Raw genomic sequence first — 48,330 nt, 5'->3', positions numbered from 1 at the left:
TCGTCGCTCGTCGCTCGTCGCTCGTCGCTCGTCGCTCGTCGCTCGTCGCTCGTCGCTCGTCGCTCGTCGCTCGTCGCTCGTCGCTCGTCGCTCGTCGCTCGTCGCTCGTCGCTCGTCGCTCGTCGCTCGTGGTGAGGATGGACGATCTTAGAGAACCCGATACCGTGTGACAAGACGGCGAGAGGTGCTGATATGCGGTGTAATTCGCCGCTGTGGTGGACGGCGATGGCGGCGTCGAAAGTGCCGGTGAGTGCGGCGGTCCATGGGATGACGAGGGCGCCGTCGTCGGCGAGTTGGCGTTCCACGTCGCCGGTGACGTTGGAGACGTCGGGGAAGGTGAAGACCAGTTGGACGCGGCGGTCGGAATCGAAGACCGTCAGGATGTCGGCGAGGCGATTCCAGGCGGTCATGGTGTGGACCACGACGAGGACCGTGCGGGAGGATCGGATGGTGATCCAGTGCGGATGTCTCGGCCCCGCGGGGTCGAAGCGGTCCGCCGAACGCGACACGGTGTATCTCCTCAGATCTGCATGAGCGCGACCACCGTAACCCGACCTCCCGAAGGTCGGCCCCGCAGGTCGGCGACGCCATGGCAGCAGGCGTCCATCGGTGGTGGATGTCGCGCATGACCAGCCACGTCAGGCGCCGTCACATCGCCATAGCGGACCCACCACGGGTCTCGGCTCCGACGCCGGGCGACTACGGCGCTGCCGTGCGAGCGTTCGGATCGAAACCGCCGGGTACCTCGTAGATGACGCCGGTGAAGGTCGCCGCGAACAGGCGGCCCGCCGAGAAGCCCTGTGCGCCTCGGCCGTAGGTGACCACGCTGGTCAGTGGGTTGCCGCTGCTGAGGATGCAGTACTGGTTGGGGGCGTCGACGCGGATGACCTGGCCTGCGGTGTTCAGGGGGACTATCGGGCGGTCGGCGGAGTCGAGGGTGAGGCCGTCGGGGGCGGAGAGTGCTTCGGCACCGGTGAGGTCGAGCAGGGATTGCGGGGCGGTGGGGTCGGCGAGGGGGAGGCGGCTGATGCCCGGATTGACGAAAGTGCGGGCCAGGTAGAGGTACTGGCCGTCGCGGCCGAGGACGGCGCCGTTGGCGCTGGGGAACGACGCCCAGTCGGCGTGGACGGTACGGTCGGGGTTCACCCGGCCGATGAGGGAACCGAAATCGTTGGTCGCGTAGACGGTGCCGTCCGCAGCCGTGGTCATGCCGTTGACCGCGCTCAGACCCGCCGCATAAGGCGTCCACGCGCCGGTGTTCGGGTCCATTTCGATGATGCCCGCGTGCCGTAGTGAATCACCGATCACGGCGCGGGTGTCGGCGCCGTAGCCGACCAGCAGGGTGCCGCGCGGGGTCCACGACAATCCACCGGCCCCGCCGCCGGGCACGGTGGCGATCGGGACAGCCGGTGCGCCGGGGGCGTCGATGCGATAGACCCGCCCCGTGGCCGCGTCGGTGGTGAAGGCGCGGCCACGGTCGTCGACGGTCAGGCCTTCCAACGCACCGCTGACGGTGGCCGCCACCGGCGTCGGCTGCCCGGCGCCGGGACATACCACCGCCGCCTGTGCGGTACCGGTCGCGAGCGATGTGAACATCGCCGCCGAAACGATCGCCATACCCGCTGCGAGTGCCTTCATACGGGCTATCCCACCACACAGCCCGCGCGCCGAAGGCGGTTTCGCGGTGGGCGGTGGAGTGCACGGCCTCGGCCCGATTCGGGTTCGCGCCGCACCGGAGTTCGCGATCCGAGTGGCCCACCTGGCTCAGCGCAATCGGTAGTGATGCGAAGTCCGGCGACTACGGTCGGTGACGTTTTGCGCGGAGACCTCGGTCTGTTCGCGTGGGACGTCGTGCTGCCGGTCAGCCGCGACGCACCCTCAGCTCCCGAACCGCGCCAGCACCGAACTGGCCTCCTGTGAGGCCGTGCCCTCGTCGGCGAGATGGGCCATGGCGGGCGCGATTTCCCGTCCGTGATGCGCCATCGCCTGCGCGTACAGCCGTCCGGCGCGGTAGGAGGAGCGCACCAGCGGACCTGCCATCACACCGGCGAAGCCGATCTCTTCGGCGACCTTCGAATGCTCCACGAACTCCTCCGGCTTCACCCAGCGATCGACCGGGTGGTGGCGGGGGGAGGGGCGCAGGTACTGGGTGATGGTGAGGATGTCGCAGCCCGCCTCGTGCAGATCGCGCATGGCCTGGGTGACTTCCTCGGGGGTTTCGCCCATGCCGAGGATGAGGTTGGACTTGGTGACCAGGCCTGCGTCGCGGGCGGCGGTGATGACCGCGAGCGAGCGGTCGTAGCGGAACGCCGGGCGGATGCGTTTGAAGACGCGGGGCACCGTTTCCAGGTTGTGCGCCAGCACTTCGGGGCGGGCGGAGAAGACCTCGGCCAGCTGGTCGGGCTTGGCATTGAAATCCGGGATCAGCAGTTCGACGCCGGTGGTGGGGTTCAACGCCTTGATGGCGCGGACGGTTTCGGCGTAGAGCCAGGCGCCGCCGTCGTCCAGATCGTCGCGGGCGACGCCGGTGATGGTGGAGTAGCGCAGGCCCATGGCCTGAACGCTTTCGGCGACGCGGCGCGGCTCGTCACGATCGAGGGCGGCGGGCTTGCCGGTGTCGATCTGGCAGAAATCGCAGCGGCGGGTGCACTGTTCACCACCGATGAGGAAGGTGGCTTCGCGGTCTTCCCAACATTCGAAGATATTGGGGCAGCCCGCTTCTTCGCAGACGGTGTGCAGGCCTTCGCGTTTCACCAGGCCCTTGAGTTCGGAATATTCGGGACCCATGGTGGCGCGGGTGCGGATCCATTTGGGTTTGCGCTCGATCGGGGTCTCCGCATTGCGCACCTCGATGCGCAGCAGCTTTCGGCCTTCCGGTGCTTGAGCTGTGGTCACGAGTTCGACCTTACGCTGGTCGGATCGGTGGACGCGCCTGCTGTATCCCCGGGTGTGAGATGTTCGATAGCGTGCGCCGAAACGGGAATTTCCCCGTTCAAGGCGGCAACAATCGCCTCGGCGACGAGCGGTCGGACCTCGGCCACGGTGACGTCGCGGCCGAGTTCACGGGACAGGGTGGTGACACCGGCGTCGCGGATGCCGCACGGGACGATCGCGGCGAAACCGTCCATCCCGGAATTGCAGTTGAGCGAGATACCGTGCAGGGCGACACCGCGCTGTACGCGCACACCGATGGCTGCGATCTTGCGTTCGGCGAACGGGCCGTCGGCGGGCAGCCACACGCCGGAACGGCCTTCGACACGGCCGCAGGTGACACCGAGGCCGGTGCACACGGTGATCAGCGCTTCTTCGAGACGACGCACATAGTCGACGACATCGACCGGTTCGGCGAGCCGGATGATCGGATAGCCGACGAGCTGACCGGGACCGTGCCAGGTGATCTTGCCGCCGCGGTCGACCTCGACCACCGGACTGCCGTCGATCGGCAGGTCCTCGGCCTCGGTGCGGCGGCCCGCGGTGAACACCGAAGGATGTTCCAGCAGCAGCAGATGATCGGAGCCGGTGCCTTCGGCGCGCTGCGCGGCGATCGCGCGCTGGCGGTCCCAGGCCTGGTGATAGTCGATGAGTCCCAGATCCTCGACGACGACGGGTGTGGTGTCGAAACGAGCGGACCGGGTGACGGAGCGCGTGTGGTTCACCGTCATGACGTTACGCCAGCGGTTGCGGGCCCGGCGCGGGCCTGTCGCCGGTCGTGGCGGGCCATCCGGCGGGATCGCCGATGCCGATCGTCAACTGCATGAGCGTCAGGTCCAGCCATCGGCCGAACTTGACCCCGACCTGGGGCAGCACACCGACGGTGCGGAAACCGAACCGTTCGTGCAGGGCGATCGAACCGGTATTGCCGGATTCGATGGCCGCGACCATCGCGTGCACGTCACCGGCGGTGCGAGCGCGGGCGATCAGCTCGGTGAGCAGCGCCGAGGCGATACCGCGGCGATGGAAGCGGTCGGCGACGTAGACGGAGTTCTCGACGGTGTGCCGGTACCCGGATTTCGGGCGCCAGGTGCCGTAGCTGGCGTAACCGGCGAGTTCACCGTCCACCTCGGCGATCAGGACGGGGCGCCCGGCCCCGGTGCGGTCGCGCAGCCAGGCCCGGCGTTCGTCGAGACCCACCAGTTCCTCGTCCCAGATGGCGGTGGTCTCGGCGATGGCGCGGTTGTGGATGTCCAGGATCGCCAGTAGATCGCCGTCGGTCGCATCCCGGATGACGGTGGCGGCGCGGGTATCGAGCGTCATCGCTGGTTGCCGCCCACCGCCGCGGCGAGCGCCGCGCCGATGGTCGGGTGCTGGAACTGGTAGCCCGCGCCCTCGAGGACGGTGGGGATTGCGCGCGGACCGTGCAGGATCCCCTCCTGGGCGAATTCGCCGACGATCGCGCGCAGCGCGAAGGCCGGGACGATCATCGGCGCGGGCCGGTGCACCGCACGACCGAATGCGCGATTGAACTCGGCATTGGTGACCGGCGCCGGACCGACCGAGTTGATCGGCCCGGCGACGGTGTCATGGGTGAGGGCGAACATGATCGCGCCGATCTCGTCGTCCAGTGAGATCCACGGCGTGTACTGGCGTCCGTTGCCGAGCCGCCCACCGAGACCGAGCTGATACAGCGGTTTCAACATGCCGAGCATGCCGCCGTTGCGGGCGAGCACCACGGCACTGCGCAACAGCACGGTGCGGGTGCCCGCCGCGCTGGCGGGCTCGGTGGCGGCTTCCCAGTCCCGGCACAGGGTGGCCAGGAATCCCGTTCCCGCCGGACTGGATTCGTCGACCACCCGGTCGCCGGTGTCACCGCCGTAGATGTGCACGCCGCTGGCATTGATCAACACCGGAACCCCGGCCGAGGCGATGGCACCGGCCAGCACATCGGTCGGGGTGATCCGGCTGTCGCGCAGCTCCTGTTTGTAGCTGCCGGTCCAGCGGCGGTTGCCGATGCCCGCGCCACACAGGTTGACCACGGCGTCGGCGCCGCGTAACGCCTGCTCGTCCAGATCGGCGCGCGCGGGATCCCATACGTACTCGTCCGCCGCGGCGGCCGGGCGACGCACCAGGCGCACGACCTGGTGCCCGTCGCGGCGCAATGCCGCGACGAGCGCCGTCCCGATCAGTCCGGACGAACCGGCGATCACGACCTTCATGCGTGACCTTCCCGGTTACAGACCGAGGTCAGCCTCGAACGCCGCCTCTTCGAGCCGATGCCGGATCGTGGTGAGGAAACGACCGGCGTCGGCACCGTCGATGAGGCGGTGATCGTAGGTCAGCGGCAGGTAGCACATGGACCGCACACCGATCGACTCGTTGCCGGTCTCATCGGTGACGACGACCGGACGCTTGACGATCGCACCGGTACCGAGCATGGCCGCCTGCGGCGGAACCAGGATCGGGGTGTCGAACAGCGCGCCCTGGCTGCCGATATTGGTGATGGTGAAGGTGCCACCGGCCAGCTCATCCGGCTTGAGGCCACCATTGCGGGCGCGATCGGCGATATCGGCGATGGCGCGCGCCAGCCCGGCCAGCGACAGATCGCTGGCGTTGTGGATCACCGGGGAGAGCAGGCCCTGCTCGGTGTCCACGGCGATGCCGAGATGCACCGCGGCGTGGTAGCTGATCTCCTTGGTGCCCTCGTCGTAGCTGGCGTTGACGTTCGGGTGCACGCCGAGCGCCTCGACCACGGCCTTGGCGAAGAACGGCAGGAACGTCAGGTTGACGCCCTCACGCTCCTTGAAACCGGCCTTGGCCTGCGACCGCAGCGCGGCGATCTTGGTGACGTCGGCCTCGTGGACCTGGGTCAGCTGCGCGGTGGTCTGCAACGATTCCCGCGTCTTGGTCGCGGTGATCTGGCGGATGCGGTTCGCCTTCTGCGTGGTGCCACGCAGACGGGCCAGTTCCGGCTTCGCGGCCGCGGGGGCCTTCGGAGCGGGAGCGGCCTTGGCGGGGGCGGCGGCCGGTGCCGGTGCCTTCTTGGCCTCGGCGGCGGCGAGAACGTCCTGCTTGCGGATGCGGCCGCCGACACCGGAACCGGTGAGTGTGGTCAGGTCGACACCGTTCTCGTCGGCCAGCTTGCGCACCAGCGGAGTGACGTACGGGGTGGCGCCATTGCTGGCGGCCGGAGCCGGTGCGGCAGCGGCCGGAGCGGGCGCAGGAGCCGGAGCAGGTGCGGGAGCGGGTGCGGGGGCAGGTGCCGGTGCGGGAGCAGGGGCGGCAGGGGCAGGTGCCGGTGCAGGGGCGGCAGGGGCCGGTGCCGGTGCGGGAGCCGGTGCCGGTGCGGCGGCGGGCGAACCGCTACCGATGACGCCCAGCTGGCCGCCGACGGCGACGGTGTCGTCCTCCTGTGCGGTGATCTCCAGCAGCGTGCCGGCGACCGGAGACGGGATCTCGGTATCGACCTTGTCGGTGGACACCTCGAGCAGCGGCTCATCGATGGCGACCTCGTCACCGACGGCCTTCAGCCAGCGGGTGACGGTGCCCTCGGTGACCGATTCGCCCAGCTCCGGCATGTTGACCGGGGTTCCGGACGCGGCCTCGGCCGCAGGCGCCGCCGGAGCTTCGGCGGCGGGGGCGGGAGCCTGTGCGGCGGGGGCCGGGGCGGGAGCGGGTTCCGGCTCAGGAGCGGCGGCGGGCTCGGGGGCCTCGGCCGGTGCGGGGGCGGCGGCTTCGCCCGCATCGCTGATCACGCCGAGTTCACCACCGACCTCGACCACATCGTCTTCCTGGGCGACGATCTTCGACAGCACACCCGCCGTGGGAGACGGGATCTCGGTGTCGACCTTGTCGGTGGAGACTTCGAGCAGCGGCTCGTCGACCTCGACCGTGTCTCCTTCCTGCTTCAGCCACCTGGTCACCGTTCCCTCGGTGACGCTCTCACCAAGAGCGGGCATCTGGACGGAGAAGGCCATGTCAGTTGACTCCTCTGACTGCTCGACGGGTCTACAACAGTTCGTTCCCCGGTGGTAGCTCACCGCGGGTCGTGGTGAGTTACCGGGCCACCGATCATTGTGCGTGACACAGGCATTGTGCGCCGCGCGGTCGGATCGATGCATGGCTCCGGGGATCCGTGTGGTTCTTGTACCGGGAACCATCCTTGCACTTATGGCCTCGCGACGTGGCAGAGGGCGTCCCTCAGACGGGAACTGGCACTATGGAAGTACCGGTGACAAGCGTGGTTCCGGTGGCGGACGAGGAGGTCGACGTCGGTGGGTTTGCTCGATCGTTTCCGTCGTGGGTCGCGCGGGTCCGCAAAAGCTACTCGCGGGTACGGCAGTGACGCCCGGTATCTCGCGGAATGGGTGCGCACGCATACCGGCGTCGAGGGGTTCATCGAACCGAAGACCACACTCACCGATGTGACCGTGGTGCTCGTGGCCGCCGACGGTGAGTGGACACGCCGGGCGATCGGCGAGCGCGGCGCCCAGAATCTGGCCCGTGACCTGCGCATCCCCGTATACGACGTGCACAAGACCGGTTATCCGCAGCGGATGCGCGATTACGACGCGCGGCGCCGGATCGAGCGGCAGCGTCAGATCGAACGCGATCTCGACGATCTGTAGCGCGGTGCTATGGACATGCGGCCGCCCGAGATTCTCCGGTCCGCCCCGCCTCTGCGCGGCTGCATGCGAGATCGCGCAGAGGTGGGGCGGTAGTGAGCCCGCGGGCCGTCCTCGGTGTCCGGGACGGCGCACCACAAGTGAGTTGCTACTCCGCGGCGATGTCCTCGAGCACCGCGATGAGGGTGCGCACCGGGACACCGGTGCCGCCCTTGCCGATGTAGCCGAACGGACCGCCGGTGTTGTACGCCGGACCCGCGATGTCGACGTGCGCCCACTGCACGCCCTCCGGGACGAACTCCTTCAGGTACAGCCCGGCGGCCAGCATGCCGCCCCAGCGGTGCGGGGTGACATTGGCCAGATCGGCGACCTTGGAGTTGAGATCGGAGCGCAGCTCGGCGGGCAGCGGCATCGCCCAGCCGTTCTCGCCGACCTCACGCGAGAGGCGGGCGACGCGATCGCGGAAATCGTCGGTGCCCATCACGCCCGGGGTGCGGGTGCCGAGCGCGACCATCTGCGCGCCGGTCAGGGTGGCGACGTCGATGAGGTAGTCGGGTTCGTCCTCACCGGCGCGCACGATGGCGTCGGCCAGGATGAGTCGGCCCTCGGCATCGGTGTTGATCACCTCGACGGTGGTGCCGCCGTACTGGGTGAGCACGTCGCCGGGACGCTGTGCGGTGGCCGATGGCATGTTCTCGGCCATCGGCACCGTCGCGGTGACGGTGATCGGCAGGCTCAGCCGTGCGGCCAACAGCGTGGTGGCGACGACCGCGGCGGCCCCGGCCATATCCGAGGTCATGTTCTCCATGTTCGCCGCGGGCTTGATGGAGATACCGCCGGTGTCGAAGGTGACGCCCTTACCGACCAGCGCGACCTTCTTCGGACCGCCCGCGTAGGTGAGCCGCACCAGCCGCGGCGGACGCGAGGAACCCTTGCCGACGCCGATGATGCCACCGAAACCGCCTGTTTCCAGGGCGTTCTCGTCCAGCACCTCGACCTCGAGCCCGGCGGCCTCGGCCAGTACCTTGGCGCGGGCGGCGAATTCGGCGGGGTAGAGGTGGCTCGGCGGGGTGTTGACGAAATCGCGTGCGGTGGCCACGGCTTCGGCCACCAGCTGTGCGCGCAGCAGCGCCTCGATACCGAAACTCGGGTCGGGCACCAGTAATTCGACGCGCACGACCGGCCGCTCATCGGCCTTGGGCGCGGATTTGCTCGACCGGAACGGGGTGAAGGAGTAGGCGCCCAGATAGAAGCCCTCCGCCGCGGCGGCCAGGTCGAGACCGGACAGGGTGGTCGACACCAGTTCGGTGCCCGACAGCGAACGCGCCGCGACACCGGCGGAGCGGCGGATCTGCTCGGCGTCGAGCTTCTCGGCGCTACCGAGGCCGACCGCGAGCACACTGGTGACGCCCTCGAGCGCGGCCGGCGCCGGGATCCGGGTCAGCTCTTCGGCCTTGCCTTTCGCGCCGACGGCGCCGAGCTGGTCCAGCAGTTCCGCGCGTACCTCGGCGTCGAGCACATCACTGAACAGGTCCTCGGGCACGATCGCTGGACCGTCCTCGGAGGAGGTCAGTCCGATGACGAGCACATCGGTGTCGGGGCCGATGGCTTCGGTGCGGTGGAGTTCGGGGCCCAGCGGGCGATCAGCGACAGCGGTCATGGGCTCAGGCTAGCCGCGCCGGACCGGTCGTCGATCGCTACCTCGGCCGAACCTCGTCACCTGCTGCGGGACCTGCCCGCGGTGTCGGCGTCCTCAGGGGTTCCGGGCGAACCGCGCGGCCACACCGTCGAGGAGCAGTGCGACGCCTGCCTCGAGAACGCCGTCGAAGTCGATATCGGGTGGTCCGGACGCGCCGAACAGCTTGTCCATCACCGGACGTGACGATGGGTCGAGCAGTTCGGCCAGTTCCGCGTGCACGTCATCACCGGGATGCGTCTCCGGGTCGAGTGCGCGTTCCACGTGCTCGGCGCTCCACAGCAAGCCCATGCCCTGGACGAGACCGGAGACGGCGAGATAGGTCGACAGGATGTCGCGCGGGGTCATACCGGGTTGGTCGAGCGCGCCGAAGATGCGCTCCAGGATGTCGAACAGGGCGGGTCCGACCGGTGGTCTGGTCCGGGCCAGCACCGGCAGCACCCACGGATGGCGCTGGTAGAGGCGCCATTCCTCGCGGGCTTCGTGGGCCACCCGCTCGCGCCAGCCCGTCAGTTCCGGTGGTGGCGGCGGCACTTCGGCGAGCGCGAGTTCGGCCATGGCGGCCAGTAGCGCTTCCCGGTCCGGGTAATGCCGGTACAGGGCGGCGGTGGCGACACCGAGTTCGCCCGCCAGCCGTCGGGTGGACAGGCCGTCGATGCCGAGCCGGTCGGCCAGTTCGACGGCGGTGCGGGCGATACCGACGGCGGTGAGCGGGCTGCCGGCGGGGCGGCGGGTGGGTGCGATGCGGTGTGCGGGTGTGAGGGCGTCGCGGCGGGCGCGGTAGGCGCGGGCCTGGCAGGACCGGGAGCAGTAGCGGCGTCGGCGTCCACGGGTGGGGTGGTCGAGAGGTCTCCGACAGATCGCGCATGCGCCCGAGTCCGCGCGCTCGGTGTGTTCGCGGGCCGCGTCCGTGTGGCCGGTCTGTCGGGGGACCGCATTCGCGCCGTCGGTCCGTCCGGTGGCCGAATCGGCGCGCCCGCGTTCGGAGGACCTGCGGGCGGACTGTCCGGGTGCCGAATCGGGGCGGTCGCCGGTGGTCGGTGCGGTCATTTCGACACAGTAAGCAGTGTGACGAAATGATGGCAATGCCATTGTCGTCGCCTTAGGTTGGCTGTCGAAAGACACTGTTCACCTGGGAGGAAGACGATGGGCGACACGCTGACGGTGCGGCGGGCGACGGACGCGGATCGGGATCCGGTGATCGAAGCGTTCGGCCGATGCTCGGACGAGGTGGTGACGGCGTGGGTGCTGGAAGGGCACCCGGTCGAGTCCTACATCGACCAACACGTTCCGATGATCATCGATCGCGGTCTGAAGGAAGACGAGATCTGGATCGCCGAGGCGGACGAGGAGATCTGGGCGGTGTCGATCTGGCAGCACGTCACCTCGATCGACCGGTTCGTGGCCGAGGCGGAGCAGACGCGGGCCTTGCGGGAACAGGTGCCGGAACTGAGCGTTATGCGTCGGCTGGACGCGGTCACCTCGCTGCTCGCGCAACAGCATCCGCGCGAGTTCCCGCACCAGTATCTCCAGGTCATCGTCACCGTCCCGGAGCATCGCGGTCAGGGCGCCGGTGCCGCGATCCTCGCCGATCGGCTGAGGGTCTACACCGAGGATCGGGTTCCGGCATTCCTCGAGGCGAGTACCGAACGCTCGTCGCGGCTGTACGCGCGCTGCGGTTTCGTCTCGACGGGCACGACACATGAACTGCCGGAGAACGGACCGACATTGCGGCCGATGTGGTTCCGGCCCTGAGCCGAAGGTAGGCCGTGCGGCCCCCGAGCACACGCCCGCATATGGCAGGTCCGACTGCTGCGCGCGGCGGGTTAAGCTCGCCGGGTGAGCGACTCCGACCTGCTGCAAGGCCCGATCCATGATCTCCACGTCGAACTCGGTGCGAGTTTCGCGCCGTTCGGCGGCTGGGAGATGCCGGTGTCGTATGCGGGGACCGTGGCCGAACATCAGTCGGTGCGGACCACCGTCGGCCTGTTCGATGTGAGCCATCTGGGTAAGGCGACCGTGCGCGGCGCCGGGGCCGCCGAGTTCGTCAACACCGTGCTGACCAACGACCTGGGTCGAATCCGTCCGGGCAAGGCGCAGTACACGCTGTGCTGCACCGAAGACGGCGGCGTGATCGACGATCTGATCGCCTACTACGTCGGCGACGACGAGATCTTCCTCGTCCCCAATGCCGCCAATACCGCGACGGTGGTCGCCGAGATGCGGAAGGTGGCGCCCGAGGGCATCACCGTGACCGACGAACACCGCGACTACGCGGTGTTCGCGGTGCAGGGCCCGTCCTCCACCGAGGTACTGACCGCACTCGGCCTGCCGACCGACCTGGAGTACATGGCCTATGCCGACGCCGAATGGGACGGGCGCCCGGTGCGGGTATGCCGCACCGGCTACACCGGTGAGCACGGCTACGAACTGCTGCCACGCTGGGCCGACGCCGAACCGCTGTTCCGTGCCCTGGTGCGCGAGGTGCAGGCGGCCGGCGGTCAGGTCGCCGGTCTCGGCGCCCGCGACACCTTGCGTACCGAGATGGGCTACCCGCTGCACGGTCACGAGCTGTCCACCGAGATCACGCCGGTGCAGGCGCGGGTCGGCTGGGCGGTCGGCTGGAAGAAGCCACAGTTCTGGGGCAAAACGGTGCTGGAGCAGGAGAAGGCGGCCGGTCCGCGGCGGACCCTGCTCGGGCTCGAGGCGCTCGATCGTGGTGTGCTGCGGCAGGGGCAGCAGGTGCTGCTCGGCGACGAGATCGTGGGGGAGACCACCTCCGGCACCTTCTCGCCGTCGCTGAAGGTCGGGATCGCGCTCGCGCTGCTCGATACCGAGGCCGCGCTGGAGCCGGGCGCCGAGGTCGAGGTGGATGTGCGCGGACGCAGGCTGCGGTGCAAGGTCGTGCGTCCGCCGTTCGTCGAGGTCAAGGCGAAGTAGCCCGGTACCCAACGCGCCGAAAAGCGGCGAAACCTCGCCCGATAGGATCGGCGGCATGACCGCTGCCGCACAGTTCACCCGTATTCCGCATCCGGCTCCCCTCCCGGAGCAGCGGGTACAGGAGATTCTGACGCAGCCGGGCTTCGGCCGATACTTCACCGACCACATGGTCTCGATCGACTACACCGAGGCCGACGGCTGGTCCAACGCGAGGGTGGAGCCCTACGGTCCGCTGTCGATGGATCCGGCGACCATGGTGTTCCACTACGGTCAGGCCATCTTCGAGGGTTTGAAGGCCTACCGGCAGCCCGACGGCGGCGTCGCCTGTTTCCGGATCGACGCCAACGCCGCCCGTTTCCGCAGGTCCGCCCGCCGGATGGCGATGGCGGAACTGCCGGAGGAGCTGTTCATCGAATCGGTCCGCCAGCTGCTCGAAGTCGATGAGCGCTGGGTGCCCGCGGCCGGTGGCGAGGAGTCGCTGTATCTGCGACCGTTCATGTTCTCCACCGAGTCGGGGCTCGGTGTGAAGCCCGCTTCGGCCTACAAGTACCTGCTGCTCGGCTCGCCCGCCGGTGCCTACTTCCCGCGCGGTGTGAAGCCGGTGCGGGTGTGGCTGTCCACCGATTACGTGCGCGCCGCCCCCGGCGGCACCGGTGAGGCGAAGGTGGCGGGCAACTACGCGGCCTCGCTGCTCGCCCAAGCCGAGGCCACCGAGAAGGGCTGCGATCAGGTGGTGTGGCTGGATGCCTGCGAGCGCCGCTATGTCGAGGAGATGGGCACCAACAACCTGTTCTTCGTCTTCGGCTCCGGCTCCGAAGCCCGCCTGGTGACCCCCGAGCTGTCGGGTTCGCTGCTGCCGGGCATCACCCGCGATTCGCTGCTCACCCTGGCCGCCGACTCCGGCTTCCAGGTCGAGCAGCGCAAGATCTCGGTGGAGGAATGGCGTAAGGGCGCCGAATCCGGTGAGATCACCGAGGTTTTCGCCTGTGGCACCGCCGCCGTCATCACACCCGTCGGCTGGGTGCGCTCCGGTGAGGAGGAGTTCGCCATCGGCGGCGGTGAGCCCGGCGAGGTGACCATGGCGCTGCGCGACACCCTCACCGGAATCCAGCGCGGCACCTTCGCCGATATCCATCAGTGGATGCGCCGTCTGTGACGGTTCCCAGCTATCCGGCCGGTGAGCTGTGTCGAGCACCGGCCGGATAGCTGTTCGGCATCGATCAGCCGGGCATGAGCGCCTGCCATTCGGCCAGCGACGTCGGGCGTAGCACGTAATTGTTGGTGCGGATATCGTCGAGTGGAGCGTTCGGGTCCTGGCTGTACCAATGGCCCGGATAGACGGTGGGGTTGCCGTCCAATTCGGACAGATAACGCAGACTGCGGAACATGGCCTCGGAATCGCCGCCGGGAAAATCGGTGCGCCCGCAGCCGTCGACGAACAGGGTGTCGCCCGCGATGAGGCGATTGTCGAACAGGAAGCATTGGCTACCCGGCGTGTGGCCAGGGGTGTGCAGCAATTCGATGTCGAATGCGCCCACCGAGACCTTGTCGCCGTGGTCGTGGCCGGTCAGTTCGCTGGGCGCGATACCGGTGACGTTGGCGACCCATGGCAGTTCCGCATTGTTGACATGCACTGCGACGCTGGTCTTTTCGAGTAACTCCCGCACCCCGCGCAGGGTGAATCCGAGCATGGTGCCACCGACGTGGTCGGGGTGGTGGTGGGTGGCGAGCACCCCGGTCAGCCGCAGCCCGTCGTTATCGGCGATATCGGCCAGCTCACCCGCGGCATACGCCGGATCGACCACCACACACTCACCGGATTCCCGATCGCCGATCAGGTAGGCGAAATTGCGCATCTGTGTCGCGATGGGATCACCGACGGCGAAATCCCGCCCGGACAACAGCTGACGAAAATACAGGCGCTCGGCTGACATACCCGTCACCTTAGGGCCAAGGGCGCCGACGGTGTGGGGTCGGTCGGCCGAAATGACGCGGCCGAATCGTGGTTGGCGCGATCGGCGCAGGTGGGGGCGGTCGAGCTGACTGGGACGGTCGGCGTCGCGTGGTGGGGTGTCAGATGCCGAGGGAGAAGCCGAGCGCGGTGAGGGCGGTGGTGGTTTCGATGACGGCGCCGAGGACGTCGCCGGAGAGTCCGCCGAATCGGCGCAGACAGTGGCGAACCGAGATCAGGAGCACGATCGCGGTGAGGACGACGACCACCGGGCCGAGCCACCCGTGCTCGGGGACGGCGAAGTACGCGGCGACCACCGCGACCAGGCTCCAGACACCGATCGTGAGCGGTGACTGCGTGCCGGCGACCAAGGCGCCGAATCCGGTGCCGGGTGCGGCCGCGAGCCCCGTGCGGCAGGCCGCCACCACCGCGACCCTGGCGAGCGTGACGGCCAGGACCACCGCGAACCAGCGCCCGCTGTCGGCAAGCGCGGTGAACGAGAAGGCTTGCAGGCCAACGGCGAACACGATGGCGGCGACACCGAACGGACCGGCGGCGCCGCTCTTCATGATCTCCCGCGCCCGCTCGGGCGGCCCATAGCTGCCCAGACCGTCGGCGGTATCGGCGAGCCCGTCCAGATGCATACCACGGGTCGCCAGCGCGAGCACACCGACGGCGACCAGCCCGGCCACCGCTGAACTCGCACCGGCGACCGTGAGCAGCCACAACACCGTGCCCGCGACCGCACCGAGAACGGCACCGACCACCGGCGCCCACGCGATGGCATGTTCGGCGGCCTCGCGATCCACCGTGGCGGGACCGCGCACCGGCATCACCGTCAGCCAGGAGAAGGCGAGCCGTACCGCCTTCATTTGTGCAGGTCGACAGCCGCCGTGTCCGCGGCGGTGCTGACCCCGGCTTCATCGAAGGTGGCCATATCGGTGAGGGCGGCGACGGCGGCGCGCAGGATCGGCAGGGCGGTGAGGGCGCCGGAGCCTTCGCCGAGGCGCATCTCGAGATCGATCAGCGGCTCCAGACGCAGGTTGGTCAGGGCGAGCGCGTGCGCGGGCTCGGTGGAGCGGTGGCCGGCCAGCCACCAGTCGCGGGCTCCGGCGGCGAGGTCTTCGGCGACGAGCGCGGCGGCCGTGACGACGAGTCCGTCGAGGACGACCGGGGTGCGGCGGACGGCGGCCTGGGTGAGAAACGCTGCCATGGCGGCGATATCGGCGCCCGCGGCGACACGCAACAGATCGACGGGGTCCTTGGCCACCGGTCGGGCGCGGCGCATGGCGTCGCGGATGGCGGCGACCTTGCGGATCCAGCCCGCATCGTCGACACCGGTGCCGCGGCCGACCGCGGCCACCGGCTCGGTATTGGTCAGGGTGGCGATCAACACCGTCGCCGGGGTGGTGTTGCCGATGCCCATATCGCCCGCGATGAGCAGATCGGCGCCCGCATCGATCTCCTCGTCGGCGATGGCGCGCCCCGCGGCCAGCGCGGCGGCCACCTCATCGGCGGTGAGCGCGTCCTCGCGGTCGATGCAACCGCTGGCGCGGCGGACCTTGTGTCGGGAGATGCCCGGATCGGTATCGGCGTCCACCGCGATATCGACCACCCGCACGGTCGCGTCCGCGACCCGCGCCAGTGCGTTCACCGCGGCCCCACCGGCGAGGAAGTTGGCGACCATCTGCGCGGTCACCTCACTCGGATAGGCCGACACCCCGTGCCGGGCCACCCCGTGATCACCGGCGAACACCACCACCCGCGCCTGTTCGAACTGCTTCGGCGGGCACACACCCTGGCAGGCGGCGACCCAGTTTCCCAGGGCTTCCAGCCGTCCCAGCGCGCCACCGGGTTTGGTCAGCCGGGTCTGCCGCAGTTGCGCCGCGGCCCGAATCTCCGCGTCCGGCGCCGCAACCACTCCGAATCCGTCTGTCACTGTGCCGAGCTCCTCCGGTCGGGCCATCACCTGCGCACCATCTTGCCCGTTCGTGATCATCTCTCGGTCACCGCCCGGTGTGGCCGTGCACGGGCAGTGGATGGTGTGCGCCGGGTAGCCAGGTCGTCGACGCCGGGGCTTGTGTGCGGAAACTCAGCCAAGGCGCAGCGGCAGACCCGCGACGATCAGGAACGCTTCATCGCAGGCCTGGGCGAGGCGCTGGTTGAGGGTGCCGATCTCGTCACGGAAGAGCCGGCCGGAGCGGGTGGCGGGGATGACGCCCATGCCGACCTCCGGGGTGACGATGACGAGGCGGTGCGCATAGGCGGCCACCGCTGCGACGAGGGCGTCGGCGTCGGGGGTGATGGCGCCTCGCGGGGAGTCCCAGGCGTCACGGGTGTCGATGCGGCCGGTCAACCAGGTGCCCATGTCGTCGATCAGTGTCGCGCCCGGAAACGGATCGGTGAGAACCGTTGCGGTGTCCGCATTCTCGACCACCACCCAATCGGCGGGACGGCGTTGCCGATGCTTGGCGATACGTTCGGCGAAATCCGTGTCGGCGGGGTCGGGAATCGCCGTGGCGATGTACCGCACCGGACCACCGGTGACCAGCGATTCCGCGTATGCCGACTTCCCCGACCGCGCGCCGCCGAGCACGAGCGTGCGCCGAGCCGAGGGCGGGGGTGGAGTGAGCGGCACTCGTGCACGCTACCAACCGACGGCCTCCGTGCCCGACCGGTCGGCACGGCCATCGTCGTGGGCCGACGAGACCGGGCAACTGTCGTGGTGAGCGCGGTGCGTACCCGATATCACGGCGTCGCGGCGCCGAAGCGACGTCGATATTCGGTCGGCGCGATACCGACCACCCGCTGGAAATGGTGACGCAGCAGTGCGGCCGATCCGAAGCCCGCGCGGGCGGCGATCTGTTCCAGACCGAGGCCGGTGTCTTCCAGGAGATGCTCGGCGAGCAGAACGCGCTGGGTAGTGAGCCATTTGACCGGGGTGGTGCCGGTTTCGGCGGCGAAGCGACGGGCGAAGGTACGGGTGGACATCAGGGAGCGGGCCGCGAGGGCTTCCACCGTATGGGGGAGTTCGAGGTTCTCCGACATCCAGTGGAGGGTCGCGCTCAAGCTGTCGGAGCCGCAGTCGGCGACCGGGCGTTCGATGAACTGGCGTTGTCCGCCGTCGCGCTGCGGCGGGACGACCATGCGGCGGGCGATGCCGTTGGCGGCGGCGCTGCCGATCTCGCGGCGCACCAGATGCAGACAGGCATCGATTCCGGCGGCGGTGCCCGCACTGGTGATGAGGTTGCCTTCGTCGACGAACAGCACATCGGGGTCGACGGTCGCCTGCGGAAACTGCGCCGCAAGCTGGTCGACATAACGCCAGTGGGTGGTGCATGTGCGGCCGTCCAGCAAACCGGCCGCGCCCGCGAGGAACGCGCCGGAACAGACCGTCAGCACAATGGCCCCGGCGTCGGAGGCCGTGCGTACCGCATCGACGACGGCCGGGTCGAAGCCGGCGGACAGGGGGAAGGCGGGTATCGCGACCAGATCCGCGGCGACGAGTTCCTCGAGGCCGTATTCGGGGGTGACGGTGATGCCCGGTGAGGTGGCGGGCAGTGGCTTACCCGGCTCGACCCCGCACACTCGGAAATCGAAACCGGGCAGCCCGTCACCGGTGCGGTCGAGGCCGAACACCTCACAGACCACGCCGAATTCGAACATGGCCAGCCGCTCGGACAGCACCACGGCGACCCTCGACAACATGTCGCCAGTCTATCTGGCCGAATATTGATGAACTATGTCAGTACTGCCACTTTCGGCGGTATATCGGCGAGCGAACAATTACTGCCATGGCTGGATTACTGATCACCCTGGTGGCATTGGCGGCGTTCCTGGCGACGATCGGATGGCTCGGTTTCGGCCGAGTGGGGTCGACGGATGTGGTCGATCGCGACGCAGAACGGGCACGGGCCGAACTGTCAGCGATGCGTTCGCGCGCACCGCACCGCTGAGCTGTCGCGACTGATCGCGCTGTAAGTCCTCAGACCGCGTCGCCGGGCCCGACACGCGGCTTCGGCGCCCGCATCTTGCGAATCTGCGAGGCGCGCACGAAGGCGTACCACCCCAGCCGGAACCCGGTGTCGGTGGAATCGGGGAACCGCTCGCGGACCCGGTTGTTGACGATACGGCCGAGCATGACGCCCTCGATGGCCATGAACAGCATCATGACCAGCATGGCCAATGTCACGATCGATTGCAGGGCGGGTGCGGCGAACATCGACAGGATCAGCACCAGCGCCATCGGCATGAACAGGCCGACCAGGTTGCGCCGGGCGTCGACGATATCGCGGACGAATGCGCGCACCGGACCCTGATCGCGGGGCAGCAGATACTTGTCCTCACCGGCGAGCATGCGGGCACGCCGGTCCTGCGCGGCGGCGCGGCGCTCGGAAGCGGCCGTCTTGCGATCGGCCTTGGTGCCACGGTTGGCCTTGCGCCGGGCGCGGGCCTCTTTCTGGGTGAGCGGAGCGGGCGCGACCGGACCGCGACGCCTGCCTTCGGCATCACGGCGTTTCGGCGTCGGACGGCCCTTACCGGCGGTGGCGGTGGCCGCCTGCCGCGCGGAACTCTCCTCGGGATCGCCGTCCGCGGTCGTGCGGTCGGCGGGCTCGTCGGTGGTGCTGGAGTCGCCGCGGCGGAACAATTTCACAGCAACCAGGCTATTCGATATATGCCATGGCCGGAAATGCGGTATGCCCGACTCGGGTGGGCGGGGTCACCCGGGTCGTGTCCATCGCAGGCGGAGAAGGTGGCAAGATGGGAATAGCAGCCCGCCCGGTGGTGTTGACTCCCGACGAGCCGTGCGCTGTTCACGGGATGACCACAGCTGTCCTTAGGAGAGTTCATGACAGTGCAGAACGAAACCGAAGTCCACGGTGTGAAGCTCACCGACGCGGCCGCCGCGAAGGCGAAGGCGCTGCTGGACCAGGAAGGCCGTGACGACCTGGCGCTGCGGATCGCCGTGCAGCCCGGTGGCTGTGCGGGCCTGCGCTACCAGCTGTTCTTCGACGACCGTTCGCTCGACGGTGATCTGACCGTCGATTTCGGTGGCGTCAAGCTCGCGGTCGACCGGATGAGCGCCCCGTACGTGCAGGGTGCCTCGATCGACTTCGTCGACACCATCGAGAAGCAGGGTTTCACCATCGACAACCCCAATGCCACCGGCTCCTGCGCCTGCGGCGATTCGTTCAACTGATTTCAGTTGTTCCTTCAACGGACACGTAGTTGATACGGTGAAGACCCGGACCTCGGTCCAGGTCTTCGCCTTTTGCCGCCTTCTCCAGAGGGGTTCAGCTACGTGTCCATTGCCGTATCCGCGTCCATTGCGACCGACCATCTCATGCGTTTTCCCGGGCGGTTCGCCGACGTACTGCTGGCCGATCAGCTCGACCATGTCTCGCTGAGCTTCCTCGTCGACGATCTGGTGATCCGTCGCGGTGGGGTCGGCGGCAACATCGCCTATGCCATGGGCCTGCTCGGCCGCACCCCGCTGCTGCTCGGCGCTGTCGGCGCCGATTTCGCCGAATACCGGCAGTGGCTGGAAAACCATGGCGTCGACTGCTCGGCCGTGCGGATCTCCGAATCCGCGCACACCGCCCGCTTCGTCTGCACCACCGACGAGGACATGGCACAGATCGCCTCGTTCTATCCGGGCGCGATGAGCGAGGCCCGCGACATCTCCATCGCCGGTCTGGTCGAAACCCGCGCACTCGATCTGGTGCTGGTCGGCGCCAACGATCCGGAGGCGATGCTGCGCCACACCGCCGAATGCCGCGAACTCGACATCCCGTTCGCCGCGGATCCGTCCCAGCAGCTGGCCCGCCTCGACGGCGACCAGACCGTCCAGCTGATCGACGGCGCCACCTACCTGTTCACCAATGAATACGAGTGGGGTCTGCTCAAGCAGAAGTCCGGGTTGACCGAGGAGGAGGTGGCCAAGCGCGTCGGCATCCGGGTCACCACCCTCGGCAAGAACGGTGTGCTCGTGGTCGACCGCGATGGCACCGAGGTACGCGTGGGTGTCGTCCCGGAGAACGCCAAGGTCGATCCGACCGGTGTCGGCGACGCCTTCCGGGCAGGCTTCCTCACCGGTCACACCGCGGGTCTGAGCCTGGAACGCGCCGCTCAGCTCGGGTCGTTGGTCGCCGTACTTGTGCTGGAAACCGTCGGTACCCAGGAATGGACCCTCGACGCCGATGACGCTCTCAAGCGCCTGACCCAGGCCTACGGGCCGGAAGCGGCCGCCGAACTGGAGCCGTTGCTGCGCTGAGGTCCTACTCGTGCCGTGACGTTCGGGGCCGCGCAGCTCGCGCCGCGACGCTCGAGCTGCCGGTCTCGACCGTGCCGTCTGTGTCGGCACCAGCGGCAAGCGCGGTCGAGAGCGTCGAACCCACCCGGAATACGGCGGTGAGGTGGCGTCCGATCCGAGCCCAACAACGCGAATGCCCCGCTCGAACCGAGCGGGGCATTCGTCTATCCGGCTCCTACAGCGAGACCGGGTACGTCGGCTCCTGGATCTCCGGCTTGATCCGGTCTTCGACGAAGATCCCGTGCCACACCATGAACACCAGCAGCGTCCAGAGCCTGCGACTGTGGTCGGAGGTGCCCGCCCGGTGCGCCTCGAGCATTCTGGTGATCGCGGCCTTGTCCAGCAGATGATCGGTCTGCGATTCGGCGATCTGCTGCTGCGCCCAGTCGTAGAGTTCGGTGCCGCGCAGCCAATGCCGCAGCGGGACAGGGAAACCCAGTTTCGCGCGGTGCAGCACATGCGAGGGCACAATGCCCTCCAACGCCTGCCGCAGGGCGTATTTGGTGGTGTCCTTGGTGATCTTCTGCTCGAACGGGATCCGCTCGGCGACCGCGAACACCTCCGAATCCAGGAACGGCACCCGCAGCTCGAGCGAGTTCGCCATCGTCATCTTGTCGGCCTTGACCAGGATGTCGCCACGCAGCCAGGTGAACAGGTCGAGATGCTGCATCCGGGCCACCGGATCCCAGCCGCGCGATTTCGCGTAGATCGGCGCAGTGACGTCCTGATGGGTCCATTCCGGGCGGAAATCGCGCAGCACCGAACGCAATTGGGCGTCGTTGAAACTGCGGGCATTGCCGTAGTAGCGCTGCTCGAGTGTGAGCGAACCGCGATGCAACAGGCTCTTGCCGCGCGTGCCCTCGGGAATGCGGTCCGACAACTTGCCCGCCAGCCTGCGCACACCCTGCGGCAGCCGCTCGAACGGCTTCAGCGACAACGGCTCCCGATAGATGGTGTACCCGCCGAACAACTCGTCGGCACCCTCACCGGACAGCACGACCTTGACGTGCTTACGGGCTTCCTTGGCCACGAAATACAGCGGCACCAGCGCTGGGTCGGCCACCGGATCGTCCAGGTACCAGACGATCTCGGGGATGGCCGCGGCGAATTCGGCGGGGGAGACCACCTTGACGATATGCCTCGCCCCGATCGCTGCGGCGCTCTCGGCGGCCACATCGACCTCCGAATAGCCCTCACGCTCGAAACCGGTGGTGAAGGTGATCAGATTCGGGTTGTGCCGCATGGCCAGCGCGGCGATCGCGGTGGAGTCGATCCCGCCGGACAGGAACGAGCCGACGGTCACATCGGCGCGCATGTGCTTGGCGACCGAATCCTCGAGCGCCTCGGCGATCTCGCGGTACCGCGCCTGCTCCGAGCCCGCCGCGAACGGCTTCACCTGGAAACGCGGCTCGAAGTACCGGACGATCTTCGGCTCGGCGCCGGGCTGGACCATCGCATAGCTGCCTGATTCCAGGCGGCGGATCGCGGCGTGCAGGGTCTCCGGTTCCGGGACGTACTGCAATACCGTGTAGTGCTCGAGCGCGCGTGGATCCAGCTCGTCACCCGAGCCGATCGCGGGCAGCAGCTCCAGCAGGCTCTTCTTCTCACTGCTGAATGCCGTACCGCCGGGGCCGGTCGCCAGGAACAGCGGCTTGATGCCGAACGGATCGCGCGCCAGGAACAGCTGCTCGGTCTCGGTATCCCAGATCGCGAAGGCGAACATGCCGCGCAGGCGGCGCACCGCGTCCGGGCCCCAGTAGTGGAAGGCCGCGACAATGGACTCGCTGTCGCCCTCGGTGCTGAACATCGCGCCGTCGGGGAACTCGGCGGCATGTTCGCGGGCCAGCTCCTCGCGCAGCTCCAGATAGTTGTAGATCTCGCCGTTGAAGGTGAGGGCGTAACGCTGCGGATTATCGGCCGGACCCCAGCGCAGCGGCTGATGCGAATGCTCGATATCGATGATCGACAGGCGATTGAAACCGAAGATCACATGATCGTCATGCCAGGTGCCGCGCTCGTCCGGGCCACGGTGGCGGGCGCAGTGCAGGGCGTCGTAGACCCGCTCCACCGTGTCGGGCGCTGCTTTATCAGACGTCAGGAATCCGAGCAGTCCACACACGGCGTCGGCAACCTCTTTCCTGTGGTCGGTTCCGCGCCGATTCGCTTCGTGCGCGGCGGGAGAGTCCCGGGCGAAAATCTGTGTCCGAGTATGCCCCACCCCGCGGTCGATCGCGTCGTTCAGGGCGGCGTCGCTACCGGGTGCTCGCGCCATCCCCGACCGGGCGCGCGGCTGTTTACTGGGCCGATGGGTGCGGTGACGCGGATTGCCCCTGCCGCACGGAGTGTCGAAGCCGACCCGACGCGGAACCAAGACCAGGTTTGGTCTACGCTGCGTAGTACTCGGGCCGTCCCGTGGTGCTCTGTGCGCGAAAGCGCCGGTTGCCGCGGCGAGGACCTGAAAGGCTGTTGACGTACCGTCCCCCGCGGACGGTGCAGTGTCGGAATGTGTGGCGACCAGGAAGGCGTGAGCGTGGCGCACAAGGCGAGCGACGAGATCGGGGCACGACCCGCCCGGGGTCGGCAGGGCCGGATCCTTCGGCGGGCGGGGCTGGCGGTGTCCTTGGGCATCACCGCAATGCTCGTCTCGGGCTGCTCGATCGACAATGTCTGGCTGCGGTTCGGCTGGCCATCGGGCATCACGCCGCAGGCCACCCGCATGCGCGAGCTGTGGACCTGGTCGGTGATCGCCGCCCTGGTGATGGGCGTGCTGGTGTGGGGTCTGACCTTCTGGACCATCGCGTTCCACCGTAAGAAGAAGGACTCGCCGGAGTTCCCGCGCCAGACCGGTTACAACGTGCCGCTGGAGCTGTCCTACACGGCAGCGCCGTTCGTCATCATCGCGGTGCTGTTCTACTTCACCGTGGTCGTGCAGAACTACGTGCACGAGAAGGTCGACAACCCCGATGTCGTCGTCGACGTCACCGCCTTCCAGTGGAACTGGAAGTTCGGCTACCGCACCGTCGACCTGAAGAACGGTTTCGCCTACAACGGCATCGACACCGAGCGCGAAGGCCTCAACCAGGAGCAGCTGAAGGCCTACGAGGAGCGCGTCGACGCCGAGCACGGCCACCCGCAGCCGGGTCCGGTGCACGGTAAGCCGGAAAACGACATCCTGTCCTACCTGCACTACGACAAGATCGAGACCATCGGCTCCAGCAACGAGATCCCGGTGCTGGTCCTGCCGACCGGTAAGACCATCGAGTTCCAGCTCGCCGCCGCCGACGTCATCCACGCCTTCTGGGTGCCGGAGTTCCTGTTCAAGCGCGACGTGATGCCGAACCCGAAGGAAAACCACTCCGACAACGTCTTCCAGATCACCGAGATCGAGAAGGAAGGCGCGTTCGTCGGCCGCTGCGCCGAGATGTGCGGTACCTACCACTCGATGATGAACTTCGAGGTCCGCGCCGTCTCGCCGGAGAAGTTCCAGGCCTATATCGAAGCGCGCGACAAGGGTATGACCAACGCCCAGGCACTCGAGTCCATCGGTGAATCGCCGGTGGCCACCTCCACCCGGCCGTTCAATACCGACCGCACCGTCAAGAGCGCGGCCGAGAGCAACTGAGGACTGATCTGACATGAAGATCGAAGCGCGGATTTTCGAACTGCTGACGGTGTTCTTCGTCATCGTCGGCATCGTCTACGGCTTCTTCACGGCACAGTCGCGCACCGGCGTCGAATGGGCGGGCACCACCGCCATCGTGCTGACCGCGGGCCTGTCGCTGATCATCGGCACCTACTTCCGCTTCGTCGCCCGGCGCCTCGATCTGCGCCCGGAGGACTACGAAGACGCCGAGATCGTCGATGGTGCCGGTGACCTCGGCTTCTTCTCGCCCGGCAGCTTCTGGCCCATCACCCTCGCGGCCGCCGGTTCGGTGACCGCCCTCGGTCTGGCGTTCTTCCAGTTCTGGCTGATCGGTATCGGCGTCGTGCTCGTCCTGATCGCCGCGGGCGGGCTGGTGTTCGAGTACCACATGGGTCCCGAGAAGCACTGATACGACCTCACGACGAACGCCCCACCGGTGCCACCGGTGGGGCGTTCGCTGTTTCTCCGGTGGCGGCCCGTCATCTGTCTATCTGTCGCGGTGCCTCGGACATGGCCGCCGCCCACCCGTGCGGGTGAGGATCGGAACATGGATACCAACACAGTGCTCGTCATCGGCGGAACCGGCAAAGTGGGGCGGCGCGTCACGGCGCTGCTGCGCGAGCGCGGGGACGACGTCCGCGTCGGTTCGCGCTCCGGTGACACCCGATTCGACTGGGCCGATCCGCAGACCTGGGAAGCCGCCCTCACCGGAGTGCGGGCGGTCTTCGTGGTGCCGCTGGACGTTTCTCCCTCGCCCACGCCTGCACTGGTGCGTGCGGCGGCCGCGGCGGGCGTCGAACGGGTGGTGCTGCTCTCGGCTCGTGGCGTCGACACACCGGGTCATTTCGATGACGGTTACGCCGGTGGCCGAGCGCACCTGGAAGGTGAGGCGGCGCTGCGCGAGTCCGGTCTGAGGTGGACGGTGCTGCGGCCGAGCTGGTTCATGCAGAACTTCTCCGAGGGTGCCTTCCTCGGCGGCATCCTTTCCGGCGAACTCGTCCTCCCGGTGGCGGACGGACAGTCGACCTTCGTCGATGCCGCCGATATCGCGGCCGTGGCCGTCGCCGCGCTCACCGACACCGGACACGATGGGCAGACCTACGATCTGACCGGGCCCGAGGCGCTGAGCATGAAGGAGGCGCTGGCACAGATCGCGGCCGCCTCGGGGCGGGGTGCGGACTATGTCCCGGTGGAGGTCGCCGATTTCGAGCGGGAACTGGCGGCCGCGGGCGTCCCCGAGGAGGAGATCGAGATCTGGTCCGGTGCGTTGAGCTCGATTCGCACCAGTTCGGATGCGGTGGTCGCCGACGGTGTCCGCCGCGCCCTCGGCCGGGAGCCGCGGACCTTCGCCGAGTTCGCGGCCGCCGAGGCCGAGGTCTGGCGCGCGTAATCGCCGGTGGTGACCGGGATATCGGATGCGCCGATCACCGCGCGCCGATAGGCGCTCGGGCTGGTCCCGCGCACTCGCTTGAACGCGCTGGAGAACCCGAACGCGTCCGCGTATCCCACCCGCCGGGCGATGGCGGCCACGGTCAGCTCGGAGTGGGCGAGTAGATCGGCGGCGAGGGTGAGCCGCCATTCGGTGAGGTAGGCGGCCGGGCTCTGGCCGACCGAGGCGGTGAAACGGGTGGTGAATGTGGTCCGCGCGACCCCCGCCGCCGCGGCCAGCTCGGCCGTCGACCAGCCGCGCGCCGGATCGGCATGCAGGGCGGTCAGCGCCGGGCCGACAACGTCGTCACCGAGCGCGCGGTACCAGGCGGGCGGCGCGGCCTCTGGCCGATCGAACCAATCGCGCAGGGTGCACACCAGCAGCCAGTCCAGCATCCGATCCAGCACGATCTGCCGGCCCGGCCCCGACATCGCCAGCTGCGCCTGGATGTAGTCGCGCAACGCCGTGCAGTCCTCCGCATCGGTGACGACCGCGACGCGCGGCAGCACGCGCAGCAGCCGTTGCGGAACCTCGGCCCGCACCTCATAGGAGGCGACCATCAGCACGGTCGGCTCGGCTCCGGCCGCCCCCGGCTCGGACATATCGGTGAAAGTGAACGGTTCCGGCCCACGCACGATCGCCGTCTCGCCCGCCGCGAGCGGCCGCTCCCCACCATCACACGTGCGCAACACCCCACCGCCCCGCATCGGCGCACACAACGTCAGATACGCCGCTTCCCCCAACCGCAACGACCCCATCGGCGCGAGTTCCGGTCGCCCGAACACCGATCCGTTACCCCGGACATTGCGCAGCAAATCGTCGAACACATCCACACCGCAACGATAGGCAGTCACGCGGACTCCCTGCCTCCGCGGACGACAACGGCACCAGAAGCGCCGATCGGCATGGTCCGCCGGTCAATCCTCGGCGGCGGCGATGAGGGCGCGCAGCGCGGCCAGTTCGGCGTCGAGGGCGGCGCGGCCGGCTTCGGTCAGGCTGAACCAGGTGCGGGGGCGCTTCCCATGGCCGGTGGCACGGGTGCCTGCGATCAAACCCGCATCGTCGAGGACCTTGAGGTGGCGGTTCAGATTGCCGTCGGTGAGGTGCAGGGTGTCGCGTAGCGCGCCGAATTCCATCGAGACGCCGCTGCGCAGCAGGGCGAGAATGCCGAGGCGGGTGCGCTGGTGAACAGTGTCGTTGAGCGAGACGGCCGGATGTGGATCGTGCATCACACCCGCGCCGGATCTGTGCGCACCAGTTCGGCGAACACCGCCAGCGCCGCGGTGCCGCCGACGGCGAGCGCCAGGATCGAATAGGCATGCGCGGGATCGGTCACGCTGACGATGATCGATGCGGCAAGGCTCACCAGGCCGACGAGCAGCGGCCCGACGGCGCGCATGGCAACGCCGAACACGGCGAAGCCGATGCCGATCGTCAGCCACGGTGCGGCGAACGCCAAGGCGTCGTCGAGGATTCGGCCGAGCAGCAGTGTCCCGGCGATCATGAGCAGACCCGCCAGTCCGAGGACGGCGCCGCGCGTTTCGGGCAGTTGCACGCGGCGGGTGGTGAAGTACCAGGCCGTCGCCACTGCGGCGAGCGGCACGGCGAACAGCCAGTACAGTCCGACGCCGCCGTGCCCGTCGAGCAGGATTCCCGCGGGTACCGACGCCAGGATCGTGACCGCCGCGCACAGTGACGGGAACCATGCGGCGGCGGCGATGCGCCAGCCACGTGCGGTGAGCTGTTCGAGATCGCCGACGAGTTGGCGTGCTCGCTCGGCATCCGGGTAACTTTGCGATGCAGAGTTCATGGTTTCACTCTGCATCGCAAAGTTAGCCTGGTCAAGGGCATGCCGGTATCAGTGCCGTAACGAGCCCTCCTGCTGCCGAACGGCTCGGACGCGAACCGGGGATCAGGCCGCGGAGTCGTAGCGGAGGGCGTTTTCGGAGCGGCAGATCTCGTCGATGGTGGTGACGATGTCGCGCAGTTGTTCCGAAGGGAGGGCGGAGGGGCGGAGGCGGCAGGTGAAGGTGATCAGGCCGTGGTCTTCGGTGGGCAGATCGCGGAGGGCGGATTCGTCGCGCAGGAACTTCGAGCGCACACCGTAGGTCATGGCCGAGATGACGGTGAAGCATCCGGTGCGTTCGCGGTGTCCGGCGAACAGGTCGTGCAGGCGGTAGAACACCGAGGTGTAGCCCGACAGCGGCGCGAATACGCCGACGCGGTAGGCGGGGCCGCGTTCGGAGGAGCTGATGACGGTGTCGGCGAGGTATTCGGCGTCGCGCAGGGTCAGCACCTTGGGGGTGAGCATGACCGCGCCCGCGGCGGCGTTGCGGACCGGCATGCCCGCGCGCCCGCCCGCTGCCGAGGCGATCACGCCGAGCGATTTACGGGCCCGCGAACCCACCTCGCGACGCGCGCGCAGCGACCGGGTCGGCGCGGTGGGGTAGAGGCTCGACCACTGCCCGAACCGCACCGTGCCCAACTGCACATGCCCGGTGCCGACCGGCCGCGACACCTTCAGCGGCGCGGTATCGACCCAGCGCCCCACTTGCAGCACCGCCTCACCGGGCCGACTGACCTGCCCGTGGGCGTATTCGACGAACGAATCGAAATCCAGGAACCGGTGAGCGTTGGTGCTGAGCCAGCTGTGGTCCTTGTCCACCTCGACGGTGTCGAGGGTCAGCGCCGTGATGATGCCAGCGCGGCCGCCCGCGCCGAGGATGCGGTGGAAACGCTCGGTGTGATGGTCGCGCCCGCAGGTGCCGATCCGGCCGTCCGGATCGACGTATTCGAGGTCGACGATCCGGTCGATGAACATGCCGTACTTGTGCGAGGCCGTGCTCACCCCGCCGACGGAGGCGAATCCGCCAGCGGTGATATCGCGGTGATCGCCGACGATCGGCAGGCCGAGCCCGTGCGCGCCGAGCCTGCGGTCGATCTCGGAGAGGCGGGCTCCGGCCTGCACGCGGACCGTGCCGCGGCCGAGATTGATATCGAGCACCGAGTTCATCCGGCGCATCGAGACCACCGCGCGCTGATCGGGCACCGAAACACCGTCGTCGACCAGCTCACCACCGCATACGGTCAGCGGTTCGGCGCGCTCACGCGAATCGCGCACAGTGCGAACGACATCCGCGGTGTCACGGGGGAGATGTTCTTCGGCGGCGACAGTGTGCGGCGTGCTCATGGCACGCAAGCTAACCACAGCGCGCCCGCTCGTGCGCGCCCGATCCGCCGCCGTCATCGACCCGGTGCGGCGAGCCGTCGGCTGAACAGCACCGATCCGCTCGCATCGCACAGATTCACCGTCAGCTCCCTTGACCGGCCGTCGATCACGACCTCACCGAAGTGCTGGTAGGCGCCGTCGAGCGGGGAGGTGTTCGGCTCCGGCGGGGCGTGCACGAACACCGCCTCCGGTCCGAAGGTGGGGTCGAGGGTGTTGGGTCCGAAGGCGCCCGCGTTGAGCGGTCCCGAGACGAACTCCCAGAACTCGTCGAAATCGGTGAAGGTCGCGCGTTCGGGGGAGTAGTGGTGGGCGGCGGTGTAGTGGACGTCGGCGGTCAGCCACAGCACGCCGCGCACCCGATCGGCCTTGATGGCCGAGAGCACCTGGGCGATCTCGGATTCGCGCCCGGTGGGCGCGCCCGGATCACCGTTGGCGGGACCTTCGAACGCTGCCTTGCCGTCGGGGACCACCAGACCGAGCGGCAGATCGTTGGCGATGATCTTCCAGGTCGCGGTGGACGCGCGCAGTCCATCGATGAGCCAGCGGGTTTGTTCCGGGCCGAAGATCCGACCGTCGGGAGAGGTGTTGGCGCCGTTGAGGTCCTTGTAGGTGCGCATATCGAGCACGAACACGTCGAGCAGGGGGCCGTAGGCGATCTTGCGGTAGAGCCTGCCGTCGGCGGCCTCGGCCGGGTCCAGCGGATTCCATTCGTGGAAGGCCTGCCAGGCGCGGGTGGCGAGGGTGGTCATATCGCGTTCGGTGTAGCCCTTGTCGGCGGCGACGGTGCCGCCCGGTGACCAGTTGTTGGTGGTTTCGTGATCGTCCCACTGGACCAGTTGCGCGACCGAGGCATTGAAGCGGCGCACATTGTCGTCGGTCAGGTTGTAGGCGTACTGGCCCCGGTACTGGTCGAGGGTTTCGGCGACGGCGCTCTTGGCTTCGGTGACGATGTTTCGCCAGATCCGGCCGTCGGGCAGTGTCACCGTGTCCTTCAGGGGGCCGTCGGCGTAGACGACGTCGCCGGAGTGCAGGAACAGGTGCGGGTCGCGGGCGGCCATGGTGGAGAAGATCCGCATACCACCGATATCGGGATTGATGCCGTAGCCCTGGCCCGCGACGTCACCGGACCAGTGCAGCCGGATATCGGCAGGTGCCAGCGGTGCGGTGCGGAAGACGCCGGTGACCGGTTCGGAGGTGGCGCCGTCCTCGCCTTCGAGGGTGACCCGGTAGTGCACCTGTGCGCCCGCGGGCAGACCGGAGACGCGCAGGCGGCCGGTGCCGTCGGTGTCGGGGGTCAGCAGCGGTCCGGTGAATCGTTTGGCGTCGGTGAACGATTCGGTGGCCGCGGTTTCCACGATCACTGTCGCGGGGCGATCGGAGCGGGCCCAGATCAGCGCGCCGTCGCTGCGCGGGTCACCGACGGCGACGCCGTGGGTGAGTGTGGGTCGTTGCCGGACCAGCGCCGGCCCCGAGTCGTCGGCACATGCGGCGAGTGCGGGTGCGGCCATCAGGCCGAGGGTGGAGGTGCGCAGCAGCGTGCGCCGGGACAAGCCGTTGCCGGGGTGGAACACAACCATGGCGTCGACCTTGGCGCAGCGAACTCAACGCAATGTGAACGTGGTTCGTCGGGCGGGTCAACGGCTTGTCCGGCGGGCGGTGTGGTTCAGCGAGAGGTTGATGCGCCGAGGTGTTGCCCGATGTGGCCGGTCCGATCGACTCCCCGCCGCGGGTCTGTTGCGGCGGATCCGGCCGATGGAGTAGGTGGCGGGCGATGAGACGCGGGCCTACAGTCGCGCGCTGATCGAAAGGTGATCGGGCCGAAAGTGCTTCAGCTCGCGGCGGATTCGGGGATACGGGTGGCCTCGGGAGCGGAACCGGAGGGTACGCCCTTCTTGAGGCTCGCCGCGTAGACGTCGACGTACTCCTGGCCGGTGAGCCGCATGAGTTCGTACATGACCTCGTCGGTGACGGCGCGTTCGACGAAGCGGTTGCCGCCCATGCCTTCGTAGCGGGAGAAGTCGAGCGGGGCGCCGAACTTCAGGGTCACCTTGCGGCGGCGCCAGCGAAACGGTCCGGGCGGGCTGACCTCGTCGGTGCCGATGACCGCGACGGGGATGACGGGGACGCCGGTTTCCAGTGCCAGCCGGGCGATGCCGGTCTTGCCCTTGTAGAGGCGGCCGTCGGGGGAGCGGGTGCCCTCGGGGTAGAGGCCGACGAGGTGGCCCTTATCGATGAGTTTGCGGGCGGCGTTGAGCGCGTCCTCGGCGGCGCTCGCGCCACTGCGGTCGATCGGGTACTGGCCGGTGCCGCTGAAGAAGAACTTCTGGAGACGGCCCTTGACTCCGGGGGTGGTGAAGTATTCGGCCTTGGCCAGGTAGCTGATCCGGCGTGGGCTCAGCAGCGGCGCGAACAGCCAGTCGGCGAAGGAGAGGTGGTTGCCGGCCAGGATGGCAGCGCCCGCGGCGGGGATGTGTTCGACGCCTTCGACCGTCGGCCGGTTGTACACGTGCATGAATGGACCCGGAAACACGTACTTCAGCAGCCAGTAGAACATGACGTCCTTACCCCCGGGAACGGGATCGTAGGCGGGCACCCTCGGTTGCCGACTTTACCGCTGGTCGCAGATCACATCCAATCACGGAGGCGAATCTCACCACATTCGGGTGGTGCGATTCGTACCGTTGCGCTGGCTATGGTGCGGAGTTTCGGAGACCGTGGTGAATTCGCCGGGACGCGTGCGGGCGACCGGCGGGGTTGCCGGAAGTATGCCGGGCCGCTCACCTGGGAGGCTCCGCGGTCGAGGGCTGCGCCGATGTGATGGCGTGACCGGGTGCGTGCTCAGCGCGTGGTGTGCGCGACCGAGGAGATATCGCCACCCGGCGCAGCGAGCGCGGCCCGGGCCATTTCGGCGACACCGATCATGCCCGCGGCCTCGCCGAGCTGGGTGGTGCGGATCCGGGCGAGCGGGCGATGGCCACGGCCGGTGAGGGCGGTGGCGTACTCTTCGCGGGCCTCGTCGAGGAACAGCGGTGCCGAACTGCTGACACCGCCCGCGATGACGATCAGATCGGGATCGAAGATATCGGCGACGAAGGCGAGTCCGAGCCCGAGCCAGCGGGCGAAATCGGTCATCGCGCGCAAGGCGAGCGGGTCGCCGTCCTGCGCCGCACCGGCGACACGGCGACCGGTGAGCGAACCGGGATCCCGGAAGACCTCCCTGGCCAGCACCGACGGCGCCTGATCGGTGGCGAGCAGTTCGATGGCGGTGTCGGCGAGCGCCGTTCCGCTGCAATAGCGCTCCCAGCAGCCGCGTTTACCGCAGGCGCAGGCGCGACCCTCCGGCACCATTTGCAGATGTCCGAGTTCGGGGGCGATGCCGTGGGTGCCGCGATAGAGCTTGCCGTCGATGAGTAGGGCGGCGCCGATGCCGGTGCCGATCGCCACGAGCACCACATTGTGTCCGCCTGCCGCGGCCCCGAACCGGTATTCGGCCCACATGGCGGCGTTGGCGTCGTGTTCCAACAGCACCGGCAGACCGAGACGGTCGGTGAGCCGTTGGGCAACGGGTGCGTCCTGCCAGGGCAGATGCGGGGCGAAACGGACGGTGGTGTAATCGCCGTTGACGAACCCGGCCACCGCGAGACCGACCGCGTCGATGTGATGGCGTCCGGCGAGTTCGCGGACGGCGCGGTCGATGGCATCGTCGAGGGCGCGCGCCGAATGCGGGGTCGGCGCCTGCACGGTATCGAGCACCGCGCCGTCGCCGTCGACGACGGAGGCACGGATATTGGTGCCGCCGACGTCGATTCCGACGGTCAGTGGGTGCGCACCCGCCGCCGATGCGGTCATGTCTTGATCGTCACGGGGATGCCGACGTATCGGGCGCGAGTGCGATTGCCCGTAGCGGACTCTCGACCACCGGGATCGGTGGCCTCACCTGCGCCTGGACTGTCCGACCCCGTGCCGGTGTCCCCGTCGGTCGGGCCGATGTCGCCCGGACCGGGTTCGGCGGCGGCCGATGTTGCGGGGCCCCGCGTATCCGGACCACCGCGCGGCACGGAATCCACCCGATCGGCCGCCGGGTGCTCGGCCGCCTCCGGCCGGGCACTGTGATGACGGTGCCGCACACCGTGTTCGGGACTGCCCTCCGGCATCACCGGCTCTACCGGCACACCAGCGAGCGCCTCCCGCAGGACCGTGACGATCGCGGTGCCGTGATCGGCGATCGCCGAGAGCACATCATGCTGTTCCCCACGCACCAGCGCCGCCGCCGCGCAGACCGGGCACCAGCTGCAATTGTCCCATTCCGGTTTACCGTCGGCCGCCGCCCGGCGCAGCACCGGTTCGACCCGTTCGAGTACGGCTTCGGCGAGCAGTTTGAGTTCGACGGCGAATTCGGCGAGACCGTCGGGTTCGGCGGTGGCGGTCACAGCGGCCACACCTCCGGATCGGGCTGGAAACGGACGATGAGATAGCCGCCGTCGAGTTCGGCGGCGGCGACCGTGCACCGCCGCAACACCGGCGCCAGCCGCACCCGGCGCCGCACCCCATCCGCTCCCACGATCAAATCGTCCTCCACTCGTCCCAGCCGCAGCGTCGCTGGATCGGCGACCGGCAGATGCATTCGCATCGCATACACCGAATGCAGCCCGGCGCCCGACTCCCATCGAACCACCGGTTCGCCGGAACGCGCGCCGCCCTCAGCGGGATTGTTGCCCAGGACCGGGCCCGTGTCGAGTTCCGCGGCCGCGTCGCGTCGCGCGCCGTGCCCCTGCGCCGCCATCGAATCGCTCTCACCGACCGCGTACGACAGCGCGGCCAGCGAACCCACACCGACCGGTTCCGGGCCGGTATGCGCGGCGACCAGCACCGCAACCTCGGGCATGGCGCGACGCAACCCGGCGATCACATCATGCTGTTCGGCGCGCCGATTCCGATACCAGTGCACCGCAGGATGGGCGGCGTCGGCGGGCCCGGTCGGTTCGGGCACCGCGGGCAGCACCTTGTTGACCACCACGGCGTCCAACCGCAACCCGAGCAGCGCCGCCGCCGAACGCACCCGAGCCGATTCGGCGACCGCGACCCGCTCGGCGACCGTGATCAACCGCGCGCTGGTGCGTGCATGATCGGCCAGCAGATCACGCACCTCGGTGACCGCACGGACGATGCGCTGCACGGTCGCGGCCAACACCACCCGGCGCAGATCGGTGCCGATACTGCTCATCGCGCGCGCATGCGGCGGCCACACCCGGTCGAGATAGCCGAGCAGCGTATCGGGAGCGGTGACGATGCGCAGCATATCCGCCGAGGGCGGACAATCCACGACGATCACATCCCAGTCGTTCTCATTCGCGTATTCGGTGATCTCCACCAGCATCAGTAGTTCCTGCACGCCGGGCAGACCGGTGAGTTCCGCCGGATCCAGCGCGCCCAGATCGATACCGTGATCGTGGCCGGTGTCGGCGGTCAGCAGCCGCGCCACCTCGCGGAACCGGTCCTCCAGCAAGGCGAGCGAATCGATCTCGATCACATCGAGTCCCGGCACCACCGCGGCGATTCCGGCGACCGTGCCCGGATCGTGCGAGAACCGGAAACCGAGCGCGTCACCGAGGGAATGAGCCTGATCGAGGGACGCGACAAGAACTCGGGAACCGGCTCGCGCGTACGACATCGCGGTCGCGCACGCCAGCGTCGTCTTCCCGACCCCGCCCTTACCGATGAACAACTCGACGCGGGTGCCTCGGTCGCCGGTGGTTCCAGGGATTGCGCCGTCGGACCGTCCGGTACTCCGCATGCCGTCCGCGCTGGACATCGCGCCGCCGGGGCCGTCAGGACCGGATGTGCCGCCGCCGGGTCCGTGCGCGGTCAGCCTTCGACCCGTTTCTTCAGCTCCTTCAACGCGGTATCGGTGATCACCTTCTCGGCCTTGCGTTTGAACATGCCGATCATCGGGATATTGAGATCCACGGTGAGCTGGTAGATCACCTCGGTACTGCCGTCGGGCTGGTCGACGAGTTCGTAGCTACCGTTCTGTGCCTTCTGGAGATCACCGCTGAGCAGCGTCCAGGTGACGGCCTTACCATCCGGACGCCAGTTGTAGGCCAACACGTAGGTGTCCTTGACGACGCCAGCGTCCAACACGAAACGCGCGGTCCGGGCACGGCCATCGGGACCGGATTCGAGCACCTCCACCGATTTGGCCGACGACACCCACTCCGGGTAGGACGCCAGATCGGCGATAACGGACATCACCTGCTGCGACGGGGCCGCGATGACAATCGATCTCTGGGTCCGGTCGGCCATGACGGTGAACGGTTTCCTTTCCGGCGACGATGCTGGCGGTGAAACGTCGAGATATGAACAGTTCAGGAGGCGTGTGCAGGCGCGACACCGGCCGGGCGATCCGCCTCCAGCCGAGACTTCACCTCGAACGACATCTTCTTACCCGCGACCCGGCGCGCCCGATTGGCCTCGGCCAACCTGCGCGGCTCGATCGGACGCGTCGGCTCGGCATGCAGGAAATAATGCAGGATCACCCCATCCAACGAGGGCTCCAACCACACCTCCATGGTGCCGGTCAACGCACCGCCGACAGTCCAGCGGATTCCCTTGTCGCCACGGTCTTCTCGCACGTCCAAGGTCAGATCCGGCCACCAGCGCCGCCACTTGCCCGGCGCGGCGAGCACCTCACCGACCGCCGCGCCCGGAGCGGCGACAAATGTCTGATCTGCGACCTGGATACTGCTCACGCGCTGAGCGTACTGTGTTGGATTTGCGCCGCCTGCGGCGGCGCGTGTTCGCGGGGCTCTGTTTGATTGCGGCGCCTGCGGCGCCGCGTGTTCGCGGCCCCCTGGTGTCTCGCGTCTCCGCTGCCGCTGCTTGCCTTCGGCTTGCGCAGCGGTAGCGGAGACGCGAGACGGGCCGCGAACTTTGTGGGCGGTCTCGCTTCGCTCGAAAACGGTGGTCTTCCGGCACTGGTACCAGGTGGTTTGTGAGCGACGCTGTTCCGTTGCGTGGATCCGTGAGTGTGGCTTTCCCGCTGCCGGGGGATCCGTGAGTGTGGCTGTTCCACCGGCAGCGGGACCGTCGCCGCGGAGAGCTGCGGCGGCCTCGTATCAGGAGGTGACCGTGTACTCGGCGGAGCAGTCGAGGGTGGAGACGTGCTGGCCGTCGTCGGCGACGTTGTGCACTTGCGCGACGATGGCCAGGGTGCCGGGCTTGGTTTCCGTCGGCGGCAGGGTCAGCGTGGTGGAGCCTGCGTTGATACGGGCCTCGGTGGCGGTGGAACCATTGCGGCCGGTGTCGATATTGGCCCAGATGACCGTGGCGGTCTGGGTGTAGGGCTGGTCGGTGGTTGAGTGCGTTTCGAACTGGAAGGTCACCGTTCCCGGCGCCGTCACATTCGCCGACACCTTGCTGCTCTCCACTCGGGTGGGGACGTTGGGGTCCGGGTATTCGACAGTGCACACGCCCGCGAACTCGGCCTGCGCTGGGCTCGCGGTGGCGATGAGCGAGGCGGCCGACAGGGCGCAGAGCGCGGTGGTGGTCACGGTACGAAGAGCGCTGGGCATGCGAGGTCCATATCTGTGAGGGGATGTCCACGGCTGATGCTGGACCGGGAGATCGGTGGTGTCGATGCTCCGGCCTCGCACTCGCGAACCGGCGATGTCATCCGGCCGGTCACGAGCGCGATACCTACGTCGTGCCTCGCTCGGGAATCGTTACCGCAGTGGGCAATTCGGTTCCCGAAGGAACCGGATCACCGTGGTCAGCGCAGCAGCTGACGCAGCCGGGCGCCGAGGGTGTCCCAACGCCACTGCTGTTCGACCCACTCGCGGCCCGCCGCGCCCATACCGGCGGCGGCCTCCGGGTCGGCGAGAATACCGACGAGAGCCTCGACGATCTGATCGATCTTGCGGCCGTCGACCACCCGACCGGTCTTGCCCTCGATCACCGTCTCCGGCGCGCCGCCGGAACGCCCGGCCACCACAGGAACCCCGGACGCCGAAGCCTCCAGATAGACGATGCCGAGCCCCTCGACATCCAAACCGGCGCCACGAGTGCGGGCGGGCATGGCGAAGACATCGGCCAGCGTGTGGTGGGCGGCCAGCTCATCCGAACGCACCCGGCCGGTGAACACCACATCATCGGTGACACCGAGCGCCTCGGCCAACCCACGCAACTTCTCCTCATACGGGCCACCACCCGCGATGACCAGCACCGCGCCATCGATGCGCTCCCGGATCTCGCGCATCGCCACGATCAACGCATCCTGGCCCTTCCGCGGCACCAACCGCGACAAACACAAGATCGTCGGCCGATCACCCAGCCCATAACGCTGCCGCAGCTCGGCGCGCGCGGCGGGATCGGGGCGGAACACATCGGGATCGACCCCCGGCGGCAGATACTCGAGCGCCGCATTGCGCCCGAACGCCGACGAAAACCTCGCCCGGGTGTACTTGCTGACATAGGTCACCACATCGGTGGACTCGCCGATCACCCGCAACGCCTGCCGCGCCCCCGGCACCATCGACCAGCCCACCTCGTGCCCATGCGTACTGGCCAGAATGCGTTCGGCACCAGCCCGACGCAATACCGGCGACATCATCGCCAACGGAGCAGCCGCCCCGAACCACACCGTGTCGCAATTCTCGCTGCGCAACAACTTCGCCGCCCGCCGCATCACCAACGGAGTCGGCAGCATCAATGTCGTCGGATGACGCACCACCTGGAACTTCTGCTCGGCATCGAACTTCGTATGACTGTCCCCACGCCACCGCGGTGCGTAGACCACCAGGTCATCCGGCGGCAGCTGCCCGGCCATTGCCTGCAAATAGGACTGGATACCCCCGGGACGCGGCGGGAAATCATTGGTAACCAGCAGAGTTCGAGCCATACCCACCAACCTACTGTGTCTAATTTGCGCCGCCTGCGGCAGCGCAGGTTCGCGGCCCCCGGTGTCTCGCGTCTCCGCTACCGCTGCTTGCCTTCGGCTTGCGCAGCGGTAGCGGAGACGCGAGACGGGCCGCGAACTTTGGGGTTCGGTCTCGCTTCGCTCGGAAATGGGGGTGGATATCGGCAGGTCTTTACGCGTTCTGCGTGCGCAGCCAGCTCTGCCAGCCGGTGATCAGATCGGTGCGGGTGGTGCCGAGGATTTCGCGGAAGGCGGCGTCTTCGGTGGTGGGGGATCGGGGGCCGGTGGCGAGGTGGCGGTAGAGGGTGGTGAGGCGGGGGTCGTCGTAGGTGGTGGCGAGGTAGGCGCAGATCGACCAGGCCAGCTCGTAGGCGGTGGCGGCGTGTGGGCCGGTGAATTCGGCGTCGGTGGGCAGGTCGGCGGGGACGGAGCCGGTGGCGAGGCGGGTGGCGAGGGTGGGGGCGATATCGGTGAAGGAGCGGTTCCGGCCGCGGTGGGCGGTGTATTCGGCGAAACCCTCCAGCAGCCACTGTGGGGAGCCGTCGACCGTCGCGGCCCTGGTGGCGACGTGGGTGAGTTCATGGCGCAGCAGTGCACGCAGGCCGTCGGGGTCGAGGCGGCGCCCGGCGTCGGGGCCGAACACCACGCGCTGGCCGGTGGGCCGGGTACCGGGAGTGAACGGGTCCGATACCGTCGCGGCCGCGACCTCACCGGGTAGATCGCCGGTCGCTCGCACCAGGGCGGCGAACTCGGCGGGTGCGGACGATACGACCACCACGGCCGCACGTGACCAGTCCTGGCCCCACATCTCGGTGACCGCTGTGGTCGCGGCCGCGAGTTCGTCGGCGAGGAGGTCGATCTCACGCTGCTGCCGCGGATGGCCGACCACCAGCGCGGGTTGTGCGCCACCGGTGGCGACCTGCCGCGTCACGAGCGGGCCGAACGGTTCGGTGATGCGCTGGATCTCGGTCAGCCGCGCATCGGTGATCGGTTGCTGTCCGGCGGCGGGCGCCGTGGTGCTACCAGCACCGGCCGCCCGCAACGGGGCCATCACCGAATCGGGCAGCAGGAGCAGCGCGGCACAGGTGCCGGTCAACAGGACCACCATGAGAGTGGTGAGGCAGAACTCGAAGCGCCGTCGTTCCGACAGCCAGTCACGGACCCGCCGCACACCGTTCATCGGTGCTCAGTATCGCCTGGCCGAGTGATAGGGCGTGGAACCCATGGGCGCGACCGCGACCGGAACGCCGAACGTGGAGGCGTGCAGCATCAGCCCATTGCCGGCGTAGATACCGACATGGGTGATGTCCGGGTAGAAGAACACGACGTCACCGGGGCGTAGATCGTCCTTGGCGACCGGTGTGCCGTAGGAGGCCTGTGCCGAACTGGTGCGCGGCACCTCCTTGCCGACCTGTTTGAACGCCCACTGGACCAGACCCGAGCAGTCGAACTGGTCGGGGCCGGTGGCGCCCCAGACATAGGGATCGCCGACGCGGGTGAGTCCGGCGGCCAGCGCGCTGGTGCCGCTACCGGGGACGAGCCCGCGCAGCAGGGTGTCGCGATCGAATCCGGGTGGGAAGGGTGAACCGGCCAACGCCGATTTGTCCGTGGCGGACAGCGTGCCCCACGCCTCGATCACCTGACCGATCGCGCCCTGGAGATCGGCGCGTTTACGTTCCATATCGCCGCGCACGCTGTCGGCCTTGTCGGCGGCGGTGCGGGCATTGTCGGCGGCGGTGCGCGCGGTGGTTTCGGCGGCGGTCGCGGCGTCGGTGGCCTTCTTGTACTGCTTCAGCTGAATCGAGGTCTGGGTGGCCACCACATCCAGGGTGGACATCTGGTCGAGCAGCTGCTGCGGGGAATCGCTGACGAGGACCGAGAACAGGCGATTCGTGCGCGCACCCTGATAGGCGGCGATCGCGGTGCGATCGATGACCGGCTGATATTTGCGGACCTCGTCGCGTGCGGCGTTCACGGCGGCCGTGGCCGTGGCGAGGGTGGCTTCGGCATCGCGTTGGACGGCGAGCTTGGCGTCGAAGTCGGCCTGTGCGCCGAGTGCCTGCTGGTTGAGCTGTTCGGATTGGCGGGACAGGTCGATCATCCGCTGGACGGCATCGCTGGCGGTGGTGGGCAGGGTGGCCGGATCGGCTCCCGCCGGGCCGCCGCCGTGCAGCGCCACGGTGAGAAGTGCCGCCGTGATGGTCGCCCCGGCCAGGCGTCGTCTACCTCGACTGCGGTGATGTGCTGCCACTGCCTGCCGTGCCCCGTTCTCGTGTGAAGCCGCGGAAAGGTCTCGATTAGGTTACGGAACGGCGACCGTCGGTGTCCAGTAGAGCACGAGCCGATCACAGTCGCCGGACCGGGCGGGGCCCGCACCGTAGCGCACGGTGCGGGCCCCGAGGGTGCGGATCAGAAGCGGACCGCGCCCGCGACCGGCATGGAGGAGATCGGCGCGACCTGCACCGGGGTGCCGGCGGTGGAGGCGTGCACGACATTGCCGTCACCGGCGTAGAGGCCGGAGTGGCCGCCGCCGTAGAACGAGACCACGTCACCGGGCTGGAGCTGGTCCATCGACACCGGGCTGCCCGAGGAGAGCTGGGCGCCGCTGGTGCGCGGCACATCACGGCCCGCCTGGCGGTAGGACCACTGCACGAGACCGGAGCAGTCGAAGGCGTTCGGGCCCGCGGCGCCGTAGACGTAGGGCGAGCCGACCTTGCTCATCGCGGCGTCGAGCGCCGACTGGCCGAGGGTCTTGGTCGGTGCGGTGAAGGGCAGCGGCGCGGGGGCGGGGATCTGGATGCCCGGCACGGCGGGCAGGCCGCCGGGGATCTGGTTCACGATCTCGTCCGGAACGTCGAAGGTACCGACGCCGGGGACGGTGACCGGTGCGGCCGCCGCGGGAGCGGCGGGAAGCAGGAACGCGCCGATGGTGGCAGCGCCGACGGCTCCGGCCGCAACGGCACGCTTGGCCTGTCGTTTGACGGTGGTGGACGCCATGATGCGGTACTCCCAATCTGCCTCACGACGCCGCACCGGGGTGGTGGGTCGGACTCCGTGAGGTCTCGATGAGGTTACGAACCGATCACGGTGGTTTGTAAAGCCGTGGACAAGCGAAACGGCAATGCTCAACAATTCGGCGTGAGCGGCCTGCGATATGCGTCACAACAATCACGAAACGATAACGACGAGTAGTTCTTCGGGTGACCGCAGACCGTAAACAGGCGTTACTTGAAGTAACAGTAAAATGCGAGATGCCATGCTCGTCAGGCGTTCGCCGCAGTTCACGGGACATCTTCGGGGGTCATCGATGTGATCATGGGGCACCGATCGACCCGACCGGCGGGTGAGGGGACTGCTGAGAGCCTGTGGCGGTATGGCTGGAATCCGACACGCCCGGCGATTGATACCCGTACGCATTCTCTGTGAGCTACGCCGCTTTTACGCATCTAAGATCATTTCGGGGGTACCGATATGAAAACTTCACGCGTGGAATTCGGACATTCCGTGCCGATTCCGCGCGCATGTGGCGAGCCGACCGAGCTTCTCGACGGGGCCGAACCTGTCGGACCCCGCTCATACGCTGCACGCCGTGTCCGACTCCGTCCCGCGCCGCCGCGCCGCCACGCAACTGGCCTTCGACGAACTCGACACCCCGCTCTACGACACCGTCTTCGTCGTCGTCGACCTGGAGACCACCGGAACCAGCCCGGAATCGGACGCCATCACCGAGATCGGCGCGGTCAAGGTGCGCGGCGGTGAGGTCCTCGGCGAATTCGCCACCCTGGTCGATCCCGGCCGCGCCATCCCACCGGCCGTCGTCCACGTCACCGGTATCACCACCGCCATGGTGTGCGCCGCGCCGCCGATCGAGGCGGTGCTGCCCGGCTTCCTGGAGTTCGCCGCCGGCGCGGTGTTGGTCGCGCACAACGCTCGGTTCGACATGGCGTTCCTGCGCGCCGCCGCGGCCCGCTGCGAGACACCATGGCCCGCCGCCCAGGTGGTGTGCACGGTGAAGCTCGCCCGGCGGGTACTGGCCCGCGACGAGGCGCCGTCGGTGCGATTGAGCGTGCTGGCCCGGCTGCTCGGCGCGACGACGCAGCCGACCCACCGCGCCCTCGCCGACGCCAGAGCCACCGTCGACGTGCTGCACGCGCTGATGGCGCGCGTGGGCAATCAGGGCGTGCACAGCCTGACCGAGCTGATCGATTACCTACCCGACGTCACCTCGGGTCAGCGCGCCAAACGTGGACTGGCCGCCGATCTGCCCGCGGGCCCCGGTGTCTATCTCTTCCGCGGCCCCGCCGACGAAGTCCTCTATATAGGGACGGCGGTGAATCTGCGTCGCCGGGTCCGCACCTACTTCACCGGTTCGGAGACCCGCGGCCGGATGAAGGAGATGGTCTCGCTCGCCACCCGCATCGACCATGTCGAATGCGCGCACGGTCTGGAGGCGGGGGTGCGGGAGCTGCGGCTGCTCATCGCGCACGCCCCGCCGTACAACCGGCGCTCCAAGTTCCCGAAGCGTGGCTGGTGGATCACTCTCACCGAGGAACCATTTCCGCGGTTCGCGATCGTGCGCCAGCCCGCGGTGGACGCGCTCGGGCCGTTCGGCGCCAGAGCCGACGCCGCCGAGGTGGCGGCGACCATCGCCGAGTTCAGCGGGCTGCGCACCTGCACAACTCGCTTGTCGCGCACGGCGATTCACGACTGCCCGCCCGCGGTGATCGGCGGCTGCCCCGCCGCGGCGCACGGAATGGCCCTTAATAGTAAGGAATACGCGCGTGCGCCGGAATCGGTGCGCGCACTGTTCGCCGGCGCCGGGGACGAATGCCTGCGGGCGATGCTCGAGATGATCAGAACCCATTCCCGCGCAGAACATTTCGAGGCCGCCGCGCGGTTACGCGACCGGGCGGTCGTCGTGATTCGCGCACTGCACCGCACTCAGCGCTTGGCCGCGGTCGCCCGTATCGTCGAACTCGTCGCCGCCCATCCCGACGGCGCCGGTGGCTGGGAATTCGCGGTGATCCGCTACGGACGCCTCGCGGGTGCGGGCACGGCGATCAGGGGAGTGGCCCCCATGTCGGTGGTGGAGCGGATCGTCGCGGCCGCGGAAACCGTCGTCTGCGACGACGATCTGTCGCCGTTGCGCGGCGGCTCACCGGAGGAGGTCGGTCTGGTGACGCGCTGGCTGGCCCGGCCGGGTGTGCGCATCGTCCGCACCACCACCGGCTATTGCGAACCGGTGTACGGCGCGGGCCGTCTGCTCACCTGGGCGGCCTCGGCCGAGGCGGCGGCAGCGTCGGAATCGCAGGGGCAGGACTATGTGCGAGTCTCCGGCTGACCCGGACCGGTTCACCATCCGAGCACCTAGGCTGAGCCCATGATTACCGCCATCGTCATGATCAACGCCGCCAATGCCCGCATCCCCGAAACCGCGCAGGCGGTCGCCGATATCGAGGGCGTCAGCGAGGTCTACTCCTGTGCGGGCGATGTCGACCTCATCGCGGTGGTCCGGGTGCGCGACCACGAGCAGATCGCCGAGGTGGTGACCAGCCGGATCGACAAGACCGAGGGAGTCGTGCGGACGACCACCCACATCGCGTTCAAGTCCTATTCGCGCGCCGACGTCGAGGCGGGATTCTCGCTGGGCGAATGAGGCTCGGTGAATGAAGCTCAGGGAACCTGGATCGATGCGCCGGTGACCGTGCGCACCTCACGTGAGGCCAGGGTGGCGGTCACCTCGCCGCGGCAGCCGCGCCCGTAGTACACGGTCACCGGCACATCGGTGTGGTTCTCCAGTTTCAGCGTGCGGGCCCCGCCGCCGACCTCGACACAGCCCGACGGGTTGTGATGGACGCTGCCGTCCACCACCAGGCCACCGCGTGCGGCACCGGCCGGACCGGCGCCGATCACCGTCGCCACCGCGAGTGCGGCGAGTAGGGCGCCGGATACCACGGGCACACCGCGATTCATGCCTACCTCCAGACCACGATCGGACAGTGACGAGGGCGCGGGGATACCGGTGGGCAAGAAGGGTTGCCGTGTGGCCGCCCGTGGCGATGATCGTCCGGGTGCCTGCGCCGAGTGTCGTGCGAGAACACAGCGATGTGCCTGACGACCGCGCAACTCTATAGCCTCGGCGCAATGTTTGCTGACCAGGTGTCTCCAGCCGTGCGGACGCGCGGTCGGACCACCTCCGGCAATGCCGCGTCGGCGGGACGCGGCAGCGGCTGCCGCCATGCGTCGGCGGTGATCGGATCGGCCCACGGACCGACCAGGAGTATCGCCGCTACGCGTGGACCGCGGGTCGTCGCTCGGCGATCAGGAGTCGCCGAGCGTATTGGTCAGCTTCGCCCATCGATCCAATAGCGCGGCGCCACGTCCGCTGTCGATCGCGTCCGCGGCCCGTTCGACGGCCGCGGTGAGTTGATCGTCGAGTTCGGCGTCGGGATTGCCCGTGCCCTGGGACAGGTCGTAGGCCACGATGGCGGCCGCGGAGTTGACCAGCACCGCATCCCGCACCGGACCGGAGGTCCCGGCCAGCACGTCACGCGCCACACCGGCGTTGACCTGGGCATCTCCACCGCGCAGTGCGTCGAGGTCGACGCGCGGGAAGCCGAGCCGCGTGGGGTCGATGGTCGTCTCACGCATCCGGCCCGCCGAGACGATCCAGGCGTCGGTGGTGTCGGAGGTGGTGATTTCGTCGAGTCCGTCGTTACCACGCACCACCAGCGCGCTGCTGCCGCGCGCGGCGAACACCCCGGCGATCTTCGGCAGCAGATCGGGGAAGGCGCAGCCCACCAGGCCGGCACGCGGCTGCGCGGGGTTGGTGAGCGGACCGAGCACATTGAACACGGTCGGGATGCCGATCTCTTTACGCGCGGGACCGGCGAAGCGCAGTGCGGGATGGAACAGCGGCGCGAAACAGAACCCGATACCGACCTCGCGCACACAGCGCGCCACCGATTCCGGGCCGAGCGCAAGCCGCACCCCGAGCGCCTCCAGCACGTCGGCGCCGCCGCTCTTGGAGGTGGCGGCCCGGTTGCCGTGCTTGATCACCGGCACACCCGCCGCCGCGACCACGATCGAGGACATGGTGGAGATGTTCACCGAACCCGAACGGTCACCGCCGGTGCCGACGATATCGACCGCGTCACCGTCTATATGGACGAGCCTGGCGTGCCCGAGCATCCCCGACGCCAGACCCGACAGCTCCGCCGAGGTCGGCCCCTTGATCTTGATCGCCACTCCGAACGCGGCGATCTGTGCCTGCGTCGCATTGTCGGAGAAGATCTCGTTGATCACCCATTCGGTGTCGTCCGCGGTCAGGTCGCCACCGTCGGCAAGGGTGCCGAGCACCTGGGGCCAGCTGCGCACGCTCATCAACATCTCCCATCACACTGGTACGCCCACCAGTCTTGTAGGCAACAACCCTAATGCGCCCACCCGGCGCAGGTCGCCCGATATCGGCCCGCGAACCCCGCGCGCGGGGTCCGTACTTGATCTTCGCGCGATCTCCTTCACCGAATTTTCCGGCGTTGTCCCAGGAAGCGGCACTGCGAATTCCGACACGCACACACGAGTTTCGTACCCGGGTACTGCTGTCGTACTACGACGAGTCATACTTACCCCCGTGACGACCGCAGTAGGCACCCCAGGATCGGCCATTACCCAGCGTGTGCATTCGCTGAACCGGCCCAACATGGTCAGTGTCGGCACCATCATCTGGCTGTCCAGCGAGCTGATGTTCTTCGCCGGCCTGTTCGCGATGTACTTCGTCGCGCGTGCTCAGTCGACCGAATGGCCGCCGGAGCCGACCGAGCTGAACATGACGCTGGCCGTGCCGGTCACCGCCGTGCTGATCGCGTCGTCGTTCACCTGCCAGCTGGGTGTCTTCGCCGCGGAGCGCGGTGACGTGTTCGGCCTGCGCCGCTGGTATGTCCTCACCCTCGCGATGGGCACCTTCTTCGTGCTCGGCCAGGGTTACGAGTACTACCACCTCGTCCACGAGGGCACCTCGATCTCGAGCAGCTCCTACGGCTCGGTGTTCTACATCACCACCGGGTTCCACGGTCTGCACGTCATCGGTGGTCTGATCGCGTTCGTGTTCCTGCTGGTGCGCACCAAGCTGAGCAAGTTCACCCCGGCGCAGGCCACCGCCGCGATCGTCGTCTCGTACTACTGGCACTTCGTCGACATCGTCTGGATCGGGCTGTTCGCCACGATCTACTTCGTCCGCTGACCCGGGCTCAGTGGAAGCAATTGCACCAGTCGGTTCCGTCTACTCCAAAGGGACACAGATGAGTTCATCTCCCCCATCAGCGCCAGAGCCCGCCAGCCCCGGGCACGGCCAGGCCAGCAAGACGCGCAGGCAGCGCCGCGTCCGCCGCCGCATCGCGGGCGGGCTCGCGCTTCTGGTGGGTCTCGTCGGAGCCGGTTTTCTCGCCTCGGCCCTCACCCCCGAGCCGCAGATCGCGACGGCGAACGAGGACAAGTCGGCGCTGATCCGCGAGGGTCAGCAGCTCTACGACACCTCCTGCATCACCTGCCACGGCGCGAACTTGCAGGGTGTGGAGGATCGTGGCCCCAGCCTGATCGGCGTCGGTGAGGCCGCGGTGTACTTCCAGGTGTCCTCCGGTCGTATGCCGATGACGCGCAACGAGGCGCAGGCCGAACGCAAGCCCGCCAAGTTCGACGCCCACCAGACCGATGCCATCGGCGCCTATGTGGCCGCCAACGGCGGCGGTCCGACCGTGGTCCGCGATGCCGACGGTTCGGTCGCCCAGGAATCGCTGCGCGGCGCCGATATCGCCCGTGGTAGTGAGCTGTTCCGCATGAACTGCGCCTCCTGCCACAACTTCACCGGCCGCGGTGGTGCGCTCTCGTCCGGTAAGTACGCGCCGCCGCTCGAGCCCGCCTCCGAGCAGCAGATCTACGCCGCGATGCTGACCGGCCCGCAGAATATGCCGAAGTTCTCCGACCGGCAGCTGAGCCCGGAGGAGAAGCGCGACATCGTCGCCTACGTCAAGGACTCGATGGAGGCCAATTCGCCGGGTGGTTACGGCCTCGGCGGCTTCGGCCCCGCGACCGAGGGCCTGGCCATCTGGGTGGTCGGCATCGTGCTGACCGTCGGCGCCGCGATGTGGATCGGATCGAGGTCATGACAGAACAGGAGCGAGACGACATGGGGCGCCCGGATGAGGGATCCAGTGCCGAGCTGTCGAAAGAGACGGTGAAGCCCACCGGTCACGCCGCCGCCGAGCCCACCGAGGCCGAGCTGGACGCGATGTCGCGGGACGAACTGGTCAAACTCGGCACCGAGATGGACGGCGTCGACGTCGCCTACCGGCGTGAGCGGTTCCCGGTGCCGGGAACCCGCGCCGAGAAGCGCGCCGAGCGTCAGGTGGCGCTGTGGTTCGCCATCTCCGGTCTGGCCGCGGCCGCGCTGGTCGGTGTCTATCTGTTCTGGCCGTGGGAGTACAAGGGCAAGGAGTCCGAGGGTCACGACCTGTACTCGCTGGCCACGCCGCTGTACGGTCTCACCTTCGGTGTCTCGATCCTCGCGATCGGCATCGCGGTGGTGCTGATCCGTAAGAAGTTCATCCCGGCCGAGCTGTCCATCCAGGAGCGCCACGACGGCCGTTCCAGCGAGGTCGACCGTCGGACGCTGGTCGCCCAGCTGTCGGATGCGGGGGAAACCTCCACGCTGGGGCGTCGCAAGCTGATCACCCGCACCGCGGGCGCCGGCCTCGGCGTCGTCGGGCTCGGATCGGCCGCGCTGTTCGTTGGCGGCATGATCAAGAACCCGTGGGCCAAGGGCGACAAGTCGCCGCTGTGGGTGTCGGGCTGGACCCCGGACTGGGAGGGCCAGACCATCTACCTGCGTCGCGACACCGGCCGTCCGCAGGACATCGTGCTGGTGCGCCCGGAGGATCTGGACGCGGGCGGTATGGAGACCGTGTTCCCGTGGAAGGAAGCCTGGCGCGGGGACGAGCACGAAACCCTCCAGTCGCTGCGCGGTATCCGCAACGCCGTCATGCTGATCCGGCTGCGCACCGAAGACGCGCAGAAGGCCATCAAGCGTAAGGGCCAGGAGAGCTTCAACTTCGGCGACTACTTCGCCTACTCGAAGATCTGCACCCACCTCGGCTGCCCGACCTCGCTCTACGAGCAGCAGACCAACCGGATCCTGTGCCCCTGCCACCAGTCGCAGTTCTCGGCGACCGAATGGGGTAAGCCAGTCTTCGGTCCTGCCGCACGGGCGCTGCCGCAGCTGCCGATCACCGTCAACTCCGAGGGCTTCCTGGTCGCCGCGGGCGACTTCATCGAGCCGCTCGGCCCGGCCTTCTGGGAGCGTCGTTCATGAGTTCTGGAACAGCAATCGGCCGGAAGGTCGGTGCCCACGCCGACGCCGTGGACGAGCGGTACCGCGCCGCCGCGTTCATGCGCCGGTCGATCAACAAGGTCTTCCCGACCCACTGGTCGTTCCTGCTCGGTGAGATCGCGCTGTACGCGTTCATCATCCTGCTGCTGTCGGGTGTGTACCTGACGCTGTATTTCGATCCGTCGATGGCGCATGTGACCTATGACGGTGCGTATCAGCCGTTGCGTGGTGTGGGTATGTCGCGGGCGTACGAGACGGCGTTGAACATCTCC

General features: G+C 68.3%; 48 protein-coding genes and 2 pseudogenes. 16 read left to right on the top strand and 34 right to left on the bottom strand.

The window, feature by feature from the left end; genetic code table 11:
- The 7 genes from QH168_RS07570 to sucB form a co-directional block, all read right to left on the bottom strand.
- Window positions 1-422, bottom strand: a 422-nt coding sequence (locus QH168_RS07570; RefSeq protein ID WP_280233788.1) for a hypothetical protein, incomplete at its 3' end; no start/stop codon positions are given.
- 277 nt (window positions 423-699) lie between these two features.
- Window positions 700-1,638, bottom strand: a complete 939-nt coding sequence (locus QH168_RS07565) for an SMP-30/gluconolactonase/LRE family protein (protein ID WP_280233786.1) — start codon at window positions 1,636-1,638, stop codon at window positions 700-702.
- A gap of 240 nt (window positions 1,639-1,878) precedes the next feature.
- Window positions 1,879-2,895, bottom strand: a complete 1,017-nt coding sequence (gene lipA / locus QH168_RS07560) for a lipoyl synthase (protein WP_280233785.1) — start codon at window positions 2,893-2,895, stop codon at window positions 1,879-1,881.
- Window positions 2,892-3,662, bottom strand: coding sequence for a lipoyl(octanoyl) transferase LipB (gene lipB / locus QH168_RS07555; RefSeq protein WP_280233784.1), 771 nt, complete (start codon window positions 3,660-3,662; stop codon window positions 2,892-2,894). Before lipB ends, lipA begins: the two co-directional genes overlap by 4 nt.
- Before the next feature lie 4 nt (window positions 3,663-3,666).
- Window positions 3,667-4,254, bottom strand: coding sequence for a GNAT family N-acetyltransferase (locus tag QH168_RS07550; protein WP_280233782.1), 588 nt, complete (start codon window positions 4,252-4,254; stop codon window positions 3,667-3,669).
- On the bottom strand, window positions 4,251-5,153 hold the full coding sequence (locus QH168_RS07545; protein WP_280233781.1) for a TIGR01777 family oxidoreductase: 903 nt from the start codon (window positions 5,151-5,153) through the stop codon (window positions 4,251-4,253). Before QH168_RS07545 ends, QH168_RS07550 begins: the two co-directional genes overlap by 4 nt.
- A gap of 15 nt (window positions 5,154-5,168) precedes the next feature.
- Window positions 5,169-6,911: a 2-oxoglutarate dehydrogenase, E2 component, dihydrolipoamide succinyltransferase gene (gene sucB / locus QH168_RS07540; RefSeq protein WP_280233780.1), complete on the bottom strand. Its 1,743-nt coding sequence runs from the start codon at window positions 6,909-6,911 to the stop codon at window positions 5,169-5,171.
- A 297-nt stretch (window positions 6,912-7,208) separates the two neighbouring features.
- Between sucB and QH168_RS07535 the strand changes: the two genes are divergently transcribed.
- Complete coding sequence (locus tag QH168_RS07535) at window positions 7,209-7,562, top strand: oxidoreductase (protein ID WP_280233779.1); 354 nt, start codon at window positions 7,209-7,211, stop codon at window positions 7,560-7,562.
- Between the two features lie 145 nt (window positions 7,563-7,707).
- Here the strand turns inward: QH168_RS07535 and QH168_RS07530 are convergent, their stop codons facing one another.
- Both QH168_RS07530 and QH168_RS07525 read right to left on the bottom strand, forming a co-directional pair.
- Window positions 7,708-9,219 carry a leucyl aminopeptidase gene (locus QH168_RS07530; RefSeq protein ID WP_280233778.1) on the bottom strand — a complete coding sequence of 504 codons (1,512 nt, stop codon included), beginning with the start codon at window positions 9,217-9,219 and terminating at the stop codon, window positions 7,708-7,710.
- Between the two features lie 93 nt (window positions 9,220-9,312).
- Window positions 9,313-10,305: a TetR/AcrR family transcriptional regulator gene (locus tag QH168_RS07525; RefSeq protein ID WP_280233777.1), complete on the bottom strand. Its 993-nt coding sequence runs from the start codon at window positions 10,303-10,305 to the stop codon at window positions 9,313-9,315.
- A gap of 96 nt (window positions 10,306-10,401) precedes the next feature.
- Here QH168_RS07525 and QH168_RS07520 point away from each other — a divergent pair, with 96 nt between their 5' ends.
- The 3 genes from QH168_RS07520 to QH168_RS07510 all read left to right on the top strand — a co-directional run bounded on the left by QH168_RS07520 (window position 10,402) and on the right by QH168_RS07510 (window position 13,351).
- Window positions 10,402-11,010, top strand: coding sequence for a GNAT family N-acetyltransferase (locus tag QH168_RS07520; RefSeq protein ID WP_280233776.1), 609 nt, complete (start codon window positions 10,402-10,404; stop codon window positions 11,008-11,010).
- An 84-nt stretch (window positions 11,011-11,094) separates the two neighbouring features.
- Complete coding sequence (gene gcvT / locus QH168_RS07515) at window positions 11,095-12,195, top strand: glycine cleavage system aminomethyltransferase GcvT (protein WP_280233775.1); 1,101 nt, start codon at window positions 11,095-11,097, stop codon at window positions 12,193-12,195.
- A gap of 55 nt (window positions 12,196-12,250) precedes the next feature.
- Window positions 12,251-13,351, top strand: a complete 1,101-nt coding sequence (locus QH168_RS07510; protein WP_280233774.1) for a branched-chain amino acid aminotransferase — start codon at window positions 12,251-12,253, stop codon at window positions 13,349-13,351.
- 64 nt (window positions 13,352-13,415) lie between these two features.
- On the opposite strand, the gene QH168_RS07505 is transcribed toward QH168_RS07510, so the two are convergent.
- The 5 genes from QH168_RS07505 to QH168_RS07485 form a co-directional block, all read right to left on the bottom strand.
- Complete coding sequence (locus QH168_RS07505) at window positions 13,416-14,129, bottom strand: MBL fold metallo-hydrolase (RefSeq protein WP_280233773.1); 714 nt, start codon at window positions 14,127-14,129, stop codon at window positions 13,416-13,418.
- A gap of 139 nt (window positions 14,130-14,268) precedes the next feature.
- Window positions 14,269-15,018: an adenosylcobinamide-GDP ribazoletransferase gene (locus tag QH168_RS07500; RefSeq protein WP_280233772.1), complete on the bottom strand. Its 750-nt coding sequence runs from the start codon at window positions 15,016-15,018 to the stop codon at window positions 14,269-14,271.
- On the bottom strand, window positions 15,015-16,112 hold the full coding sequence (gene cobT, locus QH168_RS07495; RefSeq protein WP_280233794.1) for a nicotinate-nucleotide--dimethylbenzimidazole phosphoribosyltransferase: 1,098 nt from the start codon (window positions 16,110-16,112) through the stop codon (window positions 15,015-15,017). The genes QH168_RS07500 and cobT overlap by 4 nt, the downstream gene beginning before the upstream one ends.
- 126 nt (window positions 16,113-16,238) lie before the next feature.
- Window positions 16,239-16,784 (bottom strand): bifunctional adenosylcobinamide kinase/adenosylcobinamide-phosphate guanylyltransferase, encoded by a 546-nt coding sequence (locus QH168_RS07490; protein ID WP_280233771.1) that lies wholly within the window; start codon window positions 16,782-16,784, stop codon window positions 16,239-16,241.
- Window positions 16,785-16,894: 110 nt separating this feature from the next.
- Window positions 16,895-17,854: a helix-turn-helix domain-containing protein gene (locus tag QH168_RS07485; RefSeq protein WP_280233770.1), complete on the bottom strand. Its 960-nt coding sequence runs from the start codon at window positions 17,852-17,854 to the stop codon at window positions 16,895-16,897.
- 86 nt (window positions 17,855-17,940) lie between these two features.
- Between QH168_RS07485 and QH168_RS07480 the strand changes: the two genes are divergently transcribed.
- The gene (locus tag QH168_RS07480; RefSeq protein WP_280233769.1) at window positions 17,941-18,102 is read left to right on the top strand and encodes a hypothetical protein; all 162 of its coding nucleotides are present in this window, start codon (window positions 17,941-17,943) and stop codon (window positions 18,100-18,102) included.
- A 29-nt stretch (window positions 18,103-18,131) separates the two neighbouring features.
- Here the strand turns inward: QH168_RS07480 and QH168_RS07475 are convergent, their stop codons facing one another.
- Window positions 18,132-18,800 carry a DUF3043 domain-containing protein gene (locus tag QH168_RS07475; RefSeq protein ID WP_280233768.1) on the bottom strand — a complete coding sequence of 223 codons (669 nt, stop codon included), beginning with the start codon at window positions 18,798-18,800 and terminating at the stop codon, window positions 18,132-18,134.
- Window positions 18,801-18,995: 195 nt separating this feature from the next.
- Between QH168_RS07475 and QH168_RS07470 the strand changes: the two genes are divergently transcribed.
- Entirely contained in the window at window positions 18,996-19,346 is a 351-nt protein-coding gene (locus QH168_RS07470) for a HesB/IscA family protein (protein WP_280233767.1), read from the top strand.
- A 102-nt stretch (window positions 19,347-19,448) separates the two neighbouring features.
- Complete coding sequence (locus QH168_RS07465; protein ID WP_280233766.1) at window positions 19,449-20,420, top strand: carbohydrate kinase family protein; 972 nt, start codon at window positions 19,449-19,451, stop codon at window positions 20,418-20,420.
- A 214-nt stretch (window positions 20,421-20,634) separates the two neighbouring features.
- Here the strand turns inward: QH168_RS07465 and asnB are convergent, their stop codons facing one another.
- Window positions 20,635-22,578 carry an asparagine synthase (glutamine-hydrolyzing) gene (asnB, locus tag QH168_RS07460; protein ID WP_280233765.1) on the bottom strand — a complete coding sequence of 648 codons (1,944 nt, stop codon included), beginning with the start codon at window positions 22,576-22,578 and terminating at the stop codon, window positions 20,635-20,637.
- A 516-nt stretch (window positions 22,579-23,094) separates the two neighbouring features.
- Here asnB and ctaC point away from each other — a divergent pair.
- The 3 genes from ctaC to QH168_RS07445 all read left to right on the top strand — a co-directional run bounded on the left by ctaC (window position 23,095) and on the right by QH168_RS07445 (window position 25,492).
- Window positions 23,095-24,081: an aa3-type cytochrome oxidase subunit II gene (gene ctaC, locus QH168_RS07455; RefSeq protein ID WP_280233793.1), complete on the top strand. Its 987-nt coding sequence runs from the start codon at window positions 23,095-23,097 to the stop codon at window positions 24,079-24,081.
- 13 nt (window positions 24,082-24,094) lie between these two features.
- Entirely contained in the window at window positions 24,095-24,511 is a 417-nt protein-coding gene (locus QH168_RS07450) for a cytochrome c oxidase subunit 4 (RefSeq protein WP_280233764.1), read from the top strand.
- 138 nt (window positions 24,512-24,649) lie between these two features.
- The gene (locus tag QH168_RS07445; RefSeq protein ID WP_280233763.1) at window positions 24,650-25,492 is read left to right on the top strand and encodes an NAD(P)H-binding protein; all 843 of its coding nucleotides are present in this window, start codon (window positions 24,650-24,652) and stop codon (window positions 25,490-25,492) included.
- A gap of 53 nt (window positions 25,493-25,545) precedes the next feature.
- On the opposite strand, the pseudogene QH168_RS07440 reads toward QH168_RS07445, so the two are convergent.
- From QH168_RS07440 to QH168_RS07365, 16 genes and pseudogenes are all read right to left on the bottom strand, one after another.
- Window positions 25,546-26,358, bottom strand: a pseudogene (locus QH168_RS07440) (AraC family transcriptional regulator); the annotation flags it as partial.
- A 90-nt stretch (window positions 26,359-26,448) separates the two neighbouring features.
- Window positions 26,449-26,760 carry a transcriptional regulator gene (locus tag QH168_RS07435; protein ID WP_280233792.1) on the bottom strand — a complete coding sequence of 104 codons (312 nt, stop codon included), beginning with the start codon at window positions 26,758-26,760 and terminating at the stop codon, window positions 26,449-26,451.
- A complete protein-coding gene (locus QH168_RS07430) occupies window positions 26,760-27,341 on the bottom strand; it encodes a hypothetical protein (protein ID WP_280233762.1) in 582 nt (193 codons plus the stop codon). Before QH168_RS07430 ends, QH168_RS07435 begins: the two co-directional genes overlap by 1 nt.
- Window positions 27,342-27,443: 102 nt before the next feature.
- On the bottom strand, window positions 27,444-28,721 hold the full coding sequence (locus QH168_RS07425; RefSeq protein WP_280233761.1) for an FAD-binding oxidoreductase: 1,278 nt from the start codon (window positions 28,719-28,721) through the stop codon (window positions 27,444-27,446).
- A gap of 53 nt (window positions 28,722-28,774) precedes the next feature.
- Window positions 28,775-30,337 carry an alkaline phosphatase D family protein gene (locus tag QH168_RS07420; protein ID WP_280233760.1) on the bottom strand — a complete coding sequence of 521 codons (1,563 nt, stop codon included), beginning with the start codon at window positions 30,335-30,337 and terminating at the stop codon, window positions 28,775-28,777.
- Between the two features lie 251 nt (window positions 30,338-30,588).
- Complete coding sequence (locus QH168_RS07415; RefSeq protein ID WP_280233791.1) at window positions 30,589-31,314, bottom strand: lysophospholipid acyltransferase family protein; 726 nt, start codon at window positions 31,312-31,314, stop codon at window positions 30,589-30,591.
- Between the two features lie 284 nt (window positions 31,315-31,598).
- Window positions 31,599-32,609, bottom strand: a complete 1,011-nt coding sequence (locus tag QH168_RS07410) for an ROK family protein (protein ID WP_280233759.1) — start codon at window positions 32,607-32,609, stop codon at window positions 31,599-31,601.
- Window positions 32,606-33,190 carry a hypothetical protein gene (locus QH168_RS07405; protein ID WP_280233758.1) on the bottom strand — a complete coding sequence of 195 codons (585 nt, stop codon included), beginning with the start codon at window positions 33,188-33,190 and terminating at the stop codon, window positions 32,606-32,608. Before QH168_RS07405 ends, QH168_RS07410 begins: the two co-directional genes overlap by 4 nt.
- Window positions 33,187-34,485 (bottom strand): ArsA family ATPase, encoded by a 1,299-nt coding sequence (locus QH168_RS07400; protein ID WP_280233790.1) that lies wholly within the window; start codon window positions 34,483-34,485, stop codon window positions 33,187-33,189. Before QH168_RS07400 ends, QH168_RS07405 begins: the two co-directional genes overlap by 4 nt.
- Before the next feature lie 140 nt (window positions 34,486-34,625).
- A complete protein-coding gene (locus QH168_RS07395) occupies window positions 34,626-35,063 on the bottom strand; it encodes an SRPBCC family protein (protein ID WP_280233757.1) in 438 nt (145 codons plus the stop codon).
- Window positions 35,064-35,125: 62 nt separating this feature from the next.
- Window positions 35,126-35,509 carry a polyketide cyclase / dehydrase and lipid transport gene (locus tag QH168_RS07390; RefSeq protein ID WP_280233756.1) on the bottom strand — a complete coding sequence of 128 codons (384 nt, stop codon included), beginning with the start codon at window positions 35,507-35,509 and terminating at the stop codon, window positions 35,126-35,128.
- A 366-nt stretch (window positions 35,510-35,875) separates the two neighbouring features.
- Complete coding sequence (locus tag QH168_RS07385) at window positions 35,876-36,331, bottom strand: hypothetical protein (RefSeq protein ID WP_280233754.1); 456 nt, start codon at window positions 36,329-36,331, stop codon at window positions 35,876-35,878.
- A 197-nt stretch (window positions 36,332-36,528) separates the two neighbouring features.
- Window positions 36,529-37,656 (bottom strand): glycosyltransferase family 4 protein, encoded by a 1,128-nt coding sequence (locus QH168_RS07380; RefSeq protein WP_280233753.1) that lies wholly within the window; start codon window positions 37,654-37,656, stop codon window positions 36,529-36,531.
- A gap of 190 nt (window positions 37,657-37,846) precedes the next feature.
- On the bottom strand, window positions 37,847-38,854 hold the full coding sequence (locus QH168_RS07375) for a hypothetical protein (protein ID WP_280233752.1): 1,008 nt from the start codon (window positions 38,852-38,854) through the stop codon (window positions 37,847-37,849).
- Window positions 38,855-38,860: 6 nt separating this feature from the next.
- Window positions 38,861-39,925 (bottom strand): NlpC/P60 family protein, encoded by a 1,065-nt coding sequence (locus QH168_RS07370; RefSeq protein WP_280233751.1) that lies wholly within the window; start codon window positions 39,923-39,925, stop codon window positions 38,861-38,863.
- Between the two features lie 158 nt (window positions 39,926-40,083).
- On the bottom strand, window positions 40,084-40,671 hold the full coding sequence (locus tag QH168_RS07365; RefSeq protein WP_280233750.1) for a C40 family peptidase: 588 nt from the start codon (window positions 40,669-40,671) through the stop codon (window positions 40,084-40,086).
- Window positions 40,672-41,263: 592 nt separating this feature from the next.
- On the opposite strand from QH168_RS07365, the gene QH168_RS07360 reads away from it, so the two are divergent.
- Both QH168_RS07360 and QH168_RS07355 read left to right on the top strand, forming a co-directional pair.
- Entirely contained in the window at window positions 41,264-43,015 is a 1,752-nt protein-coding gene (locus QH168_RS07360) for a DEDD exonuclease domain-containing protein (RefSeq protein WP_280233749.1), read from the top strand.
- 39 nt (window positions 43,016-43,054) lie between these two features.
- Window positions 43,055-43,330 carry an Lrp/AsnC family transcriptional regulator gene (locus tag QH168_RS07355; RefSeq protein WP_280233748.1) on the top strand — a complete coding sequence of 92 codons (276 nt, stop codon included), beginning with the start codon at window positions 43,055-43,057 and terminating at the stop codon, window positions 43,328-43,330.
- 17 nt (window positions 43,331-43,347) lie between these two features.
- On the opposite strand, the gene QH168_RS07350 is transcribed toward QH168_RS07355, so the two are convergent.
- Both QH168_RS07350 and trpD read right to left on the bottom strand, forming a co-directional pair.
- Window positions 43,348-43,647 (bottom strand): hypothetical protein, encoded by a 300-nt coding sequence (locus QH168_RS07350; RefSeq protein ID WP_280233747.1) that lies wholly within the window; start codon window positions 43,645-43,647, stop codon window positions 43,348-43,350.
- Between the two features lie 348 nt (window positions 43,648-43,995).
- Complete coding sequence (gene trpD / locus QH168_RS07345) at window positions 43,996-45,057, bottom strand: anthranilate phosphoribosyltransferase (RefSeq protein ID WP_280233746.1); 1,062 nt, start codon at window positions 45,055-45,057, stop codon at window positions 43,996-43,998.
- Window positions 45,058-45,307: 250 nt separating this feature from the next.
- On the opposite strand from trpD, the gene ctaE reads away from it, so the two are divergent.
- The 4 genes and pseudogenes from ctaE to QH168_RS07325 form a co-directional block, all read left to right on the top strand.
- Entirely contained in the window at window positions 45,308-45,916 is a 609-nt protein-coding gene (gene ctaE / locus QH168_RS07340) for an aa3-type cytochrome oxidase subunit III (RefSeq protein ID WP_280233745.1), read from the top strand.
- 58 nt (window positions 45,917-45,974) lie between these two features.
- Complete coding sequence (gene qcrC, locus QH168_RS07335; protein WP_280233744.1) at window positions 45,975-46,838, top strand: cytochrome bc1 complex diheme cytochrome c subunit; 864 nt, start codon at window positions 45,975-45,977, stop codon at window positions 46,836-46,838.
- Complete coding sequence (gene qcrA / locus QH168_RS07330; RefSeq protein ID WP_280233743.1) at window positions 46,835-48,040, top strand: cytochrome bc1 complex Rieske iron-sulfur subunit; 1,206 nt, start codon at window positions 46,835-46,837, stop codon at window positions 48,038-48,040. The genes qcrC and qcrA overlap by 4 nt, the downstream gene beginning before the upstream one ends.
- Window positions 48,037-48,330: pseudogene (locus QH168_RS07325) on the top strand (cytochrome b); the annotation flags it as partial. The gene qcrA and the pseudogene QH168_RS07325, both read left to right, overlap by 4 nt.

This window comes from Nocardia cyriacigeorgica, assembly GCF_029868385.1.
GTDB classification, from domain to species: domain Bacteria; phylum Actinomycetota; class Actinomycetes; order Mycobacteriales; family Mycobacteriaceae; genus Nocardia; species Nocardia cyriacigeorgica_F.
This window is presented reverse-complemented; position numbering and strand designations above follow the sequence as displayed.

What these genes read in the sequence shown, in the direction of transcription:
- QH168_RS07565 (WP_280233786.1), bottom strand. Translation starts at nt 1,638, where the DNA reads ATGAAGGCACTCGCAGCGGGTATGGCGATCGTTTCGGCGGCGATGTTC.
- lipB (WP_280233784.1), bottom strand. Translation starts at nt 3,662, where the DNA reads ATGACGGTGAACCACACGCGCTCCGTCACCCGGTCCGCTCGTTTCGAC.
- QH168_RS07550 (WP_280233782.1), bottom strand. Translation starts at nt 4,254, where the DNA reads ATGACGCTCGATACCCGCGCCGCCACCGTCATCCGGGATGCGACCGAC.
- QH168_RS07545 (WP_280233781.1), bottom strand. Translation starts at nt 5,153, where the DNA reads ATGAAGGTCGTGATCGCCGGTTCGTCCGGACTGATCGGGACGGCGCTC.
- sucB (WP_280233780.1), bottom strand. Translation starts at nt 6,911, where the DNA reads ATGGCCTTCTCCGTCCAGATGCCCGCTCTTGGTGAGAGCGTCACCGAG.
- QH168_RS07530 (WP_280233778.1), bottom strand. Translation starts at nt 9,219, where the DNA reads ATGACCGCTGTCGCTGATCGCCCGCTGGGCCCCGAACTCCACCGCACC.
- QH168_RS07525 (WP_280233777.1), bottom strand. Translation starts at nt 10,305, where the DNA reads ATGACCGCACCGACCACCGGCGACCGCCCCGATTCGGCACCCGGACAG.
- QH168_RS07520 (WP_280233776.1), top strand. Translation starts at nt 10,402, where the DNA reads ATGGGCGACACGCTGACGGTGCGGCGGGCGACGGACGCGGATCGGGAT.
- QH168_RS07510 (WP_280233774.1), top strand. Translation starts at nt 12,251, where the DNA reads ATGACCGCTGCCGCACAGTTCACCCGTATTCCGCATCCGGCTCCCCTC.
- QH168_RS07505 (WP_280233773.1), bottom strand. Translation starts at nt 14,129, where the DNA reads ATGTCAGCCGAGCGCCTGTATTTTCGTCAGCTGTTGTCCGGGCGGGAT.
- QH168_RS07500 (WP_280233772.1), bottom strand. Translation starts at nt 15,018, where the DNA reads ATGAAGGCGGTACGGCTCGCCTTCTCCTGGCTGACGGTGATGCCGGTG.
- cobT (WP_280233794.1), bottom strand. Translation starts at nt 16,112, where the DNA reads ATGGCCCGACCGGAGGAGCTCGGCACAGTGACAGACGGATTCGGAGTG.
- QH168_RS07485 (WP_280233770.1), bottom strand. Translation starts at nt 17,854, where the DNA reads ATGTTGTCGAGGGTCGCCGTGGTGCTGTCCGAGCGGCTGGCCATGTTC.
- QH168_RS07480 (WP_280233769.1), top strand. Translation starts at nt 17,941, where the DNA reads ATGGCTGGATTACTGATCACCCTGGTGGCATTGGCGGCGTTCCTGGCG.
- QH168_RS07470 (WP_280233767.1), top strand. Translation starts at nt 18,996, where the DNA reads ATGACAGTGCAGAACGAAACCGAAGTCCACGGTGTGAAGCTCACCGAC.
- ctaC (WP_280233793.1), top strand. Translation starts at nt 23,095, where the DNA reads ATGCTCGTCTCGGGCTGCTCGATCGACAATGTCTGGCTGCGGTTCGGC.
- QH168_RS07450 (WP_280233764.1), top strand. Translation starts at nt 24,095, where the DNA reads ATGAAGATCGAAGCGCGGATTTTCGAACTGCTGACGGTGTTCTTCGTC.
- QH168_RS07445 (WP_280233763.1), top strand. Translation starts at nt 24,650, where the DNA reads ATGGATACCAACACAGTGCTCGTCATCGGCGGAACCGGCAAAGTGGGG.
- QH168_RS07435 (WP_280233792.1), bottom strand. Translation starts at nt 26,760, where the DNA reads ATGCACGATCCACATCCGGCCGTCTCGCTCAACGACACTGTTCACCAG.
- QH168_RS07430 (WP_280233762.1), bottom strand. Translation starts at nt 27,341, where the DNA reads ATGAACTCTGCATCGCAAAGTTACCCGGATGCCGAGCGAGCACGCCAA.
- QH168_RS07425 (WP_280233761.1), bottom strand. Translation starts at nt 28,721, where the DNA reads ATGAGCACGCCGCACACTGTCGCCGCCGAAGAACATCTCCCCCGTGAC.
- QH168_RS07420 (WP_280233760.1), bottom strand. Translation starts at nt 30,337, where the DNA reads ATGGTTGTGTTCCACCCCGGCAACGGCTTGTCCCGGCGCACGCTGCTG.
- QH168_RS07415 (WP_280233791.1), bottom strand. Translation starts at nt 31,314, where the DNA reads ATGTTCTACTGGCTGCTGAAGTACGTGTTTCCGGGTCCATTCATGCAC.
- QH168_RS07410 (WP_280233759.1), bottom strand. Translation starts at nt 32,609, where the DNA reads ATGACCGCATCGGCGGCGGGTGCGCACCCACTGACCGTCGGAATCGAC.
- QH168_RS07395 (WP_280233757.1), bottom strand. Translation starts at nt 35,063, where the DNA reads ATGGCCGACCGGACCCAGAGATCGATTGTCATCGCGGCCCCGTCGCAG.
- QH168_RS07385 (WP_280233754.1), bottom strand. Translation starts at nt 36,331, where the DNA reads ATGCCCAGCGCTCTTCGTACCGTGACCACCACCGCGCTCTGCGCCCTG.
- QH168_RS07380 (WP_280233753.1), bottom strand. Translation starts at nt 37,656, where the DNA reads ATGGCTCGAACTCTGCTGGTTACCAATGATTTCCCGCCGCGTCCCGGG.
- QH168_RS07375 (WP_280233752.1), bottom strand. Translation starts at nt 38,854, where the DNA reads ATGAACGGTGTGCGGCGGGTCCGTGACTGGCTGTCGGAACGACGGCGC.
- QH168_RS07365 (WP_280233750.1), bottom strand. Translation starts at nt 40,671, where the DNA reads ATGGCGTCCACCACCGTCAAACGACAGGCCAAGCGTGCCGTTGCGGCC.
- QH168_RS07355 (WP_280233748.1), top strand. Translation starts at nt 43,055, where the DNA reads ATGATTACCGCCATCGTCATGATCAACGCCGCCAATGCCCGCATCCCC.
- QH168_RS07350 (WP_280233747.1), bottom strand. Translation starts at nt 43,647, where the DNA reads ATGAATCGCGGTGTGCCCGTGGTATCCGGCGCCCTACTCGCCGCACTC.
- trpD (WP_280233746.1), bottom strand. Translation starts at nt 45,057, where the DNA reads ATGAGCGTGCGCAGCTGGCCCCAGGTGCTCGGCACCCTTGCCGACGGT.
- qcrC (WP_280233744.1), top strand. Translation starts at nt 45,975, where the DNA reads ATGAGTTCATCTCCCCCATCAGCGCCAGAGCCCGCCAGCCCCGGGCAC.
- qcrA (WP_280233743.1), top strand. Translation starts at nt 46,835, where the DNA reads ATGACAGAACAGGAGCGAGACGACATGGGGCGCCCGGATGAGGGATCC.